Source organism: Vibrio sp. nBUS_14 (genome assembly GCF_051201655.1).
Taxonomy (GTDB): Bacteria; Pseudomonadota; Gammaproteobacteria; order Enterobacterales; family Vibrionaceae; genus Vibrio.
In genome coordinates, this window is the sequence record NZ_CP179206.1 from 1,095,758 (window position 1) to 1,153,428 (window position 57,671).

Genomic DNA, 57,671 nt, shown 5'->3' on the forward strand with positions numbered 1-57,671 from the left:
GGTGAGCGTTTAGACGACAACAAATCTTGGGCTGTACGTATCTACTATAAACCATTTGTACGTTGGATCTGGGCGGGTGCTTTGATCATGGCGATTGGTGGCATCATTGCTATAAGTGACCGTCGTTATCGTTTCCGTAAGCCAAAGAAAAACTCGGCTCAAGAGCAGGAGGCCTAATGAACAAGAAGATTTTATTCGTTCCACTGATTGCTTTTATGATTCTAGCTGGAGTCTTTGCTACCCAACTGATGCGTAACCAGTCGGGGGATGACCCGACTAAACTGGAATCAGTATTGATTGGTAAGCCTGTTCCTGAGTTTGGTTTAGAAGACTTAGAGCAACCTGGTAAGTTTCATGACCAAGCTATCTTTAAAGGTGAGCCACTGCTGCTTAACGTTTGGGCGACTTGGTGTCCGACTTGTTACGCAGAGCACTCTTACTTGAATCAGTTGGCAGATCAAGGCGTTAAGATTATTGGTCTTAACTACAAAGATGATCGTAACAAAGCGGTTGGTTGGTTAAAAGAACTGGGCAACCCGTACTTAATCAGCTTATTCGATGGTAACGGTATGTTAGGTCTTGACCTTGGCGTATATGGCGCTCCTGAGACCTTTCTCATTGATGCCAGCGGCGTGGTTCGTTACCGCCATGTTGGTGACGTGAACCCGACTAACTGGGCATCGACGCTTCAGCCGATGTACCAAGAGTTATTGGAGGAGGCGAAATGATTAAACAAACACTTGTAGCAATGTTTGCGACCTTCGCTATCTCTGCGTCGGTAACGGCTGCGCCTATCGAATTTCATGAGTTTGATACGGTTGATCAAGAGCAACAATTTAAAGATTTGAGCAATACGCTTCGTTGCCCAAAATGTCAGAACAACACGATTGGTGATTCGAACGCGGAACTTGCGGTCGACTTGCGTCAAAAAGTGTATGAGATGACAAAAGATGGCAAGTCTGAGCAAGAAATTATTGATTACATGATTGCTCGTTACGGTAACTTTGTAACGTACAACCCGCCATTGACCTTAGCGACATCGATCCTTTGGGTTGGCCCGTTTTCGGTTGTTGTATTAGGTTTTGGTTTGATTGTTTTACGAAGTAGAAAGTCAAAATCAAAAGCACTAGAGTCCAATAAAGGCTGGGATGCAGACAAAGAAGCACGTTTAAAAGCGTTACTGGAAGAAGAGAAAGACGGAGATAAACAGTAATGACTCTATTTTGGATTTCTACAATTGTCCTTTCGCTAGCAGCGATTTTATTGATTGTTCTGCCTTTTTTGAACAAGAAGGAAAACAACGATGAAGTGCTTCGTGATGAGTTGAATAAAGCCTTCTATAAAGATCGATTAGTTGAATTAGAAGTAGAAGCTGAAGAAGGCCTTGTTGATAACCAGCAAGAGCTGATCGCTGACTTAAAACAGTCGCTACTTGATGATGTTCCAACGCAAGAAAAGGTCAAGAAGACACAAATCTCGACGCTGGGTGTCGTTGTACCTTCAGTGATCCTGGTTCTGGTTGTGACTTACGGTATGTACTTTCAGTTTGGTGCATTAGATAAGGTTCAACACTGGCAAGAAGTGAGTTCGAACCTTCCTGAGTTGTCTAAAAAGTTAATGTCATCAGAAGGTGGCACGCTTACCGATGATGAACTTGAAGATTTGACTCTAGCGCTTCGTACTCGTCTTCACTATCAACCAAAAGATTCAACTGGTTGGTTACTACTGGGCCGTATTGCATTAGCAAACCGTGATGCTGAAACAGCGAAAGATTCTATGGAAAGAGCTTACAAGCTTGAACCTAAGAATGAAGATGTACAGTTAAGTTTCGCTCAAGCGCTGATGCTTTCTCCTGAAGAGGCCGATCAAAACCAAGCTCGTATGATTTTGAGCCGTTTGATCCAAAACGATTATGTCGACCTTCGTGTGTTCTCGCTACTCGCATTCGATGCATTTGAGCGTCAAGATTACCCAGGTGCAGTTAAGTACTGGAGTATCATGCAACAAATGATTGGTCCACAAGACAGTCGCTATGAAATGTTGTCACGCAGCATCGAAAGTGCTCAGAAGAAAATGGGCGACCCCATGGGTGTTGACCAAGGTAAGAGTGTTGCAGTAACGCTTGAGCTGTCTGGCGATGTCAATGTTGATCCTAAGTCTGTGTTGGTTGTTTCGGTACATAGAGCGGATGGTTCACGAATGCCCATTGGTGCGGCTCGTTACCCGCTGGGTTCTTTCCCTCGTACAGTTGTACTTGATGACGGTAATAGCATGATACAAGGTCAAAATTTGTCTAGTCTTGAAACTTTGATGGTTAGAGCTAGGCTTGATACTGATGGTAATGTCTCAACTCGAGACGGTGACTGGTATGGTGAAAGTGAAGTGGTTGAACTGGGTGCTCCAGTGACCATTAACATCAATAAGCAATATTAATCATCACTTTGCATAGGTGTTAGCTATTCCGATTTGTAGGTAAACGGTATAGACTTACGCCAACAATTGAGGCCAGCGATTGCTGGCCTTTTTATTATTCCTTATGGAAAGATGATATGTCTGTTTGTGTTTTAAGACTCTCGAGTTTACTCTTTATCGCAAGCTTAACGGTGGGCTGTTCTAGTGCACCAGACGAAAGCACTAACGATGATAACCTCGAAACCTCTGAATACGTCGAAGAGTCCCACCCGAATGATCCTTTCGAAGGGTTCAACCGAGCGATGTGGGACATCAATTACGAATATCTAGACCCTTATTTAGTTCGTCCTGTTTCTCTCGCTTATGTTGGCTACACCCCTGTTCCTGTTCGTTCTGGTATCTCAAATTTTTTAGCCAACTTAGGCGAACCTGCGAGCATGGTGAATAACTTAATCATGGGTAACGGCAAGAAAGCGGTTGATCATTTTAATCGCTTTTGGATTAACTCGACATTTGGCTTGTTAGGTTTGATTGATATTGCCAGTGCTGCCGGCATCAACAAATACGATGATAAGTCGTTTTCAGATGCAATTGGTCATTATGGGGTAGGGAATGGACCGTACTTTATGGTACCAGGTTACGGTCCTGTTACTACTCGTGAAGTGACTGGTCAGGTGGATAGCCTCTATGTGCCTCTGTCTTTGTTGAACGTTTGGGCCGGCCTAGGCAAGTGGGCATTTGAAGGGATGGAGACTCGTGCTCAGTTAGTGTCGCAAGAAGCGTTGCTAGACGACTCGCCAGATCCGTATGCGTTCACGCGAGATGTTTATATTCAACGTCGTGACTTTAAAGCCGAGGTTGAACCTGAAGAGGTCGATCTTGATGAAGAAGATTTCATAGACGGATACCTAGAAGATTACTAAATATAGCACTTTGAATAGCCGATAAAAGAAAGGCTCGATGTTGATTTAACATCGAGCCTTTTTAATGTTTATAACTTTAGATTAAGTCAAACAGATTAGAAACGGTAGTTAGCTTGGATACCTACTAGCCAGATGCTACCTGTCACTTCACCTTCGAAGCTGCCACCAAAGTAATCTGCTCCAGGTGCTTGTGGTGTGCCTGGGTCTGTTTCGTGCATTTTAGCGTCTTTCGCTAGAATATAAGTGAAACCAGCATCTAGTGTTAGTTGTTCAGACCATTGGTATCCAGCACCAATGCTTAACCAAGTGCGGTCTGTTTCTGGGATCGTTGCTGTACGGTGCTCTTCACTTACAGCTGAAGTATCGTATGCAATACCAGAACGTAAAGCTAACTTAGGCGTCATTTGGTAAGTCGTACCAATCGCAAAACGGTAGTTGTCTTCCCAGTTCTCTTCTTTGATTAACACTGATTCTGTTGGGAAATCAGCAACAAGCTCTTTGAAGCTGCTCCAGTTAGTCCAGTTAATGCTCGCGTGAACCGCGACTTTCTCTGTTAATTGGTGGAAGCTCGCAAGTTCTGCTGTTGCAGGCAGTGCAAGATCCATAGACCCTGCATCTTTCTTGTTTGGTTGACCGAAGTTAAAACCGTGACCGTTAGCATGACCTGTTAGAGTTAAATCTACTTCAGATTTATAGGTAAAGCCAAGACGGTTGTTTTCATTGATCTGCCATGCAGTACCTACTTGCCAACCCCAAGCTGTGTCATCGCCTTCCATATATTTTAGAGTATCGCCTTTTGCTACACCTGCAAACGGAGCCGATGCAACTGCACCAAAGCTGCCTTCTGCCATGATATAGCGAATACCACCACCAATAGAAACGCTTTCAAGTACTTGGTATGCCGCGTTCAAGTTTAGCTCCATTGTCGTAACGCTTGCTTCGTTACCGTGGTTTGCGCCACCAAAATCTTTACCTAGATCTGTTTCCATGCCGTAGTTAGTACCAGCAGCAAAACCTAATGCAAACTTGTCGTTGTACTTATGAGAAACATAAAAGTTTGGGATCACTGCGCTATGTGCAAAATCACTAGAGTTAGATGAGGACTTAGCGCCAGTAAAAGCAGACGTAGAAGTACCTTCGATATCAATATTTGGGTCAACGTAAATAGCGCCAACAGAAACTTGAGTGCCTTCTAGGTAAGTTAGCATTGCTGGGTTACGCCATTGTGCGTCTGCACCGTCAGCCATTGCAGCTTCACCAGCGTACGCTCGGCCAAGACCTGTTGCTGAGTATTCTGCTAATTGAAAGCCTGCTGCTTGAGTCACATTAGACGTTGAAAGTAGCCCAACTGCCACTGCAGTAGATAGAAGAGTCTTATTCATTTTCATTATTATATTCGCTGAATTATAAGTATTTAGTGGCGTGATTCTACGTTTAGAGTTATTACTTTAAAAATGAAATTCGAATAAAACAGTGTTTTAGGGATTAAATGTACAAATGTGTTTGATTATTAGAGAAATCATCTAAATGTTTCGGCTGTGTTGCGAAATTTGAGCGTACACTTGTAGGCAAATTTTGCCTCTATAGGCTACAGCTGTAAGCCTAAATGGATACCAGTCAGTGGTTTAGGCAACAAAAAGGGTCGCGTAATGCGACCCTTTGGGATTTGAAGCAGAACTTAGATTAGAATCTGTGTGTGTATTGAACACCAAATAACATAGCAGTAGCTTTGGTTGTAGTATTTAGACTTAAGCCACCATTTGCAACGCCACCGTTGATTGTATCTTCAACTTTAACATCTTCACCTACTAGGTATGTAAAGCCAAGATCAAGCGTTTGATCTTTGTTGAAGTGATAGCTTGCACCAGCAGAGAACCATTGACGATCTGAATCCGGTACTGAAACGGAAGTTAACGAATCTTGAACGCCTTCATCGAACATGTACCCTATGCGAGCTTCCCAGTTTTGGTTGATGTAGTAAGTACCGCCGATTGAGTAGTGGTAGGTGTCTTTCCACTTGTAATCTTTGATATTAGTACCGTCAGTAGTAACTAGTGAATCAAAGTCACTCCAGCTAATGTATTGGATGCTGTAGTGTACGGCAAACTTAGTGTTTTCGATGCGGTGGTAACCAGAAAACTCTGCCATTGAAGGCAATGGCATTTTAAGGTCGCCAATATTATCGTTACCTTGGTAAGAAACTGTGCCACTTGCTTCGATCTCTGGGCTGTAATGGTAGCTTAAACCGAAACGGTTGTTTTCGTTAAGTTCGTAAACCGCACCTACATTGAAGCCAACCCCCCAACCTGAAGCGTCTACATCCATAAGGTTTTGAGTTGAGGTAGTTCCTGTTGGTGTATTACCAACAGCAACATTCATTGTAGAGTCTCGTTTTAGTTCGCCTTCACCATAGATTAGATCAATACCTGCACCGACACTCCATTGGTCGTTTATGCGGTATGAACCAGCAAACAACAAATTCATAGAGCTCACATTAGTTATCCCACCGAATGCATCTGCTCCTGGGACTACAGCTTGTGGATTACCCCCTCCATCAACTACTAGAGTACCTGTTCCTGCTCCCCAGCTATTGTCGAACTCATTAGTTGTACCAAAGTTAGAGTAAGCTCCGAAACCAACAGCAAATTTGTCATTGATAGGAACAGCGATATACAGGTTGGGAACAACTGATGTTGCATCGTTTGTTGTATCGTCAATAGATTGAGAGTATAGAGGTGACGAGTATTCTGTACCTTTAACGTCAACTTCAGAGCTGATGACGTTAAAACCTAATGAAACCTCTGTACGATCAAATAGTGCAAGAGCTGCTGCGTTGCGAGCCATCGCTGAAGCGTTATCTGCGATTACTGCATCACCAGCGAAAGCACGGCCAAGACCAGTTGCTGATTGTGAGTTGAGTTGGAAACCTGCTGCCATCGCTTGCGAAGACGCCAGTGTAATTGTTACTGCTAAAAGAGACTTTTTAAACAGACGCGTGTTGTTGGTAGTCATTCATTTATTCCTTTATATATCCGCCTCTACAGGGCGATTATTTTGAGCAATTGCTCAATGGTGGCTGATCCTATTCGCAAGTATACGATATACAAATCCGACCATTGATAAATTTGAGTGGAAAATTATGGAAATGACGCCTATCTGGCACGAAAGTGGTACGAAATGCTGTTTTTTAGAGTTTTAACTCTAGAGGTGTTGGTGTGGTGGATGGTTTTGCGGTTTATTAATAAATAAAGCCCAGCAATATCAAGAATATAGTTGCTGGGCCTTTTGTGACGGGGCTTTGAGAGCGGATTAGCTCATCGGTTTGATCATTTTTGTTAGCTTTTCTGATATTTTAGACACATCCTCGCCATTTTCACCGACGAGTATCAAACTACTGTTATCAACCGGCATTACCGAACCTGACATCCCTTTTTCGTCAAAGTCGACTGGTTTCTCTGTCGGGATGCTAGTAAGAAATAGCGTAACTTTGCCTTTTTCACCCTGGAATACCATGTGTACTGCGTTAGACTTTCCAAAACCACAATGGTTCAGGTAATACACTTGGTATGGGAAAGCTTCATCAAACTGAAAAGCAAATGGGTTCATTTTTGCATTGATTTGCTGTGATGTAACTTGTTCATCGATGGTGCTCACAAAGCTTTTTTCATCGATAACATGTTTCATCGCTGTATCAGCCAAGCTTGCTTGAGCTGGAGAGACTAACGCATTTCCCCAGTTAACTTGGCCGACAAGTAAACCAGCAACAAACGCCACCGAGGCAGCCATTGCCATTGCTCGTCTCGCAAATGTAGGCCTTACTACTTTGCTTTCTTCGCTTGAGGTCTGGTTGAAGAGAATGCGATCAGCAAGATCGTCTGGTACATCCACGTTCATTGCTGAATGGATCTTCTTATCAAGCGATAGTACATCGTCTAAAAAGTGACTATTGGCTTCGCTATTCGCTGCCGCATCAATAATATCTTGTGTGCGTTGTTTAGGTTCCGACAATACACGACGACGAAATTCCAAATCATCCATTATGTTGCCCCCTCTCTGCCTCTTCTGTATCCAGCATCTCTTTCAACTGATTTCGAGCTCTGAATAAACGTGTCATCACCGTGTTTTTGTTGAGGTCGAGAATGTCCGCGATCTCATCACCACTAAACCCACCAATCACTTGCAAGAAAAGAGGTTCACGATAATCAATTTCAAGTTTCATGATCTGAGCTTGCAACCACAGGTGTTGATGGTGTGGGTCATCACTGACACTAGCATCATTACCATGATCGTCAATATCAACCAGATCAAACTGCTTGCGTTCAAAGCGTCGAGCATTCTCGCGTCTCAAGATGGTTATCAGCCAAGACTTAGCGGCTTTTTCGTCTTGCAGGCTACCGAGTGACTTCCATGCACGAAGGCAAGTTTCTTGTACTAAATCCTCGGCAATGCTTTTGTCTTTACATAACCAATAGGCGTAGCGAAAGAGGTCACGATGATAGGCACGCACGAGTGCTTCGTATTTTCTTTGTTTGTCCATATCAGAGTTGACCGGACGCTTGGCTGTTTTCTTTCCAAACATTTTTATTATTGACACACGAGCCTCCATAATTGCTCTGCGTATAGCTGTCCTCTATACGTTGTGCTTCGTTTTTATATTTTTAGAGTTAACGATCATCGGCAGGAAATCGTAAAATCACATTAAAATTGATCTACTTCAAAATCTAAGGCCTCGAAAAAGCTATAGTACACCTTGTCGTCTAGTTAGTCATTGGTGGCTAGCATGTTGAGCAAGACGACACTTCCTTTTGAAGGCTGACTTTACTTTCTCCTAATCAGGAAACTGATTATTTCAATTGGCGTTAAGTTAATTGCTTTATAGACATTACAACCACACAGCTTTGTGTGGTTTTTTTTGCCTTCAGAAAATACTCAGATACAAAACCATCGACTCTTTACCTACGCATAACAGTCTCTACTAGCAATAGTTTAGTCTCTTAGGACAACCTTTCCCCCAAAAAGGTTCGCCTGAATACCCAGTTATATTTTCAAACAGTGAGATACTCATATCACGTTTATTTAAACGCTCGTTTGATTTAATTAACAACTTCTTTACAATGCTCAGGTCAGACCTCTTAACTTTAAGGAGAAACCATGGGCAAACAGGAAGTCAAAACCCGTTCTGGAGAACGTGTTGCCGTTGTCGCTGGATTACGAACCCCATTCGCTCGTCAGAGCACAGAATTTAGTCAGGTGCCTGCAGTCGACCTAGGTAAAATGGTTGTGAGCGAAATGCTCGCACGAACGGATATCGACCCTGCACTTATTGAGCAAGTCGTTTTCGGCCAAGTAGTGCAGATGCCTGAAGCACCCAATATTGCGCGTGAAATCGTATTAGGCACAGGTATGGACATTAATACCGATGCTTACAGTGTGACGCGTGCTTGTGCAACGAGCTTCCAAGCGGCGGTCAACGTCACTGAGAGCATTATGGCAGGCACGATTGATGTCGGTATTGCGGGCGGCGCTGATTCTTCTTCTGTATTGCCAATCGGTGTTTCGAAAAAGTTAGCTGCAAACTTATTAGCGCTCAGCAAAACCAAAACAATGGGTCAAAAGCTGAAGATTCTTAAAACGCTTTCAGTTAAAGATCTTATGCCAGTACCGCCTGCTGTTGCTGAATATTCGACCGGTTTATCTATGGGTCAAACCGCTGAGCAGATGGCGAAAACTCATGGTATCACCCGTCAAGAACAAGACGCACTTGCGCACCGTTCTCACTCTTTGGCTTCTCAAGCATGGAAAGAGGGCAAGATTAAAGACGAAGTAATGACGGCATTTCCGGCACCTTACAAAAAGTACCTAGCGGAAGATAACAACATTCGTCACGACTCAACCGTTGAAGGCTACGCTAAATTGCGTCCTGCATTCGACAGACAATACGGCAGTGTAACGGCAGCTAATGCCACGCCTCTTACCGATGGCGGTGCCGCGGTGATGTTGATGCGTGAAGGCAAAGCGAAAGAGCTAGGCTTAGAAGTGCTTGGTTACATTCGCGGCTACGCATTCTCGGCGATTGGTGTTGAAACGGATATGTTGATGGGCCCTACTTACGCGACCTCTCAAGTTTTGAAGAACACAGGTCTAGAACTATCAGATCTAACACTTATCGAGATGCATGAAGCGTTTGCCGCGCAAGTTCTGGCTAACGTCAAAATGTTTGCGAGCGATGAGTTTGCTCAGAAGAATCTTGGCCGTGATAAAGCGATCGGTGAGATTGATATGGAGAAGTTCAACGTTCTGGGTAGCTCAATTGCTTACGGACACCCGTTTGCAGCGACTGGCGCGCGTATGATGACTCAAACACTGCGTGAACTTAAACGTCGTGGTGGTGGCCTAGCATTGAATACAGCTTGTGCGGCTGGTGGCTTAGGTGCAGCAATGATCTTGGAGGTGGAATAATGTCTACGACTCTTGATGTGAAAAAAGAAAAGAAAGCAGTCAAAAAAACGGATTCAACGCCAGTGGCTGCATCCAAAAGTGATAAGACGGTGACAAACGACGAAGCCGTAAAACAGGCGACCGCGTTTTCTTTAACTATCGATGATCAAGATATTGCATGGCTTGCGATCGATGTGCCAAATGAAAAAATGAACACGCTACAAGCGGCGTTTGCTGAAGAAATGAAAGCAATCTTCGAGCAGCTGAAAGAAAAGCAAAGCCGAGTTAAGGGCTTGATCGTTCATTCATTGAAGCCAGATAACTTCATTGCTGGCGCTGATGTTCGAATGCTGGATGCTTGTAAGACGGCTGATGAAGCGCAGTCTCTTGCTCGTCAGGGGCAAGAGATGTTCCAAGCACTGTCTGATTTACCTTATCCCGTTGTGGCAGCGATTCATGGCCCCTGTTTAGGTGGTGGCCTAGAGCTCGCACTGGCGTGTGATTACCGTGTGTGTACGGATTCAGACAAGACTCGCCTTGGCTTGCCAGAAGTTCAGCTCGGCCTGTTACCAGGCTCTGGTGGTACGCAACGTCTTCCTCGCCTTATCGGTTTATTACCATCTCTTGACCTTATTCTTACGGGTAAGCAGTTGCGCGCTAAGAAAGCGAAATCACTCGGCGTTGTGGATGCTTGTGTGCCAGAAACTATCTTACTTGAAGTCGCTAAGAGCTTTGTTGAAAAGAACTCAGGCGGTAAAAAAGGCAAACGTCTTGCGTCTAAAAGCCAACCTTCGACCAAAGAAAAACTGATCGCCCGTACGGGGCTTGGTCGCAAGGTTATTTTTGAACAAGCTTCAAAGAAGACCAATCAGAAAACACGTGGTAATTACCCAGCCGCTGATGCGATTCTTGATGTGATTCGTTATGGCTTAGAGAACGGCTTTGACAAAGGCCTGCAATATGAAGCGAAGCGTTTCTCTGAATTGGTGATGACTGCAGAATCTAAAGCTCTGCGTTCGATTTTCTTTGCCACCACTGAAATGAAAAAAGAGCACGGCGCAGACGCAGAACCAAAAGCGGTTAAGCGTGTTGGCGTGCTAGGCGGTGGTCTAATGGGCGCAGGTATCAGCCATGTTAGTGTTGCTAAAGCGAAAGTACCGGTTCGTATTAAAGATGTGTCTAACGAAGGTGTACTGAATGCGCTTAACTACAATTACAAGTTGTTCGATAAGCAGCGTAAACGTCGCATTTTGAGTCGTTCAGGCCTTGAAAGTAAGATGCTTCAGCTTTCTGGTGGTATCGACTTTACGAGCTTTAACCACACCGATGTGGTGATTGAAGCGGTCTTTGAAGACCTTGCTCTTAAGCAGTCGATGGTTGCGGACATTGAAGCCAATGCAAAGCCTGAGACCATCTTTGCGACCAACACGTCTTCATTACCAATCCATAAGATTGCAGAGAAGGCGCAACGACCAGAAAACGTTGTCGGTCTTCACTACTTCAGCCCAGCAGAGAAAATGCCGCTGGTTGAGGTTATCCCTCATGAAACAACGTCGGAAGAAACTATTTCGACGGTAGTTGCATTAGCGAAGAAGCAAGGCAAAACACCGATTGTTGTTAAAGACACGGCTGGCTTCTACGTGAACCGAATTCTTGCTCCATACATGAATGAAGCGGCGCATCTGTTATTGGCAAATGAGCCGATTGAAAAGCTCGACAGCTCGTTATTGGACTTTGGTTTCCCGGTTGGCCCAATTACTTTGTTAGACGAGGTGGGTGTTGATATCGGTGCAAAGATCATCCCTATTCTGGTTAATGAATTAGGCGAACGTTTCCAAGGCCCTGATGTGTTCGACATTCTGTTGAATGACAACCGTAAAGGCCGTAAGAGTGGCAAAGGTTTCTACACTTATAAAGGTAAGAAGAAGGAAGTCGATAAGTCAGTTTACAAGCTGCTTAAGCTGCAACCTGAACCTAAGCTAAGCGATAACGACATCGCAATGCGTTGTGTGTTACCTATGCTTAATGAAGCGGTTCGTTGTCTAGATGACGGTATTATCCGTAGCCCGAGAGATGGTGATATCGGTGCTATTTTCGGTATCGGTTTCCCGCCATTCCTAGGTGGTCCGTTCCGTTATATGGATCAAGTGGGTATTAAGTCATTGGTAGAGATGATGAACGACTTTGCTAAAAAGTACGGTGACCGTTTCGCGCCATGTGATGGCCTACTGACACGTGCTGGATTGGATGAGTCTTTCTACAAGTAATTCTCTTTAGAAGTAACTTTCTAGCACATTGATTATGAAGCCCGTATCAAGCAATTGATACGGGCTTTTTATTATTTTAAGCGTTGTGAATCGCGAGTTAATTCAAGAGAGATCCCCGACTCTGTCGTTCCTACTTAGTGGGAATGACGAGCGAGAGATAAAAAGTAAGTTATTACTTTGATAAAAGAGGATCGAACGCATCTCAATCGAAACGACCGTCATCTCTTAAAGCGACGAAGGATCGTAATAGGAGATCTGCTTTTATGCTGCATCCAATAAAAAAGGTTGATGCTTTCACATCAACCTTATGACTTTTAGCTAGAGTTACTAACCAAGCTCGCAGTCTTTTGGTCGCAATTGAAACTCATCAATAGAGCCAATTTCCACTCCTGCTGATAGCTTCTCTTCTTCGTTATGAGCGTTACCTTGAGCATGCATAATCAGACGATTTGCGGTGCGTGGTTTGAGTTGGCTGACCACGAAACGCATCATGTCCGAGCGAGTCAGACCTTTGAGCTCTTCTAGCACGCGATCCCTCTGATTGAAGTCCAAATCTTTATTGCCTATGGCAACCCATAAGCGCTGAGCTTGGCCTCGTAAGGTGGTATCTGGCGTTGAAATCTGATTCCAAAGGCCTCGTTTACTGCTGTGCCATTGGTAGTTATTCAGCTCCAATAACACCATGTAAAAGGCATTGAGAAACTCATCGATTGAGGCTAACAAGTCTGCTGGAGCAGCATTTGGCGATTGTACGTACAACACAATACCAGGGTGGCGGTTGAGTGGCATATTACCCGTGCCGACCATGTAACCTAGCTGTTGCTTAGTACGTATTTCATGGAAGAAAGTGGCCGACATCAAGTGGTTCGCTAACGAATACAGCGCAATGTTTTTAGCTGAAATATCAGGGCATTGATAATAAACTACGATGGCCGAATCATCTTGTTTACACACCACCTCACGTTGGAAGCTGCCGTTCTCACCCAACATGATTAACGGGCGTAATGATTCTTCGTAAGCTTGGTCTTGAACACGCAGGGCATCTTTTAGCGTTTCAGCCATCTTGTGTGCATCGGCTTTTTTCCAGTCGCCATACACAAACATTTCTACGTGCAGTTCGGCCAAGATAGCCTGAACAAAAGAAGATAGCTCATCGACCTCTATCGTTTCTAGCGCTTCAATCAACACAGAATAGGGCGGGTTATTTGGCTGTAAGATCCCTGTCATTGCATTAAACAGTTGCGAAATAGGACGGTCTTGCGACGCATTATTCCAGTTTCTTAGCAATTGATGTTTAATCGTTTCGAAGCGTGTTGGACTAAAGTCGCGTGCTTGAAAGCGTTCAAGGATCATATTGAGCAATTGTGGCTGCTTCTCGCTGAATCCTGATAGTGTGAGCGTTACGCCACCTTGATGGGTGTACATGTTGTAGCCCATACCAGCGATTTCAGCCTGATACGTATCCTTTTCAAGCGAGTCCAAGAACATCTCTACACATAAGCGTGTTTTGACGATGTTTCTAGGGCTAGCTACCGAATGCGGGCTATCGATGGCGATATACACCACACCTTTGGGTACTCGAAATTGATGATCTTGTAGGTGCCACAATTTAAAGCCGTCTAACTCTTCGAGTAACTGTGGAAATTCAGTTTTCTCTTCAAGCTCAGCAGGGTCTAAGTCATAACAAATAAATGGGTTTCTATCGGGTAATTCAAACTGCCAACCGGGGTTGATGCAGGAAAAACACTGTTGTTGTTCGCTGCTAAACTGTGTGACGGAGTAGGGTGTAAAGTACCATTTCGCTTCTCGGTCGTATTCGAAACCTTGTGCAACGATGGTCGCTCGCATGTTGTCGACGGTTAAGTAAGGAAGCAGAGAGCGTTGTAATTCGTCATCGAAATGCGACATTTTGTAGTCGCCATACACCACATCTTGCTCTTGATAGTGCTGCATGTTGATCACGAGATGGCTGACGACATCAAGTGGTCTTGCGGGCTCTTGAAAGCGGAACGCAGATTCTAAAACCGCACGCTTTTCTAGGTAGCGCCACTCTTCAATACCTTGTTGCTCGATGAGTTTGATGTACTGGAACACGGCTTGGATGATGTAATCTGTTTTGGTCAAACCTTCGATGGTCAATGAGCAACTGACCGTGAAATCACGATAATTACTGCCACTTGCGCCTCCACCGGCCGAGAGAGAGGTAATCCAGCCCTTTTCCTTCAGTTGCATCATCAGGCTGCCGTCACCCTCATAACCTAATAGGTGAGCAAGGAACGACAGTGGTTTAACGCCATAGTGTTCATCCATACTTGGCATTGGGAAGGTTAAAATTAGCTTTCGTACTTCTTTTATCGGCTCTACGTGTACTTGTACGCCAGTGCTTAACTCGCCAACAATTGGAACCGCAACCTTCTTGCCTTGTAGGTTATGGTTGGTAATAGAACTGAAGCGCTCCTCAACCCAATTCTGCATATCATCAAGCGATTGGTTTCCAGATAACGTCAATGTCATCAGGTCGGCTGAATATTGTTGCTGGTGGAATGATAAGATCTCTTGGCGAATCGTCTCGCCGTCTCTATCTCCCAACGTATCGATATTACCGACTGAAAACTTCGAGAATGGATGATTGTGATTCACCAGTTCTTTGGTAACTTGGTACAAACGTCGTGAATCGTCGTTGAGTTTCATTTTGTATTCTGAGTCAACGGCTTGGCGTTCTTTATCGAGAGCTTCTTCATTGAATAAAGGGGCGGTGAAAAATTGGCTAAAACGATCGAGTGCGGTTTCAAACGCATTTAATTCGACGTCAAAGAAGAAGCAGGTGTGTTCAGTTCCGGTCCAAGCATTGTTACTACCACCGTGTTGGCTGATAAAACTTTGAAACTCTCCGACCTTTGGATACTTTTCAGTTCCCAAAAATAGCATATGCTCTAAGTAGTGAGCTAAACCCTCTCTGTTAGAAGGGTCATCGAAATGGCCAACATTGACGGCTAACGCAGCTGCTGCTTTTTGAGCATTTTGGTCCTGAACTAACAGTACGCGTAACCCGTTATTTAAGGTTATGTAACGGTATTGATGTTCATCATTTGGGCTTAAGTGCAAAGGAGCATCTCCAGAGAAGGTGGTTTTTAAATTATGTACCCGATGATTCGGGGTGCAAACCTTGAGATCATATTTTGGGATATGAAGAGCTATTTGGCGATTTCTAAATCACTTTTATCGATTTTTATCAGTGATTTATTTTCTTTTAATAAGATTGTTAAGAAAGTCGAACTCTTTAGCAAGTGACTTGATATAATTATTTATATTGACTGAGGTTTCTCTAGGTTGAGAGCCAAACCTAAGTAGCGTATCGCTGATATATGGGATATATCGACGTTCGGCATGTTACATAGACAGGATTGAACATGAAAATATTCATTATGCGCCATGGTGAAGCAGAACATTTTGCGAACTCGGATGCAGAACGAGCGTTAACTAAGCGCGGTAAAATGGCTTCTCTTGCCGTGGCTCAAGCTGCAAATGAGCAAGGATTCAGCCAGTTCGATAAAGTGCTAGTTAGCCCATATTTAAGGGCACAAGAAACATGGTTGGAAATCTCTCAGGCGTTTTCTGGAAAGAAAGTCGAAACCTGTGATGATATAACGCCATATGGGATGTCTGACGATGTGTTTGATTTGACCTTAGCAATGGCTGAAGTAGAAAAACTAGAGACCATTTTATTTGTTTCTCATTTACCTTTAGTGGGCTACTTAACAGCGGAATTTGCAACGGGCATGGCACCACCTATGTTCCCAACGTCAGGTTTAGCCTGTATTGAATTCGACCTTGAGACACAAAAGGGCGAGCTGCTTTGGAACATTAATCCGTAGCGATAGACAGCTTTTAAAGATAAATAAAAGGGCACCTCATGATTTTTGAGATGCCCTTTGTTGTTTCTAACGGACTATTTTTATCTAACGATAAGATGCTGGACTTACTTTTTAGAATAAACAACAAGTCGATGGCTATTTATCGGGGATAGAAAGTAAAACCAGCAGCGCACCATGACCGCCGAACTCTAACGGTGCCTGGTGAAATGCCATTACGTCTGGGTGCTGGGCTAACCACAGTGGCACTTTCTGCTTCAAGATGTGCTTGCCGATACCATGCTGAACACAAGCACATGCCACACTTTCTTTAATACAGTGTGCAATCATAGCCCCAAGCTCACGTTTGGCTTCTTGCTGAGTCATACCATGCATATCGAGATACACGTCGGGTACATAAACCCCACGACGTAGGCGTTTCACCTCGTATTTAGAGACATCATCGCGCGCATAACGTGTTGGTCCTTCCTCACTAAGGTGCGGAATGAACTCGTCAGAGAAATAAAACTCGCTATCACGGGCTTGTCTGGCCGTTCGAGTAATTTCTTTTTGCTTGGTATTTCTTTTTGGCTGCTGGACTATGGTATCCTGTTGCAACTTTTTAACGCCCTTTACTGCATCGTTGAATAAGGCGAAATCGTCATCAAAGTCGGTGTCTTTTTTGCTCATCAGGTTATGAATTCTAAATTAGAAACGTAATTAGCAGTATTGTAGCGCTTTTCGGAGACAATTTTGGATAAGATTTTTGTAGAAGAAGCGGTATCAGAACTACACACGCTTCAAGATGTGATTCGTTGGACTGTTAGCCGCTTTAACGCAGCGGGCCTATTTTATGGTCACGGCACTGATAACGCGTGGGATGAGGCGGTACAACTTATTTTACCTACTCTGTATCTACCGATTGATGTTCCTCCGCATGTTTTGAACTCTCGTTTAACAAGCAGTGAGCGTTTACGTATTGTTGAGCGTGTGATTAAGCGTATTAATGATCGCACCCCAACAGCTTACCTAACCAACAAAGCTTGGTTCTGTGGTCTTGAGTTCTTTGTTGATGAGCGCGTACTTGTGCCTCGTTCTCCAATTGGTGAGCTGATTGAAGCTCAATTCCAACCTTGGTTAACTGAAGAACCTGTTCGTATCATGGATATGTGTACGGGCAGTGGCTGTATTGCGATTGCATGTGCTCATGCTTTTCCTGATGCGGAAGTGGATGCGATTGATATCTCTACTGACGCACTGCAAGTTGCAGAGCAGAACGTTCAAGATCACGGCATGGAGCAACAAGTGTTCCCAATCCGTTCAGATCTTTTCCGTGATTTGCCAAAAGAAAAATACAACCTGATCGTATCGAACCCACCTTACGTGGACGAAGAAGATATGAACAGTCTGCCAGATGAGTTCACACACGAACCAGAACTTGGCCTAGCTGCAGGTACAGACGGACTTAAATTGGTTCGCCGCATCTTAGCAAACGCGCCAGACTACCTAACTGATGATGGTATTCTGATCTGTGAAGTTGGCAACTCAATGGTTCATATGATGGATCAGTACCCAGAGCTTCCATTCACTTGGATTGAATTCTCAAACGGTGGTCACGGTGTATTCATGATCACTCGTGAACAGTTAGTGGCTTGTGCAGACCAGTTCTCTATCTACAAAGACTAGGCTACTGTTCGTTTTTAGCTTAGGGATTTAGCTGGGAACTTAAGGTTAGAACCTTATAAGACGCTCTATTTGAACCGTTTGAATTTAAACGCCATGCAGCAATGCGTGGCGTTTTTTATTGCCGAAATTTAAGAGATAAGTAATCAGCACAGAGTGAACACGCTCAATATTGAGTTGCTTAATATGAATAGCTATTAGATATTGATGCTTAATATTTAGTCGTTTTAGTGAATTAAGGAGAATTCGCGATGAGCTTTGATACATGGATTTATTATTTGTTGGCGGTGTTGATTTTAACTGCCTCGCCAGGGCCAAGTTCTTTGTTGTGCATGACTAAGGGTGTGCAATCTGGCTTTAAGTTATCAATATTTACCGATCTGGGTAGCGTAACTGCCATTACCGGAATCTTAACGTTATCGTTTACCGGTTTAGGGGTGATTATTGCTTCATCAGAAGTGGTGTTTAATATCATTAAGTGGACGGGTGCTGCTTACCTTATTTATCTTGGTTGGAAGTCGCTACGGTCAAGTCAGCAAGAGTATGACAAGCTATCGAATCAACAAGCAGGTTCTCAACCTGTTAAAGAAAGCGCTGCTCAGCATTATGTCAGCGGCTTTATTGTTGGTGCGAGCAACCCAAAAGCTATCCTGTTTTTTACCGCACTTTTCCCTCAATTTATTGACTCATCACTAGCGCTATTTCCTCAATTTGTGGTATTCGCTTTGACCTTCGTTGTCATGGAATTGTCTTGGTTATTGGTCTATGCCTACCTAGGTGCGAAATCATCAACTTGGTTGTTTGCCAAGGGGCGAGCTAAGGTATTTAACCGTGTTACAGGGGGCGTGTTTATTGGTGCCGGAGCGCTACTTTCGACGACAAGCCGAGCATAACTTTTCGATTTATCAAAGGGCTGAATAGTTACAGAAAATTCTCAATGCTGTCATAAAAGGTTAATATTAATATGCTTGCTGCTTTTAGCGAAAAGCCGATATATTGTAGTTACACCATCACGTTCTCAAGGAGAGACATATGCAGCATCAAGAAATGATTCAACACAGTAACTTTGGCGTTATCAGCCGCACTTGGCTTTTCTCTACCCTGTCTCTAGTGGGTATTCTTGCTCTAATGTAGTCAGCTTTATGGCTCTATATTTTTAGTTTTTATTATGAACACACTTGTTAAAAAGTCTTCAAAGATAGAATTCTTCCTCTCTTAAATGTGGCTCTTCTCATCAGGCTAGCCACTTAACCTTTTCTTAGTTGTACCTTTCTCTTAGTAACCTTTTTCTCTGACTAATCTCTTTGTCTGATTAACCCTTTTACCCGAAAAGACTCACTGCATAACCTGATCTGAAGTTGTTATCAAACTGTGATAATCTTAAGTTATCTTTTATCTACAGTGTATCTCTCATGTCTGTCTGGGATTCTATTTCATTTAACAATCGATTTACTGCATTACCTCGACTGTTCTATACCTCAATTCAACCTACACCGCTCATCAATGTCCAATGGCTCGCATGGAACCATAAACTTGCGAATGAACTCGGATTCCCGTTATTTGATGATGCCTCTGAGGAATTGCTTGAGACGTTATCCGGTAATGTTGAACCTGAGCAATTCTCACCAGTAGCGATGAAATACGCAGGCCATCAGTTTGGCTCTTATAACCCTGATCTCGGTGATGGAAGAGGGCTGTTATTGGCTCAAGTTGTTGCTAAAAGTGGCGAAACGTTTGACTTACACCTTAAAGGTGCGGGTAAAACACCATATTCTCGTATGGGCGATGGACGCGCTGTTATTCGATCAACCGTTCGTGAGTACTTATGTAGTGAAGCGATGGCGGGTCTCAATATCCCAACCACACGTGCGTTGGCGATGATGACCAGCGACACCCCCGTTTATCGTGAGAAGCAAGAGTGGGGCGCATTGTTAGTACGTGCTGCCGAATCACACATCCGTTTCGGTCACTTTGAACATCTGTTTTATACCAATCAGTTGGCTGAGCATAAGTTGCTAGCCGATAAAGTCATTGAGTGGCACTTCCCTGAATGTCTCGATGAAGAAAAACCTTACGCTGCAATGTTTAATCAGATTGTTGATCGCACTGCGGAAATGGTCGCGCTGTGGCAAGCGAATGGTTTTGCTCATGGAGTCATGAACACCGATAACATGTCGATCATCGGCCAAACCTTCGATTATGGCCCGTTTGCCTTCCTTGATGAATATGATCCACGATTGATCTGTAATCATTCGGATTACCAAGGTCGTTACGCTTTCAATCAACAACCTAGAATTGGATTGTGGAATCTATCTGCACTGGCTCATTCGCTTTCGCCGCTGGTGGATAAAGCCGATTTAGAGGCTGCGTTAGAACAGTACGAACCACAAATGAATGGTTATTTCAGCCAGATGATGCGTCGTAAGTTGGGGCTGCTTGCAAAACACGAAGGTGACAGTCGTTTGTTTGAATCGTTGTTCGAGCTGATGTCGCAAAACAAAGTCGATTACCCAAGGTTCTTTAGAACGCTGTCGAACTTAGATACATTGCTGCCGCAAGACGTAATTGATTTGGTTATCGATCGCGAGGCCGCAAAGCTATGGGTGGATAACTACTTGCAACGCTGTGAATTGGAAGAGAGCTCAGTGGCAGATCGCTGTGAAAAGATGAGACTGGTAAACCCTAAATACATCCTTAGAAACTACTTAGCTCAGCTTGCGATAGATAAAGCCGAGCGTGGCGATAGCAGTGATATTGATGCGTTAATGGTGGTGTTGGCAGACCCTTATGCTGAACATCCTGACTACGAACACCTTGCTGCGCTGCCGCCTGAGTGGGGCAAAGCCATGGAAATTAGCTGTTCCTCTTAACCTTCTCTGATTCTTTGAGTCGTTAAGTACAGGTAGAGGTCACTAAGATGTGATCTCTATCTGTTTGTTCTTCTAATTTTACAAACATGTCAATAATCAAATAATCGGCCAGCCTATACACTATGTGAATAAGTTGTAAATTTAATAGGTCTGGGCGATGCCAACAAATACTCGAATTATCGTGGTGGATGATGATCAAGAAATCCGTGAGTTGCTGGAAGAGTACCTCACAAAATCGGGTTTCGATGTTTCCTCCGTTGGAGACGGTATCGAACTCGATACCCACCTGCAAAACCAAGGTTATCCTGATCTGATTCTTCTTGATGTGATGCTACCCGGTGACGACGGTTTTACATTGTGTCAGCGCGTCCGTAAGCAATCGAATGTGCCTATCATTATGCTGACAGCGGTATCGGATGAGACTGACCAAATTATCGGCTTAGAAATTGGTGCTGATGATTATATTGCCAAGCCGTTTAGCCCTCGTCAGTTAATGGCTCGCATCAAAGCGTTATTACGCCGTGTTCAAGTGGTGGATGACAAGCCAAGTGATGCATTGCCAAAGCAGATCATTTTTGGTGATTGGACACTTGATACGCTCGCGCATCGAATCTCTCACAATGAAAACTCAGAAGAGTTGGACTTGTCGGGCAGTGACTTTTCTTTGTTAATGCTGTTCTTAACTCGCCCTAATGAGGTTCTCGACCGTGACACCATCTCTTTCGCCACAAGAGGTCGTGAAGCGCTGCCTTTTGAACGTGGTATTGATGTCCAGCTTAGTCGTCTAAGAAGCCGATTGGGCGACAGCGGGAAATATCCTCACTACATCAAAACCATGCGTGGCAATGGCTATATTCTTGCTGTGTCTGTTCAGTATGAACACTAAGCATGACCAACTGTTAATGAAGTAATGCTAATAAAGTATTTCTAATGAAGTATTCCGGATGAAATATCTCGTATGAACTGGATGAGTTGGTTGAAACCAAATTCGTTAGTCGCAAGAACCTTATTGTTGACGTTGTTAGCCGTGGTGATAGCTCAGGGTATCGCAACGTCTATTTGGTATAGCGAATCAAAACACAAAGAGCTAGAAGGGATTCGTTCTGCGTCGTCGAGCATGGCGAACATGTTTGCTTCAACGGTGACTTTTTTCCAATCTCTACCCGTTAAATATCGTCATATCGTGCTGGATCAAATCCGCAATATGGGAGGAACGCGTTTCTTCGTTTCTTTCAATAAAGAGGCTTTGACTGTCGAACCGATCCCCGATACCCGTTTAAAAACCGCCTCAATTGAAGCGATAGAAAGTGTTTTGAGTAGCAAACTCAATAAAGTGGCGTCAGTGCGGGTTGACTTCTCTCGTCCTGAACACCTTCGTTTGTTAAAAAATGACATCTACTTGAGCGACCTCCCGCGATCGTGGGCACATCACACACTAACCTTAGAACCTCTTAATCCTCCCATCTTGGTTGTTCAGATAGAGTTAGCCAGTCACGAATGGGTGTATATCGCGGCGTTGTTGCCTGCGCCATACGTAAAACTCGACGATACGATTCTTGGTAGAGAGCAGGTGATCTTCTTAGTTTCCTCAACACTTATTCTTTTGGTTTTGACTTACTTGATGATTCGTCGCCAAGTACGCCCTCTTAAAAAGTTAGCAAGAGCCGCTAATGAGATGAGCATGGATATTCAGCAGCCGCAGCTTAGCGAAGAGGGAGCAACTGAACTGGTCACGGCAACCCGAGCCTTTAATCGCATGCAGCAGCGTATTCGTCGTTACGTTGCTGACCGAGAACATTTGTTCTCTGCCATTTCTCATGACTTGAAGACACCGATAACACGTCTTAGGTTACGAGCTGAGTTGTTGGAAAGCGAAGTAAAGAAAGACAAATTCAACAAAGATCTTGATGAGCTTGAGATGATGGTGAAGGGCGCATTACAAGCGGTAAGAGACACTGATCTTCATGAAAACAATGCCATTATCGACCTCAACGAGATGATGCTCTCCGTGATTGAATTACACAACCAATACCAAACTCAGGTCGAGTTTGAACCTGCTGTGATTGAGCCTTTGGTTGCCAAACCGCTAGCTATTAAACGCGTGCTTACCAACCTTATCGATAATGCTGTGAAATATGGACAATCCGCCGAGGTAGATATCAGCAGTGATTCAGTGTGGGTCATTGTGACGATTCAGGATCACGGCAAAGGTATCCCCGAAGACAAGTTAGAGTTGGTTTTCGAACCCTACTTTAGGCTTGCACCCGACGACCAAGGGCACGGTTTAGGGCTCGGTATTTGTCGAAACATTCTGCATGGACATGGCGGAGATCTCATTATTCGCAACTCCTCTCAAGGTGGCCTAGAAGCCAAAGTCTATATACCAAGAGGCTTAGAAGTGTAATGTAACAATTGTGTTACATAGTTATTACCTTTTGTTTCAATCCTAAAAATCAAAATAAGTAGACTATTTATTGAACCGGACGTCGAGTCCGCTAAACATGGAAGATTATAATGAAAATCAATAAAACCCTACTTACTCTATCTCTTCTTGCTGCCTCAACATTTTCTCAAGCTGGTGAAGTGGAAGTGCTTCACTGGTGGACTGCCGGTGGCGAAGCAAAATCTGCCGCGGTATTGAAAGAGATGATTGAAGAACAAGGTCATACATGGAAAGACTTTGCAGTGGCTGGTGGTGGCGGTGAAAGTGCGATGACCGTTTTAAAAACGCGAGCAGTATCAGGCAACCCACCGTCTGCCGCGCAGATCAAAGGTCATGATATTCAGGAGTGGGGTGGTTTAGGTTTTCTAACGTCCCTTGATGCAACGGCAAAACAAGAACAATGGGATGAACTACTACCAGAAGTAGTGACTAAAGTGATGAAGTGGGATGGCGAATATGTGGCGGTTCCTGTCAACGTTCACCGTGTTAACTGGCTTTGGGCTAACCCTGTTGTTTTAGAAAAATCAGGCGTTACGGTTCCAACTACGTTAGATGAGTTTTTTGTTGCTGCAGACAAGATTAAAGCAGCGGGCTTCATTCCATTGGCTCACGGTGGTCAACCTTGGCAAGATGCAACCGTATTCGAAGCGGTGGCTCTTGATGTTCTAGGCAGTGAAGATTACAACAAAGCGTTCGTTGATCTTGATATGGACGTATTATCTGGCGACAAGATGGTCGAAGTGTTCACCAAGTTCAAAAAGATACGTGACTACATCGACAGTAACTCTCCAGGTCGTGATTGGAACGTTGCAACTTCAATGGTTATCAATGGCGAAGCCGCGATGCAAATCATGGGTGATTGGGCGAAAGGTGAGTTTACTGCGGCAGGCAAAGTGCCGGGTAAAGATTACATCTGTGCGCCAGCACCGGGTACTGACGGTCAATTTACCTTCAATATCGATAGCTTTGCGTTCTTTGAATTAAGTGACAAAGAGAACCAAAAAGCGCAGCAAGACCTAGCGAAAACCATTCTTACTAAAGATTTCCAAGAAGTCTTCAACCTTAACAAAGGTTCTATCCCTGTACGTCTAGATATGGATATGTCTAAGTTTGACCAATGTGCGTTGGACTCAATGGCAACCTTCAAAGCGAGTGCTGAATCTGGCGATCTTGTTCCGAGTATGGCTCACGGCCTAGCGACAACAAGCTATGCTCAAGGCGCGATCTATGACGTAGTGACCAACTTTTTCAATGAGAAAGATGCCGATCCGAAAAAAGCGGCAGCTAAGTTAGCAAAAGCAGTGAAAGCGGCTATCTAATCTAACTTGCTCTGACACCAAACCCCCAGGGTGGGTAGGCTCGTAGGGAGCCTATCTACTCTTTATTCCCAATTCTGATATGCGTGATGCTGATGTGGTACCGAGAGGTAAGCCATTGGCTCGATTGTGCAACAAGGATAAGTTATGGAGCATGTTTTGACTGAGTCGACTCCAAAACCCACAAGGAGCCAGCCTGCACCAAAACCGAGTTTTGCTGACAGGTTGCAACATTGGTTACCTAAAATTGTACTGGCGCCTACCGCGTTAGTGACCGTGGTGTGTATCTACGGCTACATTTTTTGGACGGCAGCATTGTCGTTCACCAACTCTCGTTTTCTGCCTAGCTTTAACTTCGTTGGTTTAACCCAATATGAAAAGCTGATGGATAACGATCGCTGGATAACTTCAATCACTAACCTCGGTGTGTTTGGTTTTCTGTTCATGGCAATTGCAATCTTGCTAGGTGTTGGTTTGGCGGTATTGCTTGACCAGAATATCCGTCAAGAAGGGGCGATTCGCACTATTTATCTCTACCCAATGGCACTGTCATTCATCGTGACAGGTACCGCGTGGAAATGGATTCTTAACCCAGGTCTTGGCATTGAAAAATTAATGCAAGATTGGGGTTTCACCGACTTTAAGTTTGATTGGTTAGTCGACTCTGAAATGTCGGTCTACACGTTAGTGATTGCCGCACTTTGGCAGTCTTCAGGTTTTGTGATGGCGATGTTCTTAGCCGGCCTACGTGGTATCGATTCTTCGATCATCAAAGCGGCTCAAATTGATGGGGCAAGCTTACCCACTATTTATCTCAAAATCATTCTGCCTTGCTTACGCCCTGTGGTTTTCAGCGCGGTGATCATCACCTCACACATTGCGATTAAGAGTTTCGACCTTGTGACGGCAATGACAGCGGGCGGCCCAGGCTATTCATCGGATCTTCCTGCGCTATTCATGTACGCACACTCATTTACGCGTGGACAAATTGGCCTAGGTGCTGCCAGTGCCATGATGATGCTTGCCGGTATCTTAGCGATTCTCGTGCCTTATCTTTACTCTGAACTTAGGGAGAAAAAGTCATGATGAATAACGTCAACTTTGCTCGAATCTTTATTTATTCAGTACTGCTTTTCTTCTGTTTAGTGTATTTGATGCCATTGTTCGTAATGGCGCTCACTTCATTCAAAACTCTGCCAGATATCAAGGCGGGTAACTTAATGAGTTTGCCGAAAGAGTGGGTGTTCGATGCTTGGTATAAAGCGTGGGATACCGCCTGTACTGGCGTGAAATGTGAAGGCATCAAAGGCTACTTCTGGAACTCGTTCCAAATGGTGATTCCGGCGGTAGCGATTTCAACATTACTCGGTGCATTCAATGGCTATGTCATGACGAAATGGCAATTCAGAGGTTCAAACCTGTTCTTTAGTTTGTTGTTATTCGGGTGCTTCATCCCATTCCAAGTGGTGCTGTTACCAATGGCAACTATGCTTGGCAAGATGGGCTTAGCGAATACCACGATTGGTTTGGTGATTGTACACGTTATCTACGGCATGGCGTTTACGACCCTGTTTTTCCGTAACTTCTATATCTCGATACCTGATGAATTGGTCAAAGCGGCAAAGCTCGATGGTGCTGGATTCTTTACGATTTTCTTCAAGATATTATTACCGATCTCCACACCGATCATCATGGTGACGGTGATCTGGCAGTTCACCGCGATTTGGAATGATTTCTTGTTCGGGGTGGTGTACTCAGGTTCAGAAACTCAGCCGATCACCGTGGCATTAAACAACTTAGTTAACACCAGTACTGGCGTTAAAGAATATAACGTAGACATGGCTGCTGCGATTATCGCCGCACTGCCAACACTGTTGGTGTATGTCTTCGCAGGAAAATATTTTGTTCGTGGCCTAACGGCAGGATCAGTAAAAGGATAATTACCCATGGCAACATTAGATTTAAAACAGATCCGTAAAACTTATCGCAACGCGGACAACGAAACGTTAAAGGGCATCGACATTAGTATCGATTCGGGGGAATTTTTGATACTTGTCGGCCCTTCGGGGTGTGGGAAATCCACCTTGATGAACACCATCGCTGGGCTTGAAAATATTAGCTCGGGTGAGATTGTAATTGATGGTGTAGACGTAGCGCAGGTTGAGCCGAAAGATCGCGATATTGCGATGGTGTTTCAGTCGTACGCGCTTTATCCAAATATGACGGTGCGCGGCAATATCGCTTTCGGTTTGAAGATTCGTAAGATGCCGCAGCAAGAGATCGATGCTGAAGTCAATCGAGTGGCAGAAATGCTGCAAATTGAACAGTTGCTTGATCGAAAACCGTCGCAACTTTCTGGTGGCCAGCGTCAACGTGTCGCGATGGGACGTGCTCTAGCTCGTCGTCCGAAGCTTTATCTATTTGATGAGCCGCTTTCTAACTTGGATGCCAAGCTGCGTGTTGAGATGCGCCATCAGATTAAACGTCTGCACCATAAGTTGAATACCACGATTGTTTATGTAACCCATGATCAAATCGAGGCAATGACACTGGCGGATCGCATCGCAGTAATGAAAGACGGTGAACTGCAGCAGTTAGGCACACCACAAGAGATTTACACCAAGCCAAATAATATGTTCGTGGCGGGCTTTATGGGGTCACCATCCATGAACTTCATTAAGACCATAGTGGATTTGGATGAGGAACAGAATCCGATTATTAAGGTTGTGGGTACTGCGGAGCAAGAACACCACATTCGATTGCCACAGAGTATGCGTGACCAAGATGGCAAGGAGTTGGTGATTGGGCTGCGTCCTGAACACATTACTGAGCAAGAAGGTGATGATGTGTCGGCAACCACAAAGCTAGACCTGCAATTGGAAGTGTTGGAGCCAACAGGGCCAGATACTATTGCGATGGTTAAAGTGAACGACCAAGAAGTCGCATGTCGTTTATCGCCAGAATTTGAAGTGTCGGTTGGGCAAATGGCACCACTGCATTTTGATTTATCAAAGGCGGTATTCTTCGATGCTCAAACCGAAGCGAGAATCGATTTCTAGCCATTGAGTGGGTTTCTGGCTAAACGATAGCTTTAAAATGAAAGGCAGTATCACCAACTAGTCATAACTAACGTGATACTGCTTTTTTTTTGTTGTTTTAGCTGCTTTTTATTCCTCACAAAAACAGAGGGATAACCAAGTTAAATGCTTTAGCAGCAATAATATCGTGATTTAGTATCCCTTAGCTCTATAAAGCTGACGTAGAAACGCGTAGGATCACACTACTTTAGATCAAATACTAGGTTGCACTTTGGTGCATAGTCAGAATAAAACATGAAACTAACAGCAAAACCAGCGGCGAATAACGCTTTACTTATTTCTATTACGACACCGGATTTTAAAGGTGACGAAGCAAAAGAGTCTCTTGCCGAACTTGCTCGCTTAGTGTCAACCCTAGGGTTTAAAGTGGTCGGTACGCAATCGCAACACCACAGTTCATCTCAAAGGCAGAATGTGCTGGGTGCAGGTAAGCTTGCCGAAATTGCACATCTAACTGGTTACCAAGGCTCTATTGAAGAAGCTAAAGATGAAGACTTTCTTGATGAGTCGGGTTTGTTTGATTCTGAAATCGATGAGCTAGATTTTGATGATCTTCCAACGGGCAACTTCCAATATGGTGCCGCTGATGTTGTGGTATTTGACTGTGATTTAAGTCCATCTCAAATGCGTACTGTTGAGGCGAGTTTGGGTGTGGAAGTATTTGACCGTACTGGCATCATCATCGAAATCTTCAGCCGTCACGCTCGTACTCGTACTGCTCGCCTGCAAGTTGATATCGCTCGTCTAAACTACTTAGTGCCACGACTTCGTGAAACGGCTGAGGGTGATAAAGAGCGTCAAATGGGTCAGGGCGCAGGTGAAACTTCACTCGAGCTAGACCGTCGTAACGTACGTGACCAAATTGCTGCGCTTAAGCGTGAGCTAGTGAGCGTACAAGATGAAATGAAGACCCGACGCACAAGGCGTGCGGAGCTTTTCACTGTTGCTTTAGTTGGCTACACCAATGCCGGTAAGTCTTCGATGATGCGTGCAATGACCGCAACCGAAGTGGTCGGTGAAGATAAACTATTCGCAACGCTAGATACTACGGTTCGCGCACTTCAGCCGATTACTCAACCGCGTATCTTGGTTTCAGATACCGTTGGTTTCATCAAGAAACTGCCACATGATCTGGTTGCGTCATTCCACTCAACGCTAGCAGAAGCGCACGATGCTTCATTGTTGCTTTATGTAGTTGATGCTTCTGACGTTTCATTCCGTGCACAACTTGATGTGGTACACGACGTATTAGCACAAGTGGGCGTTGAAGGTAGCGAAAAACTATTAGTGCTGAATAAGTGCGATAGATTGAGTGAAGAAGATCAGTTAGCGCTGATTGAAGAATTCCCAGACGCGATGCTGACGTCAACTCGTGATCCGTTAGATATCACTAAACTGCACAATTACATCGTTGGTGTTGCAGAAGAAGGCATGATCGAAGAAGAGATCACTATCCCTTATTCTGGACAAGGTATCATTGGTGAGATTCGCTCAAACATGAGTGTGGTTAAAGAAGAGTACGACTACGAACATATCAAATTAACGGTTCGCTCAAGTGCGATTGATTTAGCGCGTTTGAAAAAGCGTATGCAGAATTCGTAATCATCTAATTCAGATAATATTTTAATATCCTATTGAGATAACCAGCTCTAAAGAACCTCTATATAAGGCTGCTACTTTTTTGACTGAAGTGGTAGCCTTTATTTTTCCTCCTTACATTTATTTCATCATTGATAGTTTGGTCAACTCCCACCCATTTACAAATATTCTATGTGTCATTTTCCACCCATTAATAATTACATCAGCTAGTCGATTAGAGCTTATCGATCTTAAGAAGCCTTACGGTTAAAGGCTTCTTAATGTTTTGTTTCAGTTTGGCGCGCTAATTGCCTTAGTGAAAGCACGCAGTTCCCATTGATGGGCTGCTTTGTTTACTAAGGAGAATAATAATGTTTAAGCCTCTTACCCTGCTGTCTGTATCTGCTATTGCGCTCACAAGTTTTAATGCTGCTGCAAACTGTGACCCAGGTGAAATCGTGATTAAATTCAGTCATGTAACCAATACCGATAAGCACCCGAAAGGCATTGCCGCTTCTTTACTTGAAGAGCGAGTAAACACGGAAATGAATGGCAAAGCTTGTATGCAAGTTTTCCCTAACTCAACACTCTACGATGATAATAAGGTACTGGAAGCCCTGTTAAATGGTGATGTTCAAATGGCGGCACCATCGCTGTCTAAATTTGAGAAGTTCACTAAGAAATACCGCATTTTTGACCTTCCTTTCCTATTTGAAGACGTAGAAGCTGTGGACCGTTTCCAAAACTCAGAGTCTGGCGAAAAGCTGAAGAATGCGATGAAGCGTCGTGGTCTACAAGGCCTCGCGTTTTGGCACAATGGCATGAAACAGATGTCGGCAAACAAACCTCTTATCAATCCTGAAGACGCGGAAGGTTTAAAATTCCGTGTTCAAGCATCAGACGTATTAGTCGCTCAGTTTGAACAACTGGGTGCTAACCCTCAGAAGATGTCTTTCAAAGAAGTATACGGTGGCCTACAAACTAAGGTTATCGATGGCCAAGAGAACACATGGTCAAACATCTACGGGAAGAAGTTCTTTGAAGTACAAGAAGGCGTGACAGAAACTAACCACGGTATCCTTGATTACCTGGTAGTAACGTCGAACGACTTCTGGAAAGACCTACCTGAAGATGTACGTACGCAACTTGGCACAATCGTTCAAGAAGTGTCTGAGACTCGAAACGCAGAATCTTCAAAAGTTAACCTAGCGAACAAAAACAACATCATCGAAGCGGGTGGTGAGGTTCGTACTTTGACGCCTGAACAGCGTCAAGCATGGGTAACAGCACTTCAACCAGTATGGAAGAAGTTTGAAAAAGACATCGGTTCAGATCTTATCAATGCAGCGTTAGCTTCAAACCAATAACACCGCTAAGGAGTAGCGAGCATGGTTCGCTACTCCTCATTAAAACAATTATAAGCGGAGTCAATTATGGATAATCCTCGAATGGAACAACCCAATTCTAACGAAGTAGTATTAGAGCCTTCATTTTTTTCTAAAGTCGGAAAAGTTACTGATGTGATTGAAGAGTCTTTGATTGCATTTTTCCTTGGCGCAATGACGCTACTTACTTTTGCCAATGTAGTATTCAGATACGTATTCAATGGCAATATCTTGTGGGCACTAGAACTGACGGTGTTCATGTTCGCTTGGATGGTGTTAGTGGGCGCATCTTATGGCGTTAAAAAACACTTCCACATTGGCGTTGATGTGATCATTAACCTTGCCCCAGAAAAGCTACGTAAAGTGTATGCGTTAATCGCGGTTACAAGCTGCCTAGCATTCTCAATCCTGCTTCTTATTGGTTCTTGGAATTACTGGTACCCGTTCGCGACCGATCGCGCATGGTATGAGACCGATGATATTCCAATGCCCGAAATGCTTCAATTTCTTGCCGACTGGCTGAATGAAGGTGAGCGATACGAGAAACTGCCACGTTTTATTCCTTACATGGCGTTGCCAATTGGTATGGCAATGCTTACGTTCCGCTTTGCCCAAGTTGCTTACCAAGTAGTCACTGGCAAGCTTGATCGTATGATTGCAGGCCATGAAGCCGAAGAAGAGCTGGATGCCTTGAAAGCAGACGTGTTAGCGGGTTCTGATGAAGACGCGATAGCGGTATTGGACTCGAACACGTCAAATAAGACGAGCGACTCGAATACAAAACCTAACGGTAAGGAAGACTAATCATGGCAATGTTATTTCTATTTTTGATGATAATTGCGTTCATGTTGGTTGGTGTACCAATCGCGATTTCCTTGGGTTTGTCGAGCGTTCTATTTTTGCTGATGCACTCTGATGCTTCTCTGGCATCCGTTGCACAAACGCTGTTCAACGCCTTTGCTGGCCATTACACATTATTAGCAATCCCATTCTTTATTTTGGCCTCTAGCTTCATGTCTACGGGGGGCGTGGCAAAGCGTATTATCCGTTTTGCTATCGCGATGGTGGGCTGGTTCCGCGGCGGTTTAGCGATGGCATCAGTTGTGGCATGTATGATGTTCGCTGCGTTGTCAGGTTCTTCACCGGCTACGGTAGTAGCGATCGGTAGTATTGTTATCGCGGGCATGATCAAAAACGGCTACTCAAAAGAGTTCGCGGCAGGCGTTATCTGTAACGCGGGTACACTAGGTATCTTGATTCCACCGTCAATCGTTATGGTGGTTTACGCAGCGGCAACCGATGTATCTGTCGGTCGTATGTTTCTAGGTGGCGTTATTCCTGGCCTGCTGGCGGGTGTGATGTTGATGATTGCTATCTACATTGCGGCGCGCATTAAGAAAATCCCGGCACAGCCATTTGTGGGCTGGGGTGAGATGTTCGCAGCAGCGAAAGATGCGAGTTGGGGCTTGCTGCTGATTGTTATCATTCTAGGTGGTATCTACGGCGGCATCTTTACTCCAACAGAAGCAGCGGCAGTTGCCGCGGTTTATGCGTTCTTCATTGCTAACTTTATCTACAAAGATATGGGGCCGTTTGCCGACAAAGAGAACAAGAAACCAGCCTTGGTCAAAATCGTTCAAACCTTCGTTCATAAAGACACCAAAGACACGCTTTATGATGCAGGTAAGCTGACTATCATGTTGCTGTTTATCATTGCTAATGCTTTGATTCTTAAACACGTGCTAACAGAAGAACGTATTCCTCAAATGATCACAGAGTCTATGCTTTCTGCAGGCTTAGGACCGATTACCTTCTTGATCGTGGTGAACGTCCTGTTATTGATTGGCGGGCAATTCATGGAGCCGTCAGGCTTGCTGATCATCGTTGCCCCGCTAGTATTCCCAATCGCAATTGCTCTGGGTATCGACCCAATCCACCTTGGTATCATGATGGTGGTGAACATGGAGATAGGGATGATAACCCCGCCTGTGGGGCTCAACTTGTTTGTGACCGCAGGGGTCGCGAAGATGTCGATGATGAATGTCGTAAAAGCCGCACTGCCATGGGTTGGCGTGATGTTCTTATTCTTGATTATCGTAACTTACGTGCCTTGGGTATCAACATGGTTACCGACTACGTTGATGGGACCAGAGATAATAACCAAGTAGTGGGCGGTTTACCTACACGGTTAATCTAACAAACGGTTCTATTATCAATACAAAGAACAGCGATAGATGAAGAGTTACACTTTTTCATCTATCGCTTTCTTTTTCCCGCGTCTTATTGTACCGCCTAAACGTCTGTCATAGCCTTTCCAGCGTACTTTTTTATTTCTTCGCTCGTGTCCAGATCTTCTTTCTACTTCATAATGGTCATCAATCAGCACCGTATCTACAATGACAGGAATGATCGTTTTTTTATTCATATGCAAATTATCCTTAAAGTCGATATATGAATTATGGAAGAGGAACCTTATTTCTGCCAGTTTCGATGTACATTCAAATCAAGCTGCGGTTTGCGCTTTGTTTCGTGGCTTGTTCCTTTTACTTCGAGATCTATTGTTTTATTTAAAATTATCTTTGTCGATTTGATAACGCTGCATTTTGTCGTAAAGCGTTTTTCTAGGGATATTTAATTGAGACATGGTTAATTTTATGCTCCCTTCATTCTCAATCAACGCTCGCTCGATCACGGCCTTTTCGAACTCTGTTACTTGGTCCGATAGGCTAATACTGGCATCTGAGTGGATGCCTGAGTTCGCACCATTCCCCAGTTGAGCTAATTTCCCTAGTAAGGTGAAGCGTTCAGCGCTGTTACGTAGCTCACGAACATTCCCTGGCCAGTCATGAGCTAAAAGTGCGTGCAGTTCCTTTTGTGGAAGGGCAGGGGCTGTCTTGCCATAACGCGCTGCAGCGACCAGTAAGAAGTGGTGGAAGAGTGCTGGGATATCTTCTTGGCGGCTTCTTAGTGGTGGTAAATCTAATGTAACGACATTGAGGCGATAGTAGAGATCTTGGCGGAAAGTACCTTCTTCAGCGGCTTTCTTAAGGTCGACTTTAGTTGCCGCAATCACCCGAATATCTAAAGGGACTAAACCGTTTGAGCCAACCCTTTCGATGACACGCTCTTGCAAGACGCGCAACAGGCGAATTTGTGCCTGCATCGGCATGGACTCAATTTCATCTAAGAATAGTGTCCCGCCTTGAGCAAATTCAAATTTACCCACTCGCTTGCTTTCTGCGCCAGTGAACGCGCCTTTCTCATGTCCATAGAGTTCGCTTTCAATCAGGTTCTCAGGCACCGCACCGCAATTGACGGCGACAAAGTTTTGTTCTCGTCGGCTGCTCTGTTCATGCAGTGAACGTGCGACCAACTCTTTGCCTGTGCCAGTTTCACCAAAGAGTAGAATGTCAGCTTTAGTGTCTGCCACATGAGTGATGATAGAACGCAGCTCAGTCATAGATTGTGTATCACCAATGATTCTCGGACCAAGCGCTTGACTCGCTTTGAGAGAGCGTTTTAGTTCGAGGTTTTCGAGGGTCAGTTGACGTTTTTCAATTGCTCGTTTGGTCGTCTCTATTAGGCGTTCATTGGCGAACGGTTTCTCAATAAAATCATAGGCGCCGTCTTGGATGGCTTGCACTGCCATGGAGATGTCACCGTGACCAGTGATCATGATGACTGGGAGCTCTTTATCTTTGTGCATCAAGGTTTTGAGCAGATCATGCCCTGATATACCCGGCAAGCAAATGTCAGTGATGATGACATGGGGAAGGCCATCCGCTTGGATAGCGAGCAAAGCGGATTCTGCATCGGGAAAGAATTCAGCATCGATATCAGCGAGTTCGAAACTCTGCTCGATGGCCATTCTTAAATCGTATTCATCATCAATGAAATAGACGTGACACATAGTTATTCCTTTAATCTTTTATTCTTAATATTGGTAAGCGTGTAATGGTTTACTTGGCGACTAATCTGATTCTTTTGTTGGAACGATGGGTAACTCGATACTAAATCGAGCGCCGCCTTGTGGGCTGACTCCGGTTAACAGCTTTCCGTTGATTCCGCTGATTATTTGTTGAGAAATCGACAGCCCTAACCCAAGCCCATTCTTCTTCGTGGTGTGGAAAGGTTCAAAAAAATCACCGTTTGAAGGTGAAGAAAACCCCGGACCATTGTCATCGATATGAATAAGTAGTGTACTCGTTGTGTCTGCGCTTGGTGGTCGTATCTCCGATAAGATAGACAGTTGCTTGTCGTTTTGCTGATCCATTGCTTGAATGGCATTGGTCAGCAAGTTAATGACGACTTGTTCCAGTTGGATAGCATTGGCGACCACGCGAACATCAAAGGTATCGGGTAACTCATTAATTTTAACCCTCTCGCTCTTGAGTTGAGGTTTCATTAGTTCTTTTGAGGAGTGAAGAACCGGTAATATTTGTAACGTGTGTAGCTCTTCTGCGGTCGATTTCTTGGCAAAGGAGCGAAGTTGGTGACTGATTTTAGCCATTCGATCGGTGAGCGCTGAGATCCGCGACAAGTTGTCATCAACACGGTCGGTCTTTTCTTTGACGAGAAAAAGTCGGCCATTGTCTGCATAACTGCGAATAGCCGCCAATGGGTTATTAAGCTCATGACTGATGCTCGCTGACATCTGCCCCAGAACGGCTAATTTTGCGGCTTGTATGAGTTCGTCTTGAGTTTGTCTAAGCACGCGCTCTGTTTCGATACGTTGCTTGATCTCTATATGAAGCTCAGAGGTTCTTTTGAGCACTTGAAATTCAAGTTTCTGGTTCGCTTCAGACTGCAATCTGTCGATCTGCGTGCGCCTTTGTTGACGATGCGTATTGAGTTGTATCGCCAGATAAATGATGGCGAACACTAAGCTCAATACAACGAGGTAGGCGATCAAATCCCACCAGACTAAGTGGGTTGGAGAAAAGACCCTGACGGTCAATCTAGGGTCGGATAAGAAGCGTGAAGAGGTAAAGAACTGCTCCTTTACCAATTGATGAGACGACTTAATGCTGCTGGTGGCGCTTTCTAAATCGCCAGAAAAATGCAGACTCTCGATGTTGGTATCTAGATATTGTTGGCTTTCTTTAATGCGAGAACGTTGTTCTTCGTCCAAAGGCTTAAGGCTTTTGAACAACCATTCCGGATTACTCGACATAAAAACAATCTGATCTTTATCGTCAGCGACAAAAAAACTCTGCTTGCCTTTCCAACTGGCTTCAATCAAAGATAGATCCATCTTTACGACGATAACCCCAATAATTTCAGCGGCATGTGAGACAGGGTAAGAGTAATAGTAACCACGCTTTTCTGAGGTCGAACCTAACGCAAAATATTGGTTTTCATGACCAAGAATAGCCTGCTGGAAATAGGGTCGAAAAGCAAAATTACGTCCAACAAAAGAGCGTTGTTGATTCCAATTGCTGGCCGCAATCGTGGTGCCGATGCTGTCGAGTAAATACGTGTCTGATGCTTGAATGACAGTATTTACATGGCTTAGGTAGCGATTCGTGAGTTCAATTTGCGCAGAGTTACTGGGTGAATGCAGGGCATCAATCAACTCTTTGTCTTTTGATAATAATTCTGGAATGTGCGCGAATTTGTCGAGTTGGCTTGAAATATGGACCGAAAAGCGGTCGAGTTTGGATTGATGATCATTTAACAAACTTTGATGGCTGGTGTTCCATACCCAGTGGCCACCGACAATCATCAACAAGCTATAAGTGATCAACAATAAAACAGGCACTCTTAAAGCTTGAAACATGGTGGATCTCCGCTAAATCTGGGCAAAATCAACAAGCCTGCATTCTCGGGTTAGACCGTAAATAATAGCTATTTTTACGGAGATTTAAGAGTTAGCAGATCAGAATAGGTTAAGGCCTTGTAATGGAGATTGTTGAAAAAGTTATCGACTCTGAGGTGTAAAACAAGAGCAAGATCTCTTTTTAAGGTTTTTAGCAAAAAAAGCCCTCCATTCCCTTGAAAAAGTCGCTATTGTCCCCATTTCTGATGTGCTAAGCGATGATTTGATCGTTTTTTTATCATTTCGTTGGACGAATTTAGAGCATTCATCACCAACCAGAGGTGAACGGCTCGACAGAGATTAAACAGATCGCTAGAATGTCGCGTCTAAAATTTCTGTCCTGAGGCTAATCGGAGATACCTTTCTTGTTTCTGAAAACAAGCTTTATTGCGTTTTAATCGACGTGTGAAGAACGAAGATATCGCTGATTAGTCTGGTGTTTGGTTGAATAATCAATTCAGATATCAATGCTCGATTTTAAATTAGGTGTTCGGATAGAGCACTACACAAGAATGAAGCTAACAACGTCGGCTTTGAATAAAAGCTAAGTTACGGCTCATATGCTCAGATTACTGAGCCAGTTTTGAGGTTTATATAATGCAAGTTACTGTTGAAACGCTAGAAGGCCTAGAGCGCCGTCTTAATATTACTGTTCCTGCTGCTAACATCGAAGATGCAGTTACAGCTGAACTACGCAACATCGCGAAAAACCGTCGTTTCGATGGTTTCCGTAAAGGCAAAGTGCCAATGAAGATGGTTGCTAAAATGTACGGCCAAGCAGTACGTCAAGACGTGATGGGCGAAGTAATGCAACGTCACTTCATCGAAGCGATCGTTAAAGAGAAAATCAACCCAGCTGGCGCACCTACTTTCGCACCAGTTGAAAACAACGAAGGCGCTGACCTAGTATTCAACGCAACTTTTGAAGTTTACCCAGAAGTTGAGCTGAAAGGTCTAGAAAACATCACTGTTGAGAAACCAGCAGTAGAAGTTAAAGAAGCTGACGTTGAAGAGATGATCGAAACTCTACGTAAGCAACAAGCGACTTGGACTGAAGTTGAAACTGCAGCTGACGCTGGTTCTCGTGCAACTATCGACTTCGTTGGTTCCATCGAAGGTGAAGAGTTCGAAGGCGGCAAAGCTGAGAACTTCCCACTAGAGATGGGTGCTGGTCGCATGATTCCTGGTTTTGAAGACGGTATCGTTGGTAAAACAGCAGGTATGGAATTTGAAATCGAAGTAAACTTCCCAGAAGATTACCATGCAGAAAACTTAAAAGGTAAAGCTGCTAAGTTCGCAATCAAGATCAACAAAGTTGAAGCACGTGAACTTCCTGAACTAAACGAAGAATTCGTTTCTAAGTTCGGCGCATCTGAAGGTGTTGAAGGCCTTAAAGCTGAAGTTCGTAAAAACATGGAGCGTGAGCTTAAGCAAGCTGTTAAGAATCGCATCAAAGAGCAAGCAATCGACGGTCTAGTTAACGAAAACAACATCGACGTACCTTCTGCGCTAATCGATCAAGAGATTGGTGTTCTACGTCAACAAGCTGCTCAACGTTTCGGTGGCAACACTGAAGCTGCTGACCAACTTCCACGTGAGCTGTTCGAAGAGCAAGCTAAACGTCGCGTAGTTGTAGGTCTTCTTCTTGGTGAAGTAATCAAGACTGAAGAGTTAAAAGCTGACGACGAGAAAGTTAAAGCTATCATCGAAGAGATGGCTACAGCATACGAAGATCCAACAGAAGTAATTGCTTACTACGAGCAGAACGAGCAAATGATGAACAACATGCGCAATGTTGCTCTAGAAGAGCAAGCTATTGATGCAATTATCGCTAAAGCTCAAGTTGCTGATAAAGAAGTTAGCTTCAACGAGCTAATGAATCAGCAACCTGCTTAATATAGTAATATCTGACGTAGAAGGTTGACGTACGGTCAACAATTCTGCTAACAATGGTCCGTATGATTTAATCATTCGGGCCATTTATTTTAGGGACATAAGAATATGAGCTACCAAGAAAAAAACACAATGCCATCGATTATGGACGCACTAGTTCCTATGGTGGTTGAACAAACTTCCCGTGGTGAACGTTCTTACGATATTTATTCTCGTCTATTAAAAGAACGTATCATTTTCTTAACAGGTCAAGTGGAAGACCACATGGCAAATCTTGTCGTGGCTCAACTGCTTTTCTTGGAATCAGAAAACCCAGACAAGGATATCTATCTTTACATCAACTCACCTGGCGGTAGCGTAACAGCAGGCATGTCTATCTACGACACAATGCAGTTCATCAAGCCAAACGTGAGCACAGTATGTATGGGTCAAGCTTGCTCTATGGGTGCATTCTTACTAGCGGGTGGTACTCCTGGTAAGCGTCACGTGCTTCCAAACTCACGTGTAATGATTCACCAGCCACTTGGCGGCTTCCAAGGCCAAGCGTCTGATATTCAAATTCACGCGCAAGAGATCCTAACGATCAAACAAAAGCTAAACAAACTATTGGCAGAGCACACTGGTCAGCCTTTAGAAGTTGTTGAACGCGATACAGATCGCGATAACTTCATGTCTGCTGATCAAGCAGTAGAGTACGGCTTGGTGGATTCAGTTCTTAATCACCGCGGTCAATAATTGCAGGGCAATTGTTTAACGCAAAGTGATTCAAATTGATATACACTCAAGCATAGAGAGTTAAGGCTAAGAGGTTAGCGAATGACAGATAAAAGCAAAGAGGGTGGTAGCGGTAAACTGCTTTACTGCTCTTTCTGTGGCAAAAGCCAACACGAAGTTCGTAAGTTAATCGCAGGTCCTTCTGTTTACATTTGTGATGAATGTGTCGATCTTTGTAACGACATTATTCGTGAAGAAATTAAAGATGTTCTTCCTAAGAAAGAATCTGAATCGCTGCCAACGCCGCGTGAGATTCGTGAGCATCTTGACGACTATGTAATCGGTCAAGAATACGCGAAAAAAGTGCTAGCAGTTGCAGTTTACAACCACTACAAGCGTTTACGTAATGGTGATACGACAGCTGAAGGTGTAGAGCTAGGTAAGAGTAACATTCTTCTTATCGGTCCTACTGGTAGTGGTAAAACACTACTTGCTGAAACATTGGCTCGTTTCCTAGACGTTCCTTTCACTATGGCAGATGCAACAACACTAACCGAAGCGGGTTACGTGGGCGAAGATGTTGAAAACATCATCCAGAAGTTGCTTCAGAAATGTGATTACGACGTAGCGAAAGCGGAACGCGGTATTGTTTACATCGATGAAATCGACAAGATTTCTCGTAAAGCTGAAAACCCATCAATCACGCGTGACGTGTCTGGCGAAGGTGTACAGCAAGCTCTACTAAAACTTGTTGAAGGTACAGTTGCTTCAGTTCCACCTCAAGGTGGTCGTAAGCATCCACAGCAAGAGTTCTTGCAAGTGGACACGTCTAAGATCTTATTTATTTGTGGCGGAGCATTCTCTGGCCTAGATAAAGTGATTGAACAACGTGTAGAAAAAGGTTCGAGCATTGGTTTTGGCGCAGAAGTGCGTTCAAAAGATGAAGCTAAAACTGTAGGTGAATTGTTCACTCAAGTTGAACCTGAAGATCTCGTGAAGTACGGTCTAATTCCGGAATTCATTGGTCGTCTACCCGTGACAACGACATTGACAGAACTTGACGAAGAAGCTCTAGTTCAAATTCTTTGTGAACCAAAGAATGCGCTTACTAAGCAGTATGCAGCATTATTTGAAATCGAAGATACTGAATTGGAATTCCGCGAAGATGCTCTGCGTGCTATTGCTAAGAAAGCAATGGAACGTAAAACGGGTGCTCGTGGTCTGCGCTCTATCTTGGAGGGTGTTCTACTAGAAACAATGTACGAACTGCCATCTTCGACAGATGTAAGCAAGGTTGTGATTGATGAGTCGGTAATTAATGGTGAGTCAGAACCACTATTGATTTATAGCAACTCAGAAAATCAAGCAGCGGTTGCAGAGTAGGTCTTTTTTAGACAAGTCACTCAAATTGAAAAAGGAGGTAAGCAATTACCTCCTTTTTTTTATTCTTCCATTGAATCCAGTCGTTTAAGCCCCATATACTGCTTTATAAGTTAAAGCGGAAGAGAGAAATATATGAACTTGGAACGTTCCGAGCGTATCGAAATTCCCGTGCTACCTCTACGTGATGTAGTGGTTTACCCACACATGGTTATTCCATTGTTTGTCGGTCGTGAAAAATCGATTACTTGCCTTGAATCGGCAATGGAAGCTAACAAACAAGTATTACTTGTAGCGCAGAAAGAAGCGGACACTGATGAGCCTTCAATCGAAGACCTATTTAATGTAGGTACCGTTGCTACCATTCTTCAGTTACTTAAGCTCCCTGACGGTACTGTAAAAGTGCTTGTTGAAGGTCAGCAGCGTGCAAAAATTCACCAATTTAAAGAAAGTGAATTTTTCCTAGCAGATGCCGAATACGTTGTAACCTCAGAACTTGACGAAAAAGAACAAGAAGTGGTTGTTCGCAGCGCGATCAATCAATTCGAAGGCTTTATTAAGCTAAACAAAAAAATCCCACCAGAAGTTCTAACGTCTCTGAATGGTATTGATGAGGCTGCACGCCTAGCCGATACGATTGCAGCGCACATGCCACTTAAGTTGGTAGATAAGCAGCACGTTCTAGAAATTGCAGATGTGACTGAACGTCTGGAATTCTTAATGGGCCAAATGGAGTCAGAAATTGACATCCTGCAAGTTGAAAAACGCATTCGTGGCCGCGTGAAGAAGCAGATGGAGAAATCTCAGCGCGAGTACTACCTGAATGAGCAAATGAAAGCGATTCAGAAAGAACTGGGCGAGATGGATGACGCACCGGATGAATTCGAGACTCTGAAGAAGAAGATCGAAGACTCAAAAATGCCTCAAGAAGCTCGTGAAAAAACCGAGCAAGAACTGCAAAAACTGAAAATGATGTCGCCAATGTCTGCTGAAGCAACAGTAGTACGTAGCTACATCGATTGGATGGTTGGTGTTCCTTGGGCTAAGCGTTCAAAAGTTAAGAAGAATTTAGCGAAAGCGGAAGAGGTTTTGAATGAAGACCACTACGGCTTAAAGCGTGTTAAAGAACGTATCCTTGAATACTTGGCAGTACAAAACCGAATTAACAAGCTAAAAGGTCCAATCCTTTGTCTTGTTGGTCCTCCTGGCGTAGGTAAAACCTCTCTGGGTCGCTCGATTGCCGCTGCAACGGGCCGTAAGTACACTCGTATGGCTCTAGGTGGCGTACGTGACGAAGCGGAAATCCGCGGCCACCGTCGTACTTACATCGGTTCACTTCCGGGTAAACTGATCCAGAAGATGTCTAAAGTTGGTGTTAAGAACCCACTGTTCCTATTAGATGAGATCGATAAGATGTCGTCTGATATGCGTGGCGATCCATCTTCAGCGCTTCTAGAAGTGCTCGATCCAGAGCAAAACGTTGCATTCAACGATCACTACTTAGAAGTCGATTACGATCTGTCAGATGTGATGTTTGTTGCAACATCTAACTCAATGGACATTCCTGGCCCGCTACTGGACCGTATGGAAGTGATTCGCCTGTCGGGTTACACAGAGGATGAAAAGCTCAACATTGCTAAGAGCCACTTACTGGACAAACAAGTTCAACGTAACGGTCTTAAGCCTCACGAGATTAATATCGAAGATTCAGCAATCGTCGGCATCATTCGTTATTACACTCGTGAAGCGGGCGTGCGTAATCTAGAACGTGAAATATCTAAGATCTGTCGTAAAGCAGTTAAGAATATTCTGCTAGACAGCAGCCTTAAGTCCGTAACGGTTAACATTGATAACCTGAAAGAGTACTTGGGTGTTCAACGTCATGACTTCGGCAAGGCGGATGAGAGTAACCGTATCGGTCAAGTGACTGGTTTAGCGTGGACTCAAGTTGGCGGCGACCTACTGACTATCGAAACTGAATCAATGCCAGGAAAAGGTAAGCTAACGCAAACCGGTTCTCTTGGTGACGTGATGAAAGAGTCGATTCAGGCTGCGATGACTGTGGTTCGTTCTCGTGCGGAAAATCTGGGTATTAATTCAGATTTCTACGAGAAGCGTGATATTCACGTTCACGTACCAGAAGGTGCAACACCAAAAGATGGCCCAAGCGCGGGTATCGCAATGTGTACTGCACTTGTTTCTAGCTTAACGGGTAACCCTGTGAAAGCTGAAGTGGGTATGACAGGTGAAATTACCCTACGTGGTGAAGTTTTACCTATCGGTGGCTTGAAAGAAAAACTGCTTGCTGCACACCGTGGTGGCATTAAAACTGTCTTAATTCCAAAAGACAATGAGCGTGATTTGGAAGAGATTCCAGACAATGTTATTGCTGACTTACAAGTGATCCCAGTCCAATGGATTGATGAAGTACTTAAAGTCGCGCTAGAACGAGATCCGTCAGGGGTCGAGTTTGACGTGAAAAAATAGTGATGCGTAGCAAAAACTAGTAAAGAATTACGCTGATAGGCCCGAAAAGGCTTGTCAGCGTTTTTTTTGGACGCTAAGTTATTCCACTAAAGCGGCAACCCCTTTTGTAATAAGGCTTGCGGCTAAATTAAAACCAAAATGGAACGTACAGTCATCGAGAAGTAGTCACAGATGACACATAGGGGAAAAACAGTGAATAAAACACAACTAGTAGAATCAATCGCAGAAAACGCAGACATCTCTAAAGCTTCAGCTGGCCGCGCTTTAGACGCTTTCATCGAAGCAGTTGGCACAACGCTACAATCAGGTGATCAAGTGGCACTTGTAGGCTTTGGTACTTTCAGTGTTCGTACTCGTGCTGCTCGTACAGGTCGTAACCCAAAAACTGGTGAAGAGATCCAAATCGCAGAAGCTAAAGTACCAGGCTTCAAAGCGGGTAAAGCACTTAAAGACGCATGTAACTAATTTTTGTTGCTGAAACCTCGAATTTTGCGAGGGGAAGGCAGTAATATGCGTTTACTGTTTGAAAAATGATGTTTCATTCTTAGACAGTATGTGTGCAAAGCACATTGAACTTATTTAAATTATGCGCATCCTACTGATGCGCATTTCTTTTTCTGATAATATCGCATGAATAGATTTTTATTTTGAAGCCAATGCTTCATATCCGGAGAGCACTTAAATTATGATGGATCGATTACGCGAAGGCGTGAATAGCATCGCGGTAAAAATTATCCTTGGGTTGATTATCCTGTCATTCGTATTCGCAGGTGTAGGCAGCTACATCACCGGTGGCGGTAACAACGCAGCAGCTAAAGTTGGCAATACAGAAATCGCTCGTGGTGAGTTCGAACAGGCTTACCAAAACGAACGTAATCGCATGCAGTCTCAACTAGGCGATTACTTTGCTCAAATGCTTGCAGACCCTGCATACGTAGAGTCTTTCCGTAAATCAGTTCTTGATCGCATGATCAATGACGTTCTACTTGAGCAGCAAGCTGAGTCTCTAGGCCTACGAATCAGCGACACTCAAATCCGTACCATGATTCTAGAAATGCCTCAATTTCAAACGGCTGGTCAATTCGACCAAGAAGTTTATCAATCGGCATTACGTCGTGCAGGTTTTAGTGCAGAAAGCTTCGCTGAATACATGCGTCGTGATCTCATGCGCAACCAGCTTGTTACTGCCCTACAAGGCAGCGAGTTCGTTCTTCAAGGTGAGATCGATACGCAAAGCAAGCTTATTGCTCAAACTCGTGACATTCGTACTGTGACTCTTTCTGTTGCTGACCTAGCAAAAGACATCGAGTTAACTGACGAACAGATCGAACAGTACTACACTGAGAACCCTTCAGCTTACACTCGGCCAGAGCAAGGTAAGGTGTCTTACATCGAGCTTTCTGCTGAAGCACTTAAGTCCCAGCTTGAAGTTAGCGATGAAGAAGCTCAGAAGTACTACCAAGAGCATTTAGATAAGTACTCAACTGAAGAGCAACGTAAAGTTAGCCATATCCTAGTTCAAGGCGATGACGAAGCGAAAGCTCAGTCTGTCTTAGACGAGCTAAATGCAGGCGCTGATTTTGCTACGCTAGCTGAAGAGAAATCTGACGACTTCGGTAGTGCAGACGTTGGCGGTGACCTAGGCTGGATTGAACGTGATGTTATGGACCCAGCATTCGAAGACGCGGCTTTTGCTCTTGAGAATATTGGCGATACTACTGGCTTAGTTAAATCTGATTTCGGCTACCACATCATCAAGCTAGACGAACTAAAAGCCTCTCAAGTTCAGCCTTACACTGAAGTAGCGGCAGAGATTAAGACCGAGCTTCTAGACCAACACGCAGTTGACCAGTTCTACGAGCAACAAACTGAACTTGAAAAAGTAGCGTTTGAATTCCCAGATTCTCTAGACGATTCTGCTGAAGCTATCAATGCGAAGATCAAAACGACTGATTTTATCTCTCAAGCTGATGCTCCAGAAGTTCTGATGACGCCTGCTGTAATGCAAGCTATCTTGAGCCCTGAAGTGAAAGAAGACGGTCTGAACTCTGAAGTTATCGAAGTTGCACCTGAGCACGTGATTGTTGTTCGTGTAGAAGAGACTCGTGACGAAACAATTCTTCCTCTAGCTGAAGTGAAAGATCAAGTTGTCGCTGCATTGTCTGCGGTACAAGCAGAGCAACAAGCGGTTGAGCTTGGTGTATCTCTTGTTAACGAACTTAAGCAAGGTAACGAAGCGGTACTTTCAGACAACAACCTTGAGTTTACTGAACTTGAAACGATTGACCGTACCTCTCCACTTGCAGCTTCTGTGTTCGCACTATCGAAACCAGAAGAAGGCCAAGCGGTATTTGGTCAATCTAAAGACCAAGACGGTAACATCGTAGTTGTTGAGCTTTCTAAAGTGACGGCTGAAATCAACCCAGCTTACAGCACTCAAATTGGAGCTCAGTTAGAGCGTGTTGGTAACCAACAAGATCTAACTAACGTACTAAACGTACTACGTAAAAACGCAGACGTTGAATACTATGTAGTGGGTCAAGGTCAGTAAGCGTTTGATTACCTCAGTAACAAGCTCAAGTTAGAGTTTACTACTGAGAATCAACATATGGTTGTTAAGCTCCTATTCAGATTTGTGAGCCAACAAACAAGCTTATGAAAATAAGATGTATAACGAAGCGGGTCACTTAGGTGACCCGCTTTATTTTTATCTGGTGATTGTGTTAACTAGTGCGGCAAATGCTTAAGTTATGTTTTTTTAACAAAGGAACGATTTATGCGCACGATACATTCAATACTACTTCTTTCATTTCTTATTACCCTGAGCTCTGCAGTGTTTGCTGATAGTCCAACTAAAGCTGAGCTATACGATGGCATTTAGATTACGGTAAACATCAATACCGCGACGGCAGAAGAACTCTCAGCGCTATTAGTTGGTGTAGGGGACAAGAAAGCCCAAGAGATCGTCGATTACAGAGATAAAAACGGTGCGTTTACGACTGCTGATGATTTGGTGAGTGTGAAAGGGATAGGTGAAGCAACGGTTGAAAAGAATCGCGAAAGAATCCAGCTTTAGTTCGCTTTTCTACTCATTAAAGAGGAAATGATAGCCATGGAGCCGCCTGCCAGTGCACCTGCTAGGTGGGCTTCAATGGCGACACGAGCATTAATCAGCTCGCCAGTCGTGCTAGAAGGGCCAACAAGCTGCTCCCAAGCTATCTTAGCGATTAATCCTACCACCAACAGCCAACTAGAATTCCTGCCGTTTAACGCCTCTCTGAGAGCGAATAAACCAAACAAACCATGCAGTGTTCCCGATAAGCCTACATAAACCTGAATGCTTGAAAGTAACAGAGCCAATCCTGTGACTAAACTGTTCAGAGCTAACGCAGAGATAAGTTGTTTTCGTGTGGGTTGAAACAGATAACAGATGATCCATAAGCCTGCTAGATTCATCAGAAGGTGCGAGTAGTTGGTATGTGAAAAGTTTCCTGTTAGGATTCGCCACCATTGTCCATCGGTAATCGCATTGCTATCCCAAACGACCCAAGCTTGTATTGGCTCAAGTTGGAATAAGACGCATAAAAGTGAAGTGAAAATTAAAACAGGGTACACATTAAATCCATGTCTCGTTATTGCCGCCAATGCAGCAAGGCTTTGAAAGCTTGTATATGTCAGTGGGTTACGCCACTAGAATCGAACGTTGAGCTTATCATTCTTCAGCACCCATCAGAAGCGCATCGTCCGATGGGAACTGCGCGCATTCTCTCGTTATCTCTAAATAACAGCGTGACGTTTGTCGGTGAAGACTTTTCAGACAACGAACAATTGAACGCATTGCTGGCCGATGAACAGTATCAACATGTGATTTTATATCCAAGCGAAAACTCTGTTTCAGTTGAGTCTGCGACATGTCCTAATAAGAAGCTGCGTGTAATTTTATTGGATGGCACGTGGAAGAAGGCATTCAAGATGTGGCAAGTATCGAGTAACTTGCATGCGTTGAATACGATTCACTTGCCGAAAGATCTTAAGGGTAATTACCGAATTCGCAAAGCACCTAGTGAAAACAGCCTTTCAACTGTCGAAGCGGGGTATCATCTACTTAGCTTGTTAGAAAATGACCGAGACTTTAGCCCTTTGCTAACCGTATTTGACCAGATGATCCAGTTTCAAATCAATCAAATGCCGCCGGGCGTGTTTGAGAAAAACTACTTAGATTAAGATTAAGCCGTTTCACTAGCACGAGTCAGAAATTAAAACTCAGTATGAGCCGAGAACAATTGCTGATGCATTTTTTGCGCAAGGTCATCGGTCATTGATGAGATGTAATCGGCGATCACGCGCATCTTTCTCGATTCATCTTCATGCAGCAGCCATTGCTTCTTGATTGGCAGTGGCAACAAACGTTCAGGGTCTGCACTGAAGGCCTCAAACATGTCCATGATGATCTGTTGACCTTTGTATTCGATTACCTGAACCTGTGGAACTTGGATTACAAATTCGCTGACAAAGCGCTTAAGCCTATCCAATGTGGCATCCATGCTCTTCTCAAGAAAAGCGTTATAAGCCAGCAGAAAGTTCTCAAACGCTGTATCAACGGGTTTGATAGAAATACTGGTGAGTAGTGCGTTGACGATCCCACCTATCGCATCTTTTCTACGATATTGCTCACCCGAAAAAAGCATTTCAGTAATCGAGTCTAAATGCTCACAAATCCAAGGATCAGCTACCTCTTTCAATTGAGGATAAGCAGATTCAACCCATTGCGCTTTAGTTACTGAGCCAAGCACAATTGCATCTTCTAAATCGTGTACGCCGTAAGCGATGTCGTCAGCCAGTTCCATGATCGAACAATCGAGTGATTTGTACTTGGTTTTGTTGTGCTCAAGAGGCTCGGTGTGTGACTTTCTTTTTTGTTTTAGTAGCTGTTGGTCATTGGTTGAAAGTGGCTCAAGCACCCAGTTGAACAACTCTTCATCATGGTCGTATATGCCTTTCGCTGGCATCCAATCTTTGGCACGCAGTTGTCGTTGGTGCTTAACGGGTTGATGTTGAGATTGCGATTGAACTTCACTTAATAGCGATGGATATTTGATCAAACCGAGTAGGGTGCGTCTTGATAGGTTCATTCCATGATGCTCAGTGTAGGGTTCTAACTGTGTCACTATTCGGAACGTCTGAGCATTGCCTTCAAAGCCACCGTGATCACGCATCATATAGTTCAACGCGACTTCACCGCCGTGTCCATAAGGTGGGTGGCCAATGTCGTGAGCCAAACACAGTGAATCAATCAGACTGTCTGAAGGCAACAATTCACGAAACTCAGGATGTTTTTTCTTTAGCTGAGCGACAATCCCCGTACCAAGTTGAGCTGCCTCTAGTGAGTGCGTTAATCGGGTACGGTGAAAATCATTGACTGTGGTGCCATGCACTTGCGTTTTCGCTTGTAGACGACGAAACGCTGCTGAGTGAAGCACGCGAGCACGATCGCGTTGATATGGGCTACGGTGATCGTCTCTTCTGATCTTATGCTCATCGTTGTTTCGATCTTGCCATTCTTGCTCGAGTACAAATGGTGGTTCGATTGGAGAAGTCAAAATAGTACCTATCAAATTGATTTTATTTAGATAATTACGCTCAACTTATACCTAGCTAGCTGATTTCGTCTAGTGATAATTCGAAACTGGGTGCAAATGTTGTCAGAAAGTAATCCATTTCCGGACTTTTGCGTTGTGATAGTGTTTCTTCGAGCCTGCGTTTGGCCTGTTCATATTCGTGGTTTCCAGCGCTGAGTTCTTCCAGGCATTTGAGGTAAGCACAGATGGTATCGGCTTGTTTGACGATGCTTTGTTCTTCTTTGCTTGCTGTTCCAGATATTAAGAAAGGGGCGAAATCTTCTTGGAACTCTTCCGGCAACATAGAAAGTAACCTTTGTTCTGCTGCGGCCTCGATTTTCTTATACTCCAGAGCAATGTCTGGGTTGTAGTATTTAACTGGAGTTGGCAAATCACCAGTCAGTACCTCACTGGTATCATGGTACATACCGAGCAAGGCAATGTGCTCGGGGTTGAGTTGGCCAGCAAACTTCTTATTTTTAATCAATGCCAAGGCATGTGCGACGAAAGCCACTTGCAGGCTATGTTCTGAAATGTTCTCGCTTGAGATTGATCGCATCAGCGGCCAGCGCTGGATAAGCTTCATGCGTGCGAGATGGGCGAAGAAATGGCTCTGTTTCATAAGTGTCCTTATAGTACCAATCGTAGTAAATAACTGGTCATCCTAGCTTGTTAAAAAACTCGATAACTTTGTTAGAATTTTTGATTGTAGAATAACTACTTACCAAAAAATTCTGCCTTGTTCTTAAGTTTTTTTCCTGCGCTATTTCTGAACACTTACTTACTGTGATTGGTATAAACAATACTCCACTCGTACCTTGTGTTTGTTACAAACTGCACGAGACAGAGGATACAAAAAAGGCTCCTAAACAGGAGCCTTTTAAGCATAGAAGTGATTGATTACAAGTTAAAGCCTTTTAAAACAGCAAATTGTAGCCATCTCTCGTAGTGTTTATTTAGCCTCGATGAGATCGTCTTGGCTGTAAGTTTGCAAGAAGCGCTCAAGACGGCCAATGGCAACTTCAAGGTCTTCAATGTGCGGCAGAGTTACGATACGGAAGTGATCCGGTTTCGGCCAGTTGAAGCCAGTACCTTGAACCAATAACACCTTTTCTTGTTTAAGGAAGTCGAGCACAAACTTCTGATCGTCTTTGATATTGTACATGTTGGTGTCAATCTTAGGGAACAGATACATCGCGCCCTTAGGTTTCACACAAGAGACACCTGGAATCTTGTTGATCAGTTCCCATGCTCGGTCACGTTGCTCAAGTAAGCGACCGCCGGGCAGCAACAGTTCGTTGATACTTTGATAGCCACCCAGTGCAGTTTGGATTGCATGCTGCATAGGTACGTTGGCACACAAACGCATCGAGGCGAGCATCTCTAACCCTTCGACATAACCTTTCGCAATATGTTTTGGACCGGTTAAGAACATCCAACCACCGCGGAAGCCACATACACGGTAAGCTTTAGACAGACCGTTGAATGTCACCATGAGTACATCTTCAGCTAGCGTTGCGACTGAAGTGTGTACTGCACCGTCGTAAAGCACCTTGTCGTAGATTTCATCGGCAAAAATGATCAGGTCATTCTCACGAGCGATATCAACCACTTTAAGTAAGAAGTCGCGACTATAAACAGCGCCCGTTGGGTTGTTTGGGTTGATCAGTACAATGCCGCGTGTCTTTGGTGAAATTTTCGCGCGCATATCGTCTAGATCTGGATACCAATCAGCATCTTCATCACACATGTAGTGAACAGGTGTGCCACCAGAAAGCGCGACAGATGCAGTCCACAGTGGGTAGTCTGGAGCGGGAACTAAGATTTCATCACCGTTATCCAGTAGCGCTTGCATAGACATAACGATAAGCTCTGATGCGCCATTACCAATGTAAACGTCTTCTACATCAAGGTTACGTAGGCCTTTTTTCTGGTAGTGCTGAACAACTGCTTTGCGGGCTGAATAGATGCCTTTTGAGTCGCAGTAACCTTGAGATGTCGGTAGGTTACGGATTACGTCAACAAGGATTTCATCAGGGGCGTCAAAACCAAATGGGGCGGGGTTACCGATATTGAGCTTCAGTATTTTATGCCCTTCTTCTTCCATACGCTTAGCATGTTTGAGTACAGGCCCCCTGATTTCGTAGCATACGCTGTTGAGTTTTGACGACATCCCGATATTTTGCATTGCCGATTTCCTGAAATTAATTTAAATACTTTATTAAAGTACCGCAAAACGGGGTTTGATAGAATAAAAATCTGATGAATGTCGCATTTCAGTGTCACGTTTGGTCTTTTTTGTCACTCTTTTCTAAATTTTAATTAATCGCTTTCTTTGTTATTAGCTAATATGAATAAATAGGCTGGATCGCTTAAAATCACACGAATGTTCAAAAGATATCGTACATTTTTGATCTGAGTCGGCACTCTTCATTAAGTATCAAACTACTATAATAATAATTTAGATGTGAACGAGGTTAGCTTGTCATATTTCCAGCAAACTATCTCCGCTTTGATTGAGCGAGTACAAAATGCCCAAACAAATGAAATTCGCTGTGTTGAAGTTTTAACGCAAAAACCATCGTTTGCATTTATTGAATGGCTTCATGCTCAACCGCTCTTTCCAAAGTTGTACTGGCAGTCACGCGACACTCGTGAAGAAGTGGTCGCGCTCGGTCAATTGCACACTTTCTCCGATCCTGCTCCCGCGTATGCGATTCTTGGTGAAGACCAGCGAATTTGGGGTGGACGTTCATTTGATGGACATACCGCGAAGAACCCCCGTTGCATGGAATCGTTTTTCTTCCTTCCTCAGGTTGAATTAATTCGTTTTGACGACACTTGGTCGCTAGCGGTTAATTTGTCTCCTGATCGCGTTGCTTCCATTAATGCTTTGAATAAGCTCTCTGTAGATGCGGCGATTTTGGCTCCTTTGTCGGCGCACATTGAGCAGATTAACCATGTTCCAGAACGAGAACAGTGGGGCAATTTGGTCGATAGAGTACTTCAGGGCATCAGCGACGAAGAATATAAGAAAGTCGTATTAGCTCGTAGAACCACATTGCAATTGGATGCGCCAATCTGCGCGGCTCAGTTGCTCAAGGCCAGCTACCTACAAAACCACCACAGTTTTCACTTTATGTTGGTATTAGATTCCAAACACAGCTTTATCGGCTCAACGCCAGAGCGTTTGTACAGTCGATATGGCACAGAGCTTGATACTGAAGCGTTAGCGGGAACTATTGGTCGCGGAGAAAATGCGACAGAAGATATGGAGTTAGCCAACTGGCTTTCTCAAGATAGTAAAAACCTCAATGAAAACCAATATGTGGTTGACGATATCATTGAACGTCTCACTCCTCATTCTCAAACGGTCCACGTTGAAAAAGAGGCGCGACTTGTGCGTTTGCGGAAGGTGCAGCACCTTAAGCGTAATATTCACGCTCAACTCAATACTGGTGTTAATGGTGTCCAGTTGCTGGCTTCATTACAACCAACAGCGGCCGTTGCGGGATTACCTCGTAAAGAAGCGATGGATTTTATTCTTGAACATGAACCTTTTTCAAGAGGTTGGTATGCAGGCTCTGTTGGTTATATTAGCCATCAACGCGCTGAATTCTGTGTCGCGATTCGTAGTGCCTTGGTTGTAAACGATCAAGTACAACTGTTTGCGGGTGCGGGGATCGTGCCGGGATCTGTTGCTGAACATGAGTGGCAAGAGTTGGACAAGAAGATGTCGACTCTGCTCAGCCTAATTTCAGATCATCCACCCCTGGGTGTGGCGTCATGAACCACGACCAAGCCGTATTAAATAGAGTTTGGTGTCACACATTACTTGAAGAGCTTGCACGCAGCGGTGTTGAACATGTTTGCATCGCACCTGGCTCTCGCTCAACACCATTAACACTCGAAGCTGAAGCCAACCCTAAGCTAACCTTACACACGCACTTTGATGAGCGTGGGCTTGGTTTTCTTGCGCTAGGTTGAGCAAAAGCCAGCGATAAGCCAGTTGCCGTGATTGTTACCTCTGGTACTGCTGTCGCAAATTTGCTTCCTGCGACGGCTGAATCTGGGTTGACACGAGAAAAACTGATCTTGCTGACCTCTGATAGACCCATCGATTTGGTCGATTGTGGTGCTAATCAAGCGATTCAGCAGCATGGTATCTTTTCTTCCCATGTTGAAAGTGCTTTAAACCTACCAAGCCCGAGTACACAAGTTTCTTTGAACTGGCTACTGACATCAGTTGATAACGCGCTGGCGAAACAACGTAATGTTGGTGGTGCGATTCATATTAACTGTCCGTTTCCAGAACCTCTATATTCAGCGAACAGTGCTGAAATGTATGCTGATTACACGGCCAGTATTGCAGGATGGAAAACTTCGACAAGCCCGTATTCCAATACCTACTTGGCTAACCGTTTGAATACACAGCCAGTCGCGCCGGGAGATTACGTTGCGCATAAAGGCGCGGTGATTATTGGTTCTATCGATAATGAAGCGGCGACAAAAGCTCAGCAGTTTGCCACAACATTAGGCTGGCCAGTTTTTTGTGACCCTCAATCAGGTGTCACCAGTGATTGGAAACATTATGATCTGTGGATGCAGAGTGGCGTAGCGAAAGAACAACTCAACCAATGTGACTTTATCCTTCAGTTCGGTGAGCGCATTGTTTCTAAGCGCCTTAATCATTGGATAAAGTCGCAAGCATCATCATTCTGCTCATCACAATACATCGTTGTGTCACCGGATTCGCACCGAATCAACCAAGATCATTTGCCTCAAACCCATATCGTTGCTGATATCGAGCTATGGGTGTCAGAGCAGCATTTACCCACCTTATTAGGTCAACATGCAGGTTGGGCGGTACCTTTGGTCGAAATCGCGAAGACGGTTCAACAATTGGCGTTGGCGCAAATATCCAATAATGACCAGCTGACCGAGCTGAGCGTTGCAGTTGACTTGTCGGCTAGACTTAAAGACAGAGAGCTATTTGTGGGAAATAGCTTGATGGTAAGGCTGGTGGATATGCTGTCATCAATATCTGCGAATCAAGTTTACAGTAATCGTGGCGCATCGGGCATTGATGGCTTGGTGGCGACGGCTGCGGGTGTGGTGAAAGCCAACCAGAATCCGTTGATGATGTTGATTGGTGATACTTCTTTGTTGTGTGACCTCAACTCTCTGGCTCTGCTTACTCACAATGCAACGCCGACGGTTATTGTTGTGACCAACAATGATGGTGGTGCGATCTTTGACTTGTTGCCCGTTCCTGAGCAACAAAAACAATCTCTATATCAAATGCCCCATGGTTTCGATTTTGAACATGCCGCTGCGCAATTCCAGCTTGGTTATGCGGCGCCAGAAACTTTGAATTGCTATCAAACAATTATCGAACAACATTTCGAACAGGGTCAGGGTACCTTGCTCGTTGAAGTTAAGACGCCTCCCGAACAAGCGTCTACTTTGCTGAAACAATTCAGTTCAATGCTCACTGAGGCATTAGCCTAAGGACTTTACATGCTTTACTCCAATTATTACCCAGCGGTACAAGAATCTTCTGATAAACCTTTGCTTGTTTTTCTACATGGTTTACTCGGAAGCGGGGATGATTGGAGCGCATGTCATCCATATCTAAAGGATTTTCCTCGTCTTTGCATAGATTTGCCTGGGCACGGACAAAGTCGCTTTATCGATCCGGTAGGCTTTGATCATTGCTGCAAGAAAATCGTTCAGTGCATCACTTCTCAACTTGCTCTTAATGATCTCCCTGCAGATTACCCTATCGTGGTGATTGGCTACTCTATGGGAGGCAGGCTTGCCATGTATGGGGTGACAAGCCCTTGCTTCGAAACACTCAACCTAGAGAAAGTCATTATTGAAGGTGGTAACTTTGGTCTGGAGCGTGATGAAGAACGAGCACAACGGTTAGTACATGATACGCAGTGGGCTGTCCGCTTTGCACAGCAGTCGATTGAAGATGTTTTAGACGATTGGTATCAACAAAGCGTCTTTTCTTCACTAAATCATGAGCAAAGACAAACTTTGGTCATAAAGCGTAGTGGTAACCTTGGAGTATCCGTAGCAAATATGTTGTTATCTACTTCGTTAGCTAAGCAACCGGATTTACGTGCCACATTGAAATCTCATGAGCATCAATTGCATTATGTGTGTGGTGAAAAAGATCGTAAATTCATGAATCTAGCTGAGAATAGTGGCTTTGAATATAGTCAGGTCGATTACGCTGGTCATAATGTTCATTTCGAACAACCAGAACTGTTTTCAAACCTGATCATCCAATGTATCGCCAGTCGTCGCTAAACTGACTGAGCGGTTCTCTCGTATCAAGCACTATCAAAAGCAGAGCAACACCGTCACGACTATTCGTTAGTCGTGGTCTCTAATAGAACAATGGGAATCACCATGGCTAAAACAGTAGGTATCACAGAAGAAGAACTTTACGCAGCAGTTAACTGGCGCGATGAAAGCAGTCATTTTGAAGATATTCAGTACCACAAGTCTGACGACGGTATTGCGAAAATTACGATTGCGCGCCCTCAAGTCCACAATGCGTTCCGTCCACAAACCGTAAAAGAGATGATCAATGCACTGGCTGATGCTCGTTATGACGAGAAGGTTGGCGTGATCATTTTGACGGGTCTTGGTGAGAAGGCGTTCTGTTCTGGTGGTGACCAAAGTATCCGTGGTGACTACGGCGGCTATCAAGATGATTCAGGTACACACCACCTGAACGTGCTTGATTTCCAACGTCAAATTCGTACTTGTCCAAAACCGGTTATCGCAGCGGTATCGGGTTGGGCAGTCGGTGGCGGTCATGTTCTTCACATGATGGCAGACCTTACCATTGCAGCTGAAAACGCGCAATTTGGTCAGACGGGTCCTAAAGTAGGCTCATTCGACGGCGGTTGGGGGGCTTCTTACATGGCTCGTATCGTTGGCCAAAAGAAAGCGCGTGAAATCTGGTTCTTGTGTCGTTTCTACGATGCTCAAGAGGCATTGGACATGGGCTTAGTAAACACAGTCGTACCTGTTGCTGATCTAGAAAAAGAAACGGTTCGTTGGTGCCGTGAAGTGCTTCAACACAGCCCAATGGCGCTGCGTTGCTTGAAAGCGGCACTCAATGCTGACTGTGATGGCCAAGCCGGTCTTCAAGAATTGGCGGGTAACGCAACCATGATGTTCTACATGACAGAGGAAGGCCAAGAAGGTCGCAATGCGTTTAACGAGAAACGTCGTCCTGATTTTGACAAATTTCCGCGTAACCCATAACCTTTTCCTCTTCAGGATGAGTCGCTAAATAGCGGCTCGTTTTGTTTTGATGTTCCCATTTTTAGGACACCTTATGAACTCAATGAATTCTCAGCGTCACGCGAAACTCTACCGTTATCAACTGTCTATGGATAGTGGTGTAGTACTTCGTGATAATAAGTTGAGCGAACGAATTGGTTACATTATCCAACTTGAGTATGAGGGTAAAACTGGTTTTGGTGAAGTTGCACCTCTGCCAGGTTTTAGTCTAGAAGATGCCGAGCAAGCCGGTATTCAACTGCAACACGAACTAGAGCTTTGGAGCCACAATAACCCTCAAACGCCATTTGATGAGTTATATCCTTCTGTCGCGTTTGGCTTTTCGATGGCGAAGATGGAACTACGCGGCGACCTTAACGCAGAAGGTAACTATCAAGCTGCGCCTTTGTGTACGGGAGACCCTGATGAGTTGATCCCTGTGCTCAATGAGATGAAAGGTGAGAAGGTTGCTAAGGTAAAAGTTGGCCTTTATGAAGCGATCCGTGATGGCATGCTGGTGAGCTTATTCCTTGAGTCGATTCCTGATTTAACCCTAAGGCTTGACGCTAACCGTGCGTGGAAGCCAGAAAAAGCTAAGCAGTTCATCAAGTACATTGCGCCTTCACTTCGTCAACGTATTAGCTTTATTGAAGAACCTTGTCAGAAGCCAGAAGAAAGCTTGGTATTTGCCATCGACCATGGCGTTGCGATTGCATGGGATGAGACACTACAAGAAGCGGTAAGAAGCCCAGAGTTTAATCTCAGCGACCTTACGGGTATTAAAGCGGTAGTGATTAAACCAACTCTAATTGGTTCGGTAGAGCGTTGTGTGGCTATCATAGAACGCGCGCAGCAACTTGGTATCAAACCAGTACTAAGCTCAAGCATAGAGTCTAGTCTTGGTTTAACTCAGATTGCGCGATTAGCACAACAATACTTGCCTAATGAAGTTCCAGGACTTGATACGGTTGGCTTGTATCAGCAACAGCTAGAAGTCTCTTGGCCGGGTTGCAAGCTTCCAGTCTCAACGCTTGCACAGCAGCAACTGATTTGGTCTTCTTAGGCCGATTGTTCGCTTGGCTTAGACCGTTTTCAATCTATTTTTTGGTTATCTTATGATACGCCCACAATCTATTCACCACCCGATCTGGGTACAGTGGGCGCAGCAGAACCCACATCAAACAGCGTTAGTGACCCCTAATCGTGCTTACACTTGGTTGCAAGTCTCAGTGTTAGTGAGTGAGTACCAACAACAATTATCCCATCAAGGTTTACGTGAAGGTGATGCACTGACGATTGTCGGTAAGAACCAAGCCGAAGTGATTCCAGTGTATCTTGCAGCCTTAAATTTAGGTGTGGTTTGTGCGTTTACAATGCCTCAGCCAGCAGCTAGTTTAACGCAGAAGCTTCAATCCCTTTTTGGCCAGTCAGACAGACGTTACCTTTGGCTATTAGATAGCTGTGGGTTAGATCCTTCTGATGCTGTTGACCTCAAGACTATATTGGTGACGTTACCTTGCTTGAACGAACTTAAGGTCGATGGTGATGACAAGCCAACAACCCTGCAAAACCCTAACTTTAATCCTCAATCTTTAGCGAGCATCGTATTCACTTCTGGTTCTACTGGAAATCAGAAAGCGGTGGCGCACACCTTGCAGCAACACTTGTGTTCAGCTCAGGGCTTACTCGACGTTTTCCAATTTAAACAAGCTGATACATGGTTACTTAGTCTGCCGATGTACCACGTATCGGGATTAGCGATTGTCCATCGTTGGTTAGCTGCTGGTGGCTGTATCAAAATAGGTCAAGGTAAGCTCGAAGCCGATATCGAAGGTTGCAGTCATGCCTCTTTAGTGGCTACTCAACTCCATAGGTTATTACAAAGTAAGCAAGCACTTACTTTAACTCATGTGCTGTTGGGTGGCAGTCATATCCCAGAAGTGCTAGGGCTTGAAGCTCAACAAATGGGTATCGAAACTTGGCTTGGATATGGTATGACAGAAGCCGCTTCGACAGTGACCGCGAAACCCGTCGATGGCACCAAGACGGCAGGCTTTGTTCTCGACCACCGCCAATTGAAGATTGAAGATCAGCGCATCTATATTGGCGGTAATACACTTGCTTCTGGTTATTACTATCAAGGAGACTTAACGCCTCTGGTGGATGAGCAAGGTTGGTTCGACAGTAAA

General features: G+C 44.3%; 46 protein-coding genes and 3 pseudogenes (2 of these 49 running past the window's edge). 36 read left to right on the forward strand and 13 right to left on the reverse strand.

Going from position 1 to position 57,671, the window contains the following annotated elements:
• The 5 genes from ACMAZD_RS05085 to ACMAZD_RS05105 form a co-directional block, all read left to right on the forward strand.
• A protein-coding gene (locus ACMAZD_RS05085) for a heme lyase CcmF/NrfE family subunit (protein WP_435248786.1) crosses the window boundary here: on the forward strand, positions 1–177 show its end. 1,794 nt of this gene lie to the left of the window's left edge; only the last 177 of its 1,971 coding nucleotides appear in the window; its start codon lies off the left edge, out of view; it ends in the stop codon at positions 175–177.
• Complete coding sequence (locus ACMAZD_RS05090; protein ID WP_017104854.1) at positions 177–728, forward strand: DsbE family thiol:disulfide interchange protein; 552 nt, start codon at positions 177–179, stop codon at positions 726–728. The genes ACMAZD_RS05085 and ACMAZD_RS05090 overlap by 1 nt, the downstream gene beginning before the upstream one ends.
• Positions 725–1,213 (forward strand): cytochrome c-type biogenesis protein, encoded by a 489-nt coding sequence (locus tag ACMAZD_RS05095; RefSeq protein WP_102266696.1) that lies wholly within the window; start codon positions 725–727, stop codon positions 1,211–1,213. Before ACMAZD_RS05090 ends, ACMAZD_RS05095 begins: the two co-directional genes overlap by 4 nt.
• On the forward strand, positions 1,213–2,433 hold the full coding sequence (gene ccmI, locus ACMAZD_RS05100) for a c-type cytochrome biogenesis protein CcmI (RefSeq protein WP_435248787.1): 1,221 nt from the start codon (positions 1,213–1,215) through the stop codon (positions 2,431–2,433). Before ACMAZD_RS05095 ends, ccmI begins: the two co-directional genes overlap by 1 nt.
• Positions 2,434–2,549: 116 nt before the next feature.
• Entirely contained in the window at positions 2,550–3,335 is a 786-nt protein-coding gene (locus ACMAZD_RS05105) for an MlaA family lipoprotein (RefSeq protein WP_435248788.1), read from the forward strand.
• A 95-nt stretch (positions 3,336–3,430) separates the two neighbouring features.
• On the opposite strand, the gene ACMAZD_RS05110 is transcribed toward ACMAZD_RS05105, so the two are convergent.
• The 4 genes from ACMAZD_RS05110 to ACMAZD_RS05125 form a co-directional block, all read right to left on the reverse strand.
• Positions 3,431–4,723, reverse strand: a complete 1,293-nt coding sequence (locus ACMAZD_RS05110; protein ID WP_435248789.1) for an outer membrane protein transport protein — start codon at positions 4,721–4,723, stop codon at positions 3,431–3,433.
• Between the two features lie 295 nt (positions 4,724–5,018).
• Complete coding sequence (locus ACMAZD_RS05115; protein WP_435248790.1) at positions 5,019–6,347, reverse strand: outer membrane protein transport protein; 1,329 nt, start codon at positions 6,345–6,347, stop codon at positions 5,019–5,021.
• Positions 6,348–6,644: 297 nt separating this feature from the next.
• Positions 6,645–7,373: a DUF3379 domain-containing protein gene (locus ACMAZD_RS05120; protein WP_435248791.1), complete on the reverse strand. Its 729-nt coding sequence runs from the start codon at positions 7,371–7,373 to the stop codon at positions 6,645–6,647.
• Complete coding sequence (locus ACMAZD_RS05125) at positions 7,366–7,914, reverse strand: sigma-70 family RNA polymerase sigma factor (RefSeq protein ID WP_435249329.1); 549 nt, start codon at positions 7,912–7,914, stop codon at positions 7,366–7,368. Before ACMAZD_RS05125 ends, ACMAZD_RS05120 begins: the two co-directional genes overlap by 8 nt.
• A 572-nt stretch (positions 7,915–8,486) precedes the next feature.
• Here ACMAZD_RS05125 and fadI point away from each other — a divergent pair.
• Together fadI and fadJ are read left to right on the forward strand one after the other, a co-directional pair.
• On the forward strand, positions 8,487–9,794 hold the full coding sequence (gene fadI / locus ACMAZD_RS05130; protein ID WP_102278222.1) for an acetyl-CoA C-acyltransferase FadI: 1,308 nt from the start codon (positions 8,487–8,489) through the stop codon (positions 9,792–9,794).
• Entirely contained in the window at positions 9,794–12,040 is a 2,247-nt protein-coding gene (gene fadJ / locus ACMAZD_RS05135) for a fatty acid oxidation complex subunit alpha FadJ (protein WP_435248792.1), read from the forward strand. Before fadI ends, fadJ begins: the two co-directional genes overlap by 1 nt.
• Positions 12,041–12,367: 327 nt before the next feature.
• On the opposite strand, the gene ACMAZD_RS05140 is transcribed toward fadJ, so the two are convergent.
• A complete protein-coding gene (locus ACMAZD_RS05140) occupies positions 12,368–15,145 on the reverse strand; it encodes an insulinase family protein (RefSeq protein ID WP_435248793.1) in 2,778 nt (925 codons plus the stop codon).
• A 305-nt stretch (positions 15,146–15,450) separates the two neighbouring features.
• Here ACMAZD_RS05140 and sixA point away from each other — a divergent pair, with 305 nt between their 5' ends.
• Positions 15,451–15,915 (forward strand): phosphohistidine phosphatase SixA, encoded by a 465-nt coding sequence (sixA, locus tag ACMAZD_RS05145; protein WP_017073606.1) that lies wholly within the window; start codon positions 15,451–15,453, stop codon positions 15,913–15,915.
• 135 nt (positions 15,916–16,050) lie between these two features.
• On the opposite strand, the gene smrB is transcribed toward sixA, so the two are convergent.
• Positions 16,051–16,581, reverse strand: coding sequence for an endonuclease SmrB (gene smrB / locus ACMAZD_RS05150; protein WP_435248794.1), 531 nt, complete (start codon positions 16,579–16,581; stop codon positions 16,051–16,053).
• A 63-nt stretch (positions 16,582–16,644) separates the two neighbouring features.
• Between smrB and prmB the strand changes: the two genes are divergently transcribed.
• From prmB to ACMAZD_RS05215, 13 genes are all read left to right on the forward strand, one after another.
• On the forward strand, positions 16,645–17,577 hold the full coding sequence (gene prmB / locus ACMAZD_RS05155) for a 50S ribosomal protein L3 N(5)-glutamine methyltransferase (protein WP_435248795.1): 933 nt from the start codon (positions 16,645–16,647) through the stop codon (positions 17,575–17,577).
• Between the two features lie 248 nt (positions 17,578–17,825).
• Positions 17,826–18,467, forward strand: coding sequence for a LysE family translocator (locus ACMAZD_RS05160; RefSeq protein ID WP_435248796.1), 642 nt, complete (start codon positions 17,826–17,828; stop codon positions 18,465–18,467).
• Between the two features lie 519 nt (positions 18,468–18,986).
• Complete coding sequence (locus ACMAZD_RS05165) at positions 18,987–20,444, forward strand: protein adenylyltransferase SelO (protein ID WP_435248797.1); 1,458 nt, start codon at positions 18,987–18,989, stop codon at positions 20,442–20,444.
• Positions 20,445–20,601: 157 nt separating this feature from the next.
• Positions 20,602–21,330 (forward strand): response regulator, encoded by a 729-nt coding sequence (locus ACMAZD_RS05170; RefSeq protein ID WP_435248798.1) that lies wholly within the window; start codon positions 20,602–20,604, stop codon positions 21,328–21,330.
• Between the two features lie 72 nt (positions 21,331–21,402).
• Positions 21,403–22,848 (forward strand): ATP-binding protein, encoded by a 1,446-nt coding sequence (locus ACMAZD_RS05175; protein WP_435248799.1) that lies wholly within the window; start codon positions 21,403–21,405, stop codon positions 22,846–22,848.
• Between the two features lie 110 nt (positions 22,849–22,958).
• Positions 22,959–24,206, forward strand: coding sequence for an ABC transporter substrate-binding protein (locus ACMAZD_RS05180; RefSeq protein ID WP_435248800.1), 1,248 nt, complete (start codon positions 22,959–22,961; stop codon positions 24,204–24,206).
• Between the two features lie 144 nt (positions 24,207–24,350).
• Positions 24,351–25,289, forward strand: coding sequence for a carbohydrate ABC transporter permease (locus ACMAZD_RS05185; protein WP_009848503.1), 939 nt, complete (start codon positions 24,351–24,353; stop codon positions 25,287–25,289).
• Positions 25,286–26,143, forward strand: coding sequence for a carbohydrate ABC transporter permease (locus ACMAZD_RS05190; protein ID WP_435248801.1), 858 nt, complete (start codon positions 25,286–25,288; stop codon positions 26,141–26,143). Before ACMAZD_RS05185 ends, ACMAZD_RS05190 begins: the two co-directional genes overlap by 4 nt.
• A 6-nt stretch (positions 26,144–26,149) precedes the next feature.
• Complete coding sequence (locus ACMAZD_RS05195) at positions 26,150–27,262, forward strand: ABC transporter ATP-binding protein (protein ID WP_435248802.1); 1,113 nt, start codon at positions 26,150–26,152, stop codon at positions 27,260–27,262.
• Positions 27,263–27,535: 273 nt separating this feature from the next.
• Complete coding sequence (gene hflX, locus ACMAZD_RS05200; RefSeq protein ID WP_435248803.1) at positions 27,536–28,903, forward strand: GTPase HflX; 1,368 nt, start codon at positions 27,536–27,538, stop codon at positions 28,901–28,903.
• 347 nt (positions 28,904–29,250) lie between these two features.
• Positions 29,251–30,246: a TRAP transporter substrate-binding protein gene (locus ACMAZD_RS05205; RefSeq protein WP_102350269.1), complete on the forward strand. Its 996-nt coding sequence runs from the start codon at positions 29,251–29,253 to the stop codon at positions 30,244–30,246.
• 66 nt (positions 30,247–30,312) lie between these two features.
• On the forward strand, positions 30,313–31,068 hold the full coding sequence (locus ACMAZD_RS05210) for a TRAP transporter small permease (protein ID WP_198593008.1): 756 nt from the start codon (positions 30,313–30,315) through the stop codon (positions 31,066–31,068).
• A gap of 2 nt (positions 31,069–31,070) precedes the next feature.
• Positions 31,071–32,432, forward strand: coding sequence for a TRAP transporter large permease (locus ACMAZD_RS05215; protein ID WP_435248804.1), 1,362 nt, complete (start codon positions 31,071–31,073; stop codon positions 32,430–32,432).
• Positions 32,433–32,506: 74 nt separating this feature from the next.
• Here ACMAZD_RS05215 and ACMAZD_RS05220 read toward each other — a convergent pair whose 3' ends face one another.
• The 3 genes from ACMAZD_RS05220 to ACMAZD_RS05230 all read right to left on the reverse strand — a co-directional run bounded on the left by ACMAZD_RS05220 (position 32,507) and on the right by ACMAZD_RS05230 (position 36,043).
• Complete coding sequence (locus ACMAZD_RS05220; protein ID WP_435248805.1) at positions 32,507–32,689, reverse strand: hypothetical protein; 183 nt, start codon at positions 32,687–32,689, stop codon at positions 32,507–32,509.
• Between the two features lie 138 nt (positions 32,690–32,827).
• Complete coding sequence (locus tag ACMAZD_RS05225; RefSeq protein WP_102350265.1) at positions 32,828–34,174, reverse strand: sigma-54-dependent transcriptional regulator; 1,347 nt, start codon at positions 34,172–34,174, stop codon at positions 32,828–32,830.
• A gap of 60 nt (positions 34,175–34,234) precedes the next feature.
• Positions 34,235–36,043 carry a sensor histidine kinase gene (locus ACMAZD_RS05230; protein WP_435248806.1) on the reverse strand — a complete coding sequence of 603 codons (1,809 nt, stop codon included), beginning with the start codon at positions 36,041–36,043 and terminating at the stop codon, positions 34,235–34,237.
• Positions 36,044–36,203: 160 nt separating this feature from the next.
• On the opposite strand from ACMAZD_RS05230, the pseudogene ACMAZD_RS05235 reads away from it, so the two are divergent.
• The 8 genes and pseudogenes from ACMAZD_RS05235 to ACMAZD_RS05270 all read left to right on the forward strand — a co-directional run.
• A pseudogene (locus ACMAZD_RS05235) lies at positions 36,204–36,386 on the forward strand (hypothetical protein); the annotation flags it as partial.
• Between the two features lie 293 nt (positions 36,387–36,679).
• On the forward strand, positions 36,680–37,978 hold the full coding sequence (gene tig / locus ACMAZD_RS05240) for a trigger factor (protein ID WP_435248807.1): 1,299 nt from the start codon (positions 36,680–36,682) through the stop codon (positions 37,976–37,978).
• Positions 37,979–38,083: 105 nt separating this feature from the next.
• Entirely contained in the window at positions 38,084–38,710 is a 627-nt protein-coding gene (gene clpP / locus ACMAZD_RS05245; protein WP_004736080.1) for an ATP-dependent Clp endopeptidase proteolytic subunit ClpP, read from the forward strand.
• An 81-nt stretch (positions 38,711–38,791) separates the two neighbouring features.
• Positions 38,792–40,072 (forward strand): ATP-dependent protease ATP-binding subunit ClpX, encoded by a 1,281-nt coding sequence (gene clpX, locus ACMAZD_RS05250; RefSeq protein WP_435248808.1) that lies wholly within the window; start codon positions 38,792–38,794, stop codon positions 40,070–40,072.
• A gap of 132 nt (positions 40,073–40,204) precedes the next feature.
• Entirely contained in the window at positions 40,205–42,556 is a 2,352-nt protein-coding gene (gene lon / locus ACMAZD_RS05255; RefSeq protein WP_435248809.1) for an endopeptidase La, read from the forward strand.
• A 192-nt stretch (positions 42,557–42,748) separates the two neighbouring features.
• Positions 42,749–43,021, forward strand: a complete 273-nt coding sequence (locus ACMAZD_RS05260; protein WP_004736083.1) for an HU family DNA-binding protein — start codon at positions 42,749–42,751, stop codon at positions 43,019–43,021.
• A gap of 220 nt (positions 43,022–43,241) precedes the next feature.
• Complete coding sequence (gene ppiD, locus ACMAZD_RS05265) at positions 43,242–45,107, forward strand: peptidylprolyl isomerase (RefSeq protein ID WP_435248810.1); 1,866 nt, start codon at positions 43,242–43,244, stop codon at positions 45,105–45,107.
• A 225-nt stretch (positions 45,108–45,332) separates the two neighbouring features.
• Positions 45,333–45,632, forward strand: a pseudogene (locus tag ACMAZD_RS05270) (ComEA family DNA-binding protein).
• On the opposite strand, the gene rrtA reads toward ACMAZD_RS05270, so the two are convergent.
• A complete protein-coding gene (gene rrtA / locus ACMAZD_RS05275) occupies positions 45,629–46,171 on the reverse strand; it encodes a rhombosortase (protein WP_435248811.1) in 543 nt (180 codons plus the stop codon). The pseudogene ACMAZD_RS05270 and the gene rrtA overlap by 4 nt on opposite strands.
• Positions 46,172–46,180: 9 nt before the next feature.
• On the opposite strand from rrtA, the gene ACMAZD_RS05280 reads away from it, so the two are divergent.
• On the forward strand, positions 46,181–46,780 hold the full coding sequence (locus ACMAZD_RS05280; protein ID WP_435248812.1) for a tRNA-uridine aminocarboxypropyltransferase: 600 nt from the start codon (positions 46,181–46,183) through the stop codon (positions 46,778–46,780).
• A gap of 32 nt (positions 46,781–46,812) precedes the next feature.
• Here ACMAZD_RS05280 and ACMAZD_RS05285 read toward each other — a convergent pair whose 3' ends face one another.
• From ACMAZD_RS05285 to ACMAZD_RS05295, 3 genes are all read right to left on the reverse strand, one after another.
• A complete protein-coding gene (locus tag ACMAZD_RS05285; protein WP_435248813.1) occupies positions 46,813–48,156 on the reverse strand; it encodes an anti-phage deoxyguanosine triphosphatase in 1,344 nt (447 codons plus the stop codon).
• Positions 48,157–48,211: 55 nt separating this feature from the next.
• Positions 48,212–48,796, reverse strand: coding sequence for a 5'-deoxynucleotidase (yfbR, locus tag ACMAZD_RS05290; protein ID WP_435248814.1), 585 nt, complete (start codon positions 48,794–48,796; stop codon positions 48,212–48,214).
• A gap of 330 nt (positions 48,797–49,126) precedes the next feature.
• The gene (locus tag ACMAZD_RS05295) at positions 49,127–50,362 is read right to left on the reverse strand and encodes a pyridoxal phosphate-dependent aminotransferase (RefSeq protein WP_435248815.1); all 1,236 of its coding nucleotides are present in this window, start codon (positions 50,360–50,362) and stop codon (positions 49,127–49,129) included.
• Between the two features lie 294 nt (positions 50,363–50,656).
• Here ACMAZD_RS05295 and ACMAZD_RS05300 point away from each other — a divergent pair, with 294 nt between their 5' ends.
• From ACMAZD_RS05300 to menE, 6 genes and pseudogenes are all read left to right on the forward strand, one after another.
• A complete protein-coding gene (locus ACMAZD_RS05300) occupies positions 50,657–51,964 on the forward strand; it encodes an isochorismate synthase (protein ID WP_435248816.1) in 1,308 nt (435 codons plus the stop codon).
• Positions 51,961–53,685 (forward strand): annotated as a pseudogene (menD, locus tag ACMAZD_RS05305) (2-succinyl-5-enolpyruvyl-6-hydroxy-3-cyclohexene-1-carboxylic-acid synthase). The gene ACMAZD_RS05300 and the pseudogene menD overlap by 4 nt, the downstream one beginning before the upstream one ends.
• 9 nt (positions 53,686–53,694) lie before the next feature.
• Complete coding sequence (gene menH, locus ACMAZD_RS05310) at positions 53,695–54,495, forward strand: 2-succinyl-6-hydroxy-2,4-cyclohexadiene-1-carboxylate synthase (RefSeq protein ID WP_435248817.1); 801 nt, start codon at positions 53,695–53,697, stop codon at positions 54,493–54,495.
• A 102-nt stretch (positions 54,496–54,597) separates the two neighbouring features.
• Positions 54,598–55,464: a 1,4-dihydroxy-2-naphthoyl-CoA synthase gene (gene menB / locus ACMAZD_RS05315; protein ID WP_435248818.1), complete on the forward strand. Its 867-nt coding sequence runs from the start codon at positions 54,598–54,600 to the stop codon at positions 55,462–55,464.
• A gap of 73 nt (positions 55,465–55,537) precedes the next feature.
• Positions 55,538–56,545 carry an o-succinylbenzoate synthase gene (gene menC, locus ACMAZD_RS05320; protein ID WP_435248819.1) on the forward strand — a complete coding sequence of 336 codons (1,008 nt, stop codon included), beginning with the start codon at positions 55,538–55,540 and terminating at the stop codon, positions 56,543–56,545.
• A gap of 52 nt (positions 56,546–56,597) precedes the next feature.
• Positions 56,598–57,671, forward strand: partial view of an o-succinylbenzoate--CoA ligase gene (menE, locus tag ACMAZD_RS05325; RefSeq protein ID WP_435248820.1) — the 5' portion only. It continues 357 nt past the right edge of the window; only the first 1,074 of its 1,431 coding nucleotides appear in the window; it begins with the start codon at positions 56,598–56,600; its stop codon lies beyond the right edge, outside the window.

What these genes read in the sequence shown, in the direction of transcription:
- ACMAZD_RS05090 (WP_017104854.1), top strand. Translation starts at nt 177, where the DNA reads ATGAACAAGAAGATTTTATTCGTTCCACTGATTGCTTTTATGATTCTA.
- ACMAZD_RS05095 (WP_102266696.1), top strand. Translation starts at nt 725, where the DNA reads ATGATTAAACAAACACTTGTAGCAATGTTTGCGACCTTCGCTATCTCT.
- ccmI (WP_435248787.1), top strand. Translation starts at nt 1,213, where the DNA reads ATGACTCTATTTTGGATTTCTACAATTGTCCTTTCGCTAGCAGCGATT.
- ACMAZD_RS05105 (WP_435248788.1), top strand. Translation starts at nt 2,550, where the DNA reads ATGTCTGTTTGTGTTTTAAGACTCTCGAGTTTACTCTTTATCGCAAGC.
- ACMAZD_RS05110 (WP_435248789.1), bottom strand. Translation starts at nt 4,723, where the DNA reads ATGAAAATGAATAAGACTCTTCTATCTACTGCAGTGGCAGTTGGGCTA.
- ACMAZD_RS05115 (WP_435248790.1), bottom strand. Translation starts at nt 6,347, where the DNA reads ATGACTACCAACAACACGCGTCTGTTTAAAAAGTCTCTTTTAGCAGTA.
- ACMAZD_RS05120 (WP_435248791.1), bottom strand. Translation starts at nt 7,373, where the DNA reads ATGGATGATTTGGAATTTCGTCGTCGTGTATTGTCGGAACCTAAACAA.
- ACMAZD_RS05125 (WP_435249329.1), bottom strand. Translation starts at nt 7,914, where the DNA reads ATGTTTGGAAAGAAAACAGCCAAGCGTCCGGTCAACTCTGATATGGAC.
- fadI (WP_102278222.1), top strand. Translation starts at nt 8,487, where the DNA reads ATGGGCAAACAGGAAGTCAAAACCCGTTCTGGAGAACGTGTTGCCGTT.
- fadJ (WP_435248792.1), top strand. Translation starts at nt 9,794, where the DNA reads ATGTCTACGACTCTTGATGTGAAAAAAGAAAAGAAAGCAGTCAAAAAA.
- sixA (WP_017073606.1), top strand. Translation starts at nt 15,451, where the DNA reads ATGAAAATATTCATTATGCGCCATGGTGAAGCAGAACATTTTGCGAAC.
- smrB (WP_435248794.1), bottom strand. Translation starts at nt 16,581, where the DNA reads ATGAGCAAAAAAGACACCGACTTTGATGACGATTTCGCCTTATTCAAC.
- ACMAZD_RS05160 (WP_435248796.1), top strand. Translation starts at nt 17,826, where the DNA reads ATGAGCTTTGATACATGGATTTATTATTTGTTGGCGGTGTTGATTTTA.
- ACMAZD_RS05165 (WP_435248797.1), top strand. Translation starts at nt 18,987, where the DNA reads ATGTCTGTCTGGGATTCTATTTCATTTAACAATCGATTTACTGCATTA.
- ACMAZD_RS05170 (WP_435248798.1), top strand. Translation starts at nt 20,602, where the DNA reads ATGCCAACAAATACTCGAATTATCGTGGTGGATGATGATCAAGAAATC.
- ACMAZD_RS05175 (WP_435248799.1), top strand. Translation starts at nt 21,403, where the DNA reads ATGAACTGGATGAGTTGGTTGAAACCAAATTCGTTAGTCGCAAGAACC.
- ACMAZD_RS05180 (WP_435248800.1), top strand. Translation starts at nt 22,959, where the DNA reads ATGAAAATCAATAAAACCCTACTTACTCTATCTCTTCTTGCTGCCTCA.
- ACMAZD_RS05185 (WP_009848503.1), top strand. Translation starts at nt 24,351, where the DNA reads ATGGAGCATGTTTTGACTGAGTCGACTCCAAAACCCACAAGGAGCCAG.
- ACMAZD_RS05190 (WP_435248801.1), top strand. Translation starts at nt 25,286, where the DNA reads ATGATGAATAACGTCAACTTTGCTCGAATCTTTATTTATTCAGTACTG.
- ACMAZD_RS05195 (WP_435248802.1), top strand. Translation starts at nt 26,150, where the DNA reads ATGGCAACATTAGATTTAAAACAGATCCGTAAAACTTATCGCAACGCG.
- hflX (WP_435248803.1), top strand. Translation starts at nt 27,536, where the DNA reads ATGAAACTAACAGCAAAACCAGCGGCGAATAACGCTTTACTTATTTCT.
- ACMAZD_RS05205 (WP_102350269.1), top strand. Translation starts at nt 29,251, where the DNA reads ATGTTTAAGCCTCTTACCCTGCTGTCTGTATCTGCTATTGCGCTCACA.
- ACMAZD_RS05210 (WP_198593008.1), top strand. Translation starts at nt 30,313, where the DNA reads ATGGATAATCCTCGAATGGAACAACCCAATTCTAACGAAGTAGTATTA.
- ACMAZD_RS05215 (WP_435248804.1), top strand. Translation starts at nt 31,071, where the DNA reads ATGGCAATGTTATTTCTATTTTTGATGATAATTGCGTTCATGTTGGTT.
- ACMAZD_RS05220 (WP_435248805.1), bottom strand. Translation starts at nt 32,689, where the DNA reads ATGAATAAAAAAACGATCATTCCTGTCATTGTAGATACGGTGCTGATT.
- ACMAZD_RS05225 (WP_102350265.1), bottom strand. Translation starts at nt 34,174, where the DNA reads ATGTGTCACGTCTATTTCATTGATGATGAATACGATTTAAGAATGGCC.
- ACMAZD_RS05230 (WP_435248806.1), bottom strand. Translation starts at nt 36,043, where the DNA reads ATGTTTCAAGCTTTAAGAGTGCCTGTTTTATTGTTGATCACTTATAGC.
- tig (WP_435248807.1), top strand. Translation starts at nt 36,680, where the DNA reads ATGCAAGTTACTGTTGAAACGCTAGAAGGCCTAGAGCGCCGTCTTAAT.
- clpP (WP_004736080.1), top strand. Translation starts at nt 38,084, where the DNA reads ATGAGCTACCAAGAAAAAAACACAATGCCATCGATTATGGACGCACTA.
- clpX (WP_435248808.1), top strand. Translation starts at nt 38,792, where the DNA reads ATGACAGATAAAAGCAAAGAGGGTGGTAGCGGTAAACTGCTTTACTGC.
- lon (WP_435248809.1), top strand. Translation starts at nt 40,205, where the DNA reads ATGAACTTGGAACGTTCCGAGCGTATCGAAATTCCCGTGCTACCTCTA.
- ppiD (WP_435248810.1), top strand. Translation starts at nt 43,242, where the DNA reads ATGATGGATCGATTACGCGAAGGCGTGAATAGCATCGCGGTAAAAATT.
- ACMAZD_RS05280 (WP_435248812.1), top strand. Translation starts at nt 46,181, where the DNA reads ATGTCTCGTTATTGCCGCCAATGCAGCAAGGCTTTGAAAGCTTGTATA.
- yfbR (WP_435248814.1), bottom strand. Translation starts at nt 48,796, where the DNA reads ATGAAACAGAGCCATTTCTTCGCCCATCTCGCACGCATGAAGCTTATC.
- ACMAZD_RS05295 (WP_435248815.1), bottom strand. Translation starts at nt 50,362, where the DNA reads ATGCAAAATATCGGGATGTCGTCAAAACTCAACAGCGTATGCTACGAA.
- menH (WP_435248817.1), top strand. Translation starts at nt 53,695, where the DNA reads ATGCTTTACTCCAATTATTACCCAGCGGTACAAGAATCTTCTGATAAA.
- menB (WP_435248818.1), top strand. Translation starts at nt 54,598, where the DNA reads ATGGCTAAAACAGTAGGTATCACAGAAGAAGAACTTTACGCAGCAGTT.
- menC (WP_435248819.1), top strand. Translation starts at nt 55,538, where the DNA reads ATGAACTCAATGAATTCTCAGCGTCACGCGAAACTCTACCGTTATCAA.